At 44.8% G+C, this 57,671-nt stretch carries 46 protein-coding genes, 1 other RNA gene and 1 riboswitch (2 of these 48 only partly in view); of the genes, 28 read left to right on the top strand and 19 right to left on the bottom strand.

Annotation, left to right across the window (positions count from 1 at the left end):
- A protein-coding gene (xseA, locus tag BCT34_RS11340; RefSeq protein WP_076654677.1) for an exodeoxyribonuclease VII large subunit crosses the window boundary here: on the bottom strand, window positions 1-5 show its 5' portion. It extends 1,336 nt beyond the left edge of the window; the window shows 5 of its 1,341 coding nt (coding positions 1-5); its start codon is at window positions 3-5; the stop codon falls past the left edge of the window.
- Between the two features lie 244 nt (window positions 6-249).
- On the opposite strand from xseA, the gene guaB reads away from it, so the two are divergent.
- The 5 genes from guaB (at window position 250) to BCT34_RS11315 (ending at window position 8,599) form a co-directional block, all read left to right on the top strand.
- Window positions 250-1,713, top strand: a complete 1,464-nt coding sequence (gene guaB / locus BCT34_RS11335) for an IMP dehydrogenase (protein WP_017062496.1) — start codon at window positions 250-252, stop codon at window positions 1,711-1,713.
- Window positions 1,714-2,090: 377 nt separating this feature from the next.
- Window positions 2,091-3,644: a glutamine-hydrolyzing GMP synthase gene (gene guaA / locus BCT34_RS11330; protein WP_017059729.1), complete on the top strand. Its 1,554-nt coding sequence runs from the start codon at window positions 2,091-2,093 to the stop codon at window positions 3,642-3,644.
- A 310-nt stretch (window positions 3,645-3,954) separates the two neighbouring features.
- Complete coding sequence (locus BCT34_RS11325) at window positions 3,955-5,667, top strand: chitinase (protein ID WP_076654676.1); 1,713 nt, start codon at window positions 3,955-3,957, stop codon at window positions 5,665-5,667.
- A gap of 233 nt (window positions 5,668-5,900) precedes the next feature.
- Window positions 5,901-7,451 carry a Na+/H+ antiporter NhaC family protein gene (locus BCT34_RS11320; RefSeq protein ID WP_076654675.1) on the top strand — a complete coding sequence of 517 codons (1,551 nt, stop codon included), beginning with the start codon at window positions 5,901-5,903 and terminating at the stop codon, window positions 7,449-7,451.
- 554 nt (window positions 7,452-8,005) lie between these two features.
- The gene (locus tag BCT34_RS11315; RefSeq protein ID WP_010440610.1) at window positions 8,006-8,599 is read left to right on the top strand and encodes a GPR1/FUN34/YaaH family transporter; all 594 of its coding nucleotides are present in this window, start codon (window positions 8,006-8,008) and stop codon (window positions 8,597-8,599) included.
- 161 nt (window positions 8,600-8,760) lie between these two features.
- On the opposite strand, the gene BCT34_RS11310 is transcribed toward BCT34_RS11315, so the two are convergent.
- The 4 genes from BCT34_RS11310 to BCT34_RS11295 form a co-directional block, all read right to left on the bottom strand.
- Window positions 8,761-10,308: an alanine/glycine:cation symporter family protein gene (locus BCT34_RS11310; RefSeq protein WP_076654674.1), complete on the bottom strand. Its 1,548-nt coding sequence runs from the start codon at window positions 10,306-10,308 to the stop codon at window positions 8,761-8,763.
- Window positions 10,309-10,763: 455 nt separating this feature from the next.
- On the bottom strand, window positions 10,764-12,104 hold the full coding sequence (locus BCT34_RS11305; RefSeq protein ID WP_076654673.1) for an MBL fold metallo-hydrolase: 1,341 nt from the start codon (window positions 12,102-12,104) through the stop codon (window positions 10,764-10,766).
- Between the two features lie 146 nt (window positions 12,105-12,250).
- Window positions 12,251-13,018: a 1-acylglycerol-3-phosphate O-acyltransferase gene (locus BCT34_RS11300; RefSeq protein ID WP_076654672.1), complete on the bottom strand. Its 768-nt coding sequence runs from the start codon at window positions 13,016-13,018 to the stop codon at window positions 12,251-12,253.
- 197 nt (window positions 13,019-13,215) lie between these two features.
- Window positions 13,216-14,154 (bottom strand): hypothetical protein, encoded by a 939-nt coding sequence (locus tag BCT34_RS11295; RefSeq protein WP_076654671.1) that lies wholly within the window; start codon window positions 14,152-14,154, stop codon window positions 13,216-13,218.
- A 270-nt stretch (window positions 14,155-14,424) separates the two neighbouring features.
- Here BCT34_RS11295 and BCT34_RS11290 point away from each other — a divergent pair, with 270 nt between their 5' ends.
- From BCT34_RS11290 to BCT34_RS11275, 4 genes are all read left to right on the top strand, one after another.
- Window positions 14,425-16,137: a class I SAM-dependent methyltransferase gene (locus BCT34_RS11290; protein WP_076654670.1), complete on the top strand. Its 1,713-nt coding sequence runs from the start codon at window positions 14,425-14,427 to the stop codon at window positions 16,135-16,137.
- A gap of 14 nt (window positions 16,138-16,151) precedes the next feature.
- Window positions 16,152-16,880 carry a DUF429 domain-containing protein gene (locus BCT34_RS11285; protein ID WP_076654669.1) on the top strand — a complete coding sequence of 243 codons (729 nt, stop codon included), beginning with the start codon at window positions 16,152-16,154 and terminating at the stop codon, window positions 16,878-16,880.
- A gap of 82 nt (window positions 16,881-16,962) precedes the next feature.
- The gene (locus BCT34_RS11280; protein ID WP_076654668.1) at window positions 16,963-17,772 is read left to right on the top strand and encodes a M15 family metallopeptidase; all 810 of its coding nucleotides are present in this window, start codon (window positions 16,963-16,965) and stop codon (window positions 17,770-17,772) included.
- 305 nt (window positions 17,773-18,077) lie between these two features.
- Window positions 18,078-19,958, top strand: coding sequence for a RimK/LysX family protein (locus BCT34_RS11275; protein ID WP_076654667.1), 1,881 nt, complete (start codon window positions 18,078-18,080; stop codon window positions 19,956-19,958).
- Between the two features lie 208 nt (window positions 19,959-20,166).
- Here BCT34_RS11275 and ssrA read toward each other — a convergent pair.
- Both ssrA and smpB read right to left on the bottom strand, forming a co-directional pair.
- Window positions 20,167-20,533, bottom strand: a transfer-messenger RNA (tmRNA) gene (gene ssrA / locus BCT34_RS11270).
- Between the two features lie 66 nt (window positions 20,534-20,599).
- Window positions 20,600-21,085, bottom strand: coding sequence for an SsrA-binding protein SmpB (gene smpB, locus BCT34_RS11265; RefSeq protein ID WP_004735156.1), 486 nt, complete (start codon window positions 21,083-21,085; stop codon window positions 20,600-20,602).
- A 119-nt stretch (window positions 21,086-21,204) separates the two neighbouring features.
- Here smpB and BCT34_RS11260 point away from each other — a divergent pair, with 119 nt between their 5' ends.
- Window positions 21,205-21,633 (top strand): SRPBCC family protein, encoded by a 429-nt coding sequence (locus BCT34_RS11260; protein WP_076654666.1) that lies wholly within the window; start codon window positions 21,205-21,207, stop codon window positions 21,631-21,633.
- A gap of 3 nt (window positions 21,634-21,636) precedes the next feature.
- Window positions 21,637-21,945, top strand: coding sequence for an RnfH family protein (locus BCT34_RS11255; RefSeq protein WP_004737569.1), 309 nt, complete (start codon window positions 21,637-21,639; stop codon window positions 21,943-21,945).
- 152 nt (window positions 21,946-22,097) lie between these two features.
- On the opposite strand, the gene bamE is transcribed toward BCT34_RS11255, so the two are convergent.
- The 3 genes from bamE to nadK all read right to left on the bottom strand — a co-directional run bounded on the left by bamE (window position 22,098) and on the right by nadK (window position 25,455).
- Complete coding sequence (gene bamE, locus BCT34_RS11250) at window positions 22,098-22,457, bottom strand: outer membrane protein assembly factor BamE (RefSeq protein WP_004735159.1); 360 nt, start codon at window positions 22,455-22,457, stop codon at window positions 22,098-22,100.
- 167 nt (window positions 22,458-22,624) lie between these two features.
- Window positions 22,625-24,289 (bottom strand): DNA repair protein RecN, encoded by a 1,665-nt coding sequence (gene recN / locus BCT34_RS11245; RefSeq protein WP_076654665.1) that lies wholly within the window; start codon window positions 24,287-24,289, stop codon window positions 22,625-22,627.
- Between the two features lie 281 nt (window positions 24,290-24,570).
- On the bottom strand, window positions 24,571-25,455 hold the full coding sequence (gene nadK, locus BCT34_RS11240) for an NAD(+) kinase (RefSeq protein ID WP_076654664.1): 885 nt from the start codon (window positions 25,453-25,455) through the stop codon (window positions 24,571-24,573).
- A gap of 143 nt (window positions 25,456-25,598) precedes the next feature.
- Here nadK and grpE point away from each other — a divergent pair, with 143 nt between their 5' ends.
- From grpE to dnaJ, 4 genes are all read left to right on the top strand, one after another.
- Window positions 25,599-26,180 carry a nucleotide exchange factor GrpE gene (grpE, locus tag BCT34_RS11235; RefSeq protein WP_076654663.1) on the top strand — a complete coding sequence of 194 codons (582 nt, stop codon included), beginning with the start codon at window positions 25,599-25,601 and terminating at the stop codon, window positions 26,178-26,180.
- A gap of 388 nt (window positions 26,181-26,568) precedes the next feature.
- Window positions 26,569-27,843, top strand: a complete 1,275-nt coding sequence (locus tag BCT34_RS11230; protein ID WP_019823920.1) for a dicarboxylate/amino acid:cation symporter — start codon at window positions 26,569-26,571, stop codon at window positions 27,841-27,843.
- 470 nt (window positions 27,844-28,313) lie between these two features.
- Window positions 28,314-30,227 (top strand): molecular chaperone DnaK, encoded by a 1,914-nt coding sequence (gene dnaK / locus BCT34_RS11225; RefSeq protein WP_076654662.1) that lies wholly within the window; start codon window positions 28,314-28,316, stop codon window positions 30,225-30,227.
- 284 nt (window positions 30,228-30,511) lie between these two features.
- Entirely contained in the window at window positions 30,512-31,660 is a 1,149-nt protein-coding gene (gene dnaJ, locus BCT34_RS11220; RefSeq protein ID WP_076654661.1) for a molecular chaperone DnaJ, read from the top strand.
- A 168-nt stretch (window positions 31,661-31,828) separates the two neighbouring features.
- Here the strand turns inward: dnaJ and BCT34_RS11215 are convergent, their stop codons facing one another.
- Entirely contained in the window at window positions 31,829-32,260 is a 432-nt protein-coding gene (locus BCT34_RS11215) for a type IV pilin protein (protein WP_076654660.1), read from the bottom strand.
- A gap of 102 nt (window positions 32,261-32,362) precedes the next feature.
- Here BCT34_RS11215 and BCT34_RS11210 point away from each other — a divergent pair, with 102 nt between their 5' ends.
- The 7 genes from BCT34_RS11210 (at window position 32,363) to tadA (ending at window position 39,265) form a co-directional block, all read left to right on the top strand.
- Window positions 32,363-32,869 carry a GspH/FimT family pseudopilin gene (locus BCT34_RS11210; protein ID WP_102305855.1) on the top strand — a complete coding sequence of 169 codons (507 nt, stop codon included), beginning with the start codon at window positions 32,363-32,365 and terminating at the stop codon, window positions 32,867-32,869.
- Window positions 32,850-33,482, top strand: a complete 633-nt coding sequence (locus BCT34_RS11205) for a pilus assembly protein PilW (RefSeq protein ID WP_076654658.1) — start codon at window positions 32,850-32,852, stop codon at window positions 33,480-33,482. Before BCT34_RS11210 ends, BCT34_RS11205 begins: the two co-directional genes overlap by 20 nt.
- On the top strand, window positions 33,479-34,783 hold the full coding sequence (locus BCT34_RS11200) for a hypothetical protein (protein WP_076654657.1): 1,305 nt from the start codon (window positions 33,479-33,481) through the stop codon (window positions 34,781-34,783). The genes BCT34_RS11205 and BCT34_RS11200 overlap by 4 nt, the downstream gene beginning before the upstream one ends.
- Window positions 34,773-35,222, top strand: coding sequence for a prepilin-type N-terminal cleavage/methylation domain-containing protein (locus tag BCT34_RS11195; RefSeq protein WP_076654656.1), 450 nt, complete (start codon window positions 34,773-34,775; stop codon window positions 35,220-35,222). Before BCT34_RS11200 ends, BCT34_RS11195 begins: the two co-directional genes overlap by 11 nt.
- A gap of 298 nt (window positions 35,223-35,520) precedes the next feature.
- Entirely contained in the window at window positions 35,521-37,083 is a 1,563-nt protein-coding gene (locus tag BCT34_RS11190) for an AbgT family transporter (protein WP_076654655.1), read from the top strand.
- Window positions 37,084-37,284: 201 nt separating this feature from the next.
- Window positions 37,285-38,574, top strand: coding sequence for a hemolysin family protein (locus tag BCT34_RS11185; protein WP_076654654.1), 1,290 nt, complete (start codon window positions 37,285-37,287; stop codon window positions 38,572-38,574).
- A 139-nt stretch (window positions 38,575-38,713) separates the two neighbouring features.
- Window positions 38,714-39,265 carry a tRNA adenosine(34) deaminase TadA gene (gene tadA / locus BCT34_RS11180; RefSeq protein WP_076654653.1) on the top strand — a complete coding sequence of 184 codons (552 nt, stop codon included), beginning with the start codon at window positions 38,714-38,716 and terminating at the stop codon, window positions 39,263-39,265.
- Window positions 39,266-39,326: 61 nt separating this feature from the next.
- Here tadA and BCT34_RS24740 read toward each other — a convergent pair whose 3' ends face one another.
- Both BCT34_RS24740 and mltF read right to left on the bottom strand, forming a co-directional pair.
- Window positions 39,327-39,458, bottom strand: coding sequence for a hypothetical protein (locus BCT34_RS24740; protein ID WP_017059878.1), 132 nt, complete (start codon window positions 39,456-39,458; stop codon window positions 39,327-39,329).
- Between the two features lie 301 nt (window positions 39,459-39,759).
- Window positions 39,760-41,328 carry a membrane-bound lytic murein transglycosylase MltF gene (gene mltF, locus BCT34_RS11175; protein WP_076654652.1) on the bottom strand — a complete coding sequence of 523 codons (1,569 nt, stop codon included), beginning with the start codon at window positions 41,326-41,328 and terminating at the stop codon, window positions 39,760-39,762.
- A gap of 329 nt (window positions 41,329-41,657) precedes the next feature.
- Between mltF and purL the strand changes: the two genes are divergently transcribed.
- A complete protein-coding gene (purL, locus tag BCT34_RS11170; protein ID WP_076654651.1) occupies window positions 41,658-45,572 on the top strand; it encodes a phosphoribosylformylglycinamidine synthase in 3,915 nt (1,304 codons plus the stop codon).
- A 263-nt stretch (window positions 45,573-45,835) separates the two neighbouring features.
- Window positions 45,836-46,369, top strand: coding sequence for a DUF3332 domain-containing protein (locus BCT34_RS11165; RefSeq protein WP_008223831.1), 534 nt, complete (start codon window positions 45,836-45,838; stop codon window positions 46,367-46,369).
- 83 nt (window positions 46,370-46,452) lie between these two features.
- On the opposite strand, the gene dapD is transcribed toward BCT34_RS11165, so the two are convergent.
- From dapD to BCT34_RS11135, 6 genes are all read right to left on the bottom strand, one after another.
- A complete protein-coding gene (gene dapD / locus BCT34_RS11160) occupies window positions 46,453-47,484 on the bottom strand; it encodes a 2,3,4,5-tetrahydropyridine-2,6-dicarboxylate N-succinyltransferase (protein ID WP_076654650.1) in 1,032 nt (343 codons plus the stop codon).
- Window positions 47,485-47,740: 256 nt separating this feature from the next.
- Window positions 47,741-48,382: a MarC family protein gene (locus tag BCT34_RS11155; protein ID WP_004737591.1), complete on the bottom strand. Its 642-nt coding sequence runs from the start codon at window positions 48,380-48,382 to the stop codon at window positions 47,741-47,743.
- Between the two features lie 199 nt (window positions 48,383-48,581).
- Window positions 48,582-49,571 (bottom strand): GGGtGRT protein, encoded by a 990-nt coding sequence (locus BCT34_RS11150; RefSeq protein WP_076654649.1) that lies wholly within the window; start codon window positions 49,569-49,571, stop codon window positions 48,582-48,584.
- Between the two features lie 24 nt (window positions 49,572-49,595).
- Window positions 49,596-50,288 carry an iron-sulfur cluster assembly scaffold protein gene (locus BCT34_RS11145; protein WP_076654648.1) on the bottom strand — a complete coding sequence of 231 codons (693 nt, stop codon included), beginning with the start codon at window positions 50,286-50,288 and terminating at the stop codon, window positions 49,596-49,598.
- Between the two features lie 194 nt (window positions 50,289-50,482).
- A riboswitch (Fluoride riboswitch) is annotated at window positions 50,483-50,567 on the bottom strand.
- Between the two features lie 155 nt (window positions 50,568-50,722).
- A complete protein-coding gene (locus BCT34_RS11140; protein ID WP_008223840.1) occupies window positions 50,723-51,016 on the bottom strand; it encodes a YebG family protein in 294 nt (97 codons plus the stop codon).
- A gap of 88 nt (window positions 51,017-51,104) precedes the next feature.
- Window positions 51,105-52,001, bottom strand: a complete 897-nt coding sequence (locus BCT34_RS11135; protein WP_048608012.1) for a LysR family transcriptional regulator — start codon at window positions 51,999-52,001, stop codon at window positions 51,105-51,107.
- Between the two features lie 207 nt (window positions 52,002-52,208).
- Here BCT34_RS11135 and BCT34_RS11130 point away from each other — a divergent pair, with 207 nt between their 5' ends.
- From BCT34_RS11130 to recB, 4 genes are all read left to right on the top strand, one after another.
- A complete protein-coding gene (locus BCT34_RS11130) occupies window positions 52,209-53,159 on the top strand; it encodes a TDT family transporter (protein ID WP_102300411.1) in 951 nt (316 codons plus the stop codon).
- A 127-nt stretch (window positions 53,160-53,286) separates the two neighbouring features.
- Window positions 53,287-56,799 (top strand): exodeoxyribonuclease V subunit gamma, encoded by a 3,513-nt coding sequence (gene recC / locus BCT34_RS11125; RefSeq protein WP_076654646.1) that lies wholly within the window; start codon window positions 53,287-53,289, stop codon window positions 56,797-56,799.
- Between the two features lie 6 nt (window positions 56,800-56,805).
- Window positions 56,806-56,967: a hypothetical protein gene (locus tag BCT34_RS24420; protein ID WP_165690304.1), complete on the top strand. Its 162-nt coding sequence runs from the start codon at window positions 56,806-56,808 to the stop codon at window positions 56,965-56,967.
- Window positions 56,968-57,208: 241 nt separating this feature from the next.
- A protein-coding gene (gene recB / locus BCT34_RS11120; RefSeq protein ID WP_076654645.1) for an exodeoxyribonuclease V subunit beta crosses the window boundary here: on the top strand, window positions 57,209-57,671 show its 5' end (the start). 3,212 nt of this gene lie beyond the right edge of the window; only the first 463 of its 3,675 coding nucleotides appear in the window; the start codon lies at window positions 57,209-57,211; its stop codon lies off the right edge, out of view.

The raw sequence follows: 57,671 nt of genomic DNA, 5'->3' as shown, positions 1-57,671 counted from the left end.
GTCATAGAAGCACTATCTTTCCTTGAAGGAAGGTCTTTCTTGGAATCTCACAGGGCGTGAGTATGGAAGATAGCGGCAATATAATACATATCAAGGAGGTAAATGCAAATTAAAAATACAAAAATGTGTAGCCAAGCGATTTCGCCGTGCGTATAATCCGTCTGCAATATCAAATCCAAATCACTTTATTATGCGAAACGATAAAGTTGGGTTTACTCCTTTTAACACCTTTGTTGTGAGATATTGCAAATGCTACGAATCGCAAAAGAAGCTTTAACTTTTGATGACGTTTTACTCGTCCCAGCACACTCAACCGTTCTTCCGAACACAGCTGATCTTCGCACTCAGTTAACGAAAAACATTTCTTTAAACATCCCAATGATCTCTGCATCGATGGATACTGTTACGGAAGCACGCCTAGCAATTGCCCTTGCGCAAGAAGGTGGTATTGGCTTTATTCACAAGAATATGTCAATCGAGCAGCAAGCTGAAATGGTTCGCCAGGTTAAAATTTACGAAGCTGGTGTGGTTTCTCACCCAGTAACTGTAAGCCCTGACGCGACAATCGCTGATGTTGTAGCCCTTACTCAAAAACACGGCTTCGCCGGTTTCCCTGTTGTTACTGAAACAAACGAATTGGTTGGTATCATTACTGGCCGTGATGTTCGCTTTGTTACTGACCTTTCTAAGAAAGTTGATGTAGTAATGACGCCTAAAGCTCGCCTTGCTTCTGTTAAAGAAGGTGCAACTCGTGAAGAAGTTCAAGAGAAAATGCACGAAGCGCGTGTTGAAAAAGTTCTTGTTGTAAATGATGACTTCCAACTGACTGGAATGATCACTGCAAAAGACTTCCACAAAGCAGAACGTAAACCAAACGCTTGTAAAGATGAGCGCGGCAGCCTACGTGTAGGCGCAGCTGTTGGTGCTGGTGCTGGTAACGAAGAGCGCGTTGCTGCTCTAGTTGAGGCTGGCGTAGATGTTCTACTAATCGACTCTTCACACGGTCACTCTGAAGGCGTACTTAACCGTATCCGCGAAACTCGCGCTGCATACCCTGATCTACAAATCATCGGTGGTAACGTAGCAACTGGCGCTGGCGCTCGTGCTCTTATCGAAGCAGGTGTTAGTGCAGTTAAAGTGGGTATCGGCCCTGGTTCAATCTGTACGACTCGTATCGTTACTGGCGTTGGTGTTCCTCAAGTAACAGCAATCGCAGACGCTGCTGAAGTTGCAAACGAATACGGTATTCCAGTAATCGCAGATGGCGGCATCCGTTTCTCTGGCGATATCTGTAAAGCTATCGTTGCTGGCGCATCTTGTGTGATGGTTGGTTCAATGTTCGCTGGTACTGAAGAAGCACCGGGTGAAGTTATTCTTTACAACGGTCGTTCTTACAAGTCTTACCGTGGTATGGGTTCTCTTGGCGCTATGTCTCAAGGTTCTTCTGACCGTTACTTCCAATCTGACAACGCTGCAGACAAGCTTGTTCCAGAAGGTATTGAAGGTCGTATCGCATATAAAGGTCGTCTAAAAGAGATCGTTCACCAACAGATGGGCGGTCTACGCTCAAGCATGGGCCTAACGGGTTCTGCAACTGTTGAAGACATGCGTACTAAAGCTGAGTTTGTTCGTATCTCTGGTGCGGGCATGAAAGAATCTCACGTACACGATGTTCAAATCACGAAAGAAGCACCTAACTACCGTTTAGGTTAATAATACGTCCAAACGTTTGAATAATGTGCTGATTTAATCGGCACATTGTTATACCAATCGTAGTAAATAACGGGTCATCCTAGTTTGTTAAAAAACTCGATAACTTGGTTAGAATTTTTGATTGTAGAGTAACTACTTATCAGAACTCTTTGTCGAATAGAGCAGCCTTGTTCTCAAGCTTTTTCCTGCGCTATTCCTGAACACTTACTTATTGTGATTGGTATTATATCTACCGTCTGTTTTGTTAAAAGTCCGATTTTCTCAAAACACGGGGTTAAAGATATCTAACGAAAACGTTTGCTTTATTTCTTGAAGAGTTAATCAGAGGTGAGTAAACTCGCCTCCGTTTTATCACATAGCCAATAAGACTGCTTACAATGACTAAAAATATTCATGACCAACGTATTCTAATTCTGGACTTCGGTTCTCAATACACACAGCTAGTAGCTCGTCGTATTCGTGAGATCGGTGTTTACTGTGAACTTTGGAGCTGGGACGTAGAAGAAGCGGATATTCGTGAATTCAATCCAGACGGTATCATCCTATCTGGTGGCCCTGAAAGTGTAACGGAAGAGAACTCTCCACGTGCACCTCAGTACGTATTTGATTCAGGTGTTCCTGTATTCGGTATCTGCTACGGCATGCAAACTATGGCTGAACAACTTGGCGGTAAAGTAGCAACGTCTACTGAGCGTGAGTTCGGCTACGCTGCTGTACAAGTTACTGGTGAGTCTGCACTTTTCGCTGACCTTGAGTCTACTCAAGATGTTTGGATGAGCCACGGCGACAAAGTAGTTGAGATTCCAGCTGATTTCACAAAGATCGCTGAAACAGACACTTGCCCATACGCTGCGATGGCAAATGAAGAGAAGAAGTACTTCGGTGTTCAATTCCACCCAGAAGTAACGCACACTAAAAACGGCCTGAAAATGCTTGAGAACTTCGTTCTTAACGTATGTGGTTGTGAAGGTCTGTGGACTTCAGCTTCAATCATTGAAGATGCAGTTGCACGTATTAAAGAACAAGTCGGTGACGACGAAGTTATCCTTGGTCTTTCTGGTGGTGTTGATTCATCTGTAGTTGCGATGCTTGCTCACCGCGCTATCGGTGACAAACTAACATGTGTGTTTGTTGATAATGGCCTTCTTCGTCTAAACGAAGCTGAGCAAGTTATGGATATGTTTGGCGATCAATTCGGCCTAAACATCATCAAAGTAGATGCAGAAGATCGTTTCCTTAAAGCTCTGGAAGGCGAAGCTGAACCAGAAGCTAAGCGTAAGATCATCGGTCACGTATTCGTAGATATCTTCGATGAAGAGTCTAAGAAACTGTCTAATGCTAAATGGCTTGCTCAGGGGACTATCTACCCAGACGTAATCGAGTCTGCAGCATCTAAAACAGGTAAAGCACACGTAATCAAATCTCACCACAACGTTGGTGGTCTTCCTGATGATATGGAAATGGGTCTTGTTGAGCCTCTACGTGAGCTGTTTAAAGATGAAGTACGTAAGATCGGTCTAGAGCTTGGTCTTCCATACAACATGCTTTACCGCCACCCATTCCCGGGTCCTGGTCTAGGTGTTCGTGTTCTTGGCGAAATCAAGAAAGAGTACTGTGATCTACTGCGTCGCGCAGATGCTATCTTCATTGAAGAGCTTCACGCTGCTGACCTTTACCACAAAGTATCTCAAGCATTCACGGTATTCCTACCAGTACGTTCAGTTGGCGTAATGGGCGATGGCCGTAAGTACGATTGGGTTGTATCTCTACGTGCTGTAGAAACTATCGACTTCATGACTGCTCACTGGGCACACCTACCATACGACTTCCTAGGTAAGGTATCTAACCGTATTATCAACGAAGTTAACGGTATTTCACGTGTAGTTTACGATATTTCTGGTAAGCCACCAGCAACTATCGAGTGGGAATAATCTCTTAGAGATTTAGCCAGCTTTGAATAAGATCTTAAGCCTCGAACTCAGTTCGGGGCTTTTTTCTTTTCGATTCATTACATTAAAGGCATATGATCAACACCTAGAAAGCAAGTGAACAACAACGAGAAACTAAATCGGTTGGAAACTAGATATCAGCTCAAGAAAGTATGAGACGTGTTGTTACGTTTAACTATACATAAAACTATCACTCGCACTTTTTATAAAATCACACCGCAACAGCTAGGCCATTTGTCACGTGCCGCATACTCTTTGATGGACTTATTAAGGACAGATAAGAGAATCCACCATGTTAAAAATCAAATATTTGGCGACAGTACTGGGCTGCACTTTGGCAGCACAAAGTCATGCGTCTTTGAACATTCAACCTGATCCGCAAAACCCGAATGGTTACCTCGTTGAAAAGTCGGCATTACAAGCCGCTGAACAAGCGAAAACCTCGGATCCTATGTATGCGATCTGGTCACAAGCTTTACAAACTCGTTCGAACACCATCGTTGAAGCGATTGAACCCGGTTCACCTTCCAACCCTGAAAACGTAAAACGGGTTGAGCGTGTATTCCCTCAATCTGAATGGGATTTCCTAACTCAGATGGCGGCGCCAGAATACACCTACACTCGTTTCTTACGTGCGATTGGTAAATTCCCAGCCTTCTGTGGAGAGTACACTGATGGCCGCGATTCTGATGCCATCTGTAAGAAATCCATCATCACCGCTTTTGCTCACTTCTCTCAAGAGACGGGCGGTCACATTGCAATAGATAACACCTCTGATAACCCATTAGCTCTCGAAGAGTGGCAGCAAGCACTGGTGCATGTTCGTGAAATGGGGTGGTCTGAAGGTCAAGAAGGTTACACCACGGGGTGTGGCCAGAACGATTGGCAGAATGCGCGTTGGCCATGTGCTGCGGGGCAGGGTTACTTCGGACGTGGTGCTAAGCAGCTTTCTTACCACTTTAACTATGGTGCCTTCTCTGAAGTGATGTTTGATGGTGATGCGACGGTGCTTCTCAATAATCCAGGTTTGGTTGCTGATTCATGGTTGAACTTAGCTTCAGCTATTTGGTTCTTCTTAACACCACAAGCGCCAAAACCAGCCATGCTACATGTGATCGACCGTACATGGACGCCTTCTCAACGTGAACTGGATGCGGGGATTGGTTATGGCTTTGGTACCACCATCAATGTGATCAACGGTGGTATTGAGTGTGGTGAACAGAATAAAGACAAAGGCCAGCCAGTTAACCGTATTCGTTATTGGGAAGGGCTAGCGGCGCACTATGAAATTCCTGTAGAGGCAGATGAAGCGAATACCTGCTGGCAGCAAACACCTTACGGAAGCTTGAACCTCAACGGTGCAACTGATGTGTTGTACACAAACTGGGATGGTAACTGGAAATACTACGCAGACCGCCCAGAAGGCTATTCATTTGAATGTGAGCTTGTTGGTTTCCAAACGGCTTATTCAGCGCTAGTTGCTGGAGATTACGAGAAGTGTGTGACCAATTTTTATGGCTCTCATGCGAGTTGGCCGGAAGTAAAAGTAGTCGACAAGCTTGATCCGGTAGACCCAGGAACCGATCCCGGTGGTAACGGTTGGAGCGCGACTAAGGTTTACAACGCTGGCGATCAAGTGACTCACAATGGTGCGACTTACGAAGCGAAATGGTGGACTCAAGGGGATGACCCTGCCAATGGCGGCCCTTGGAAACTAGTGGCAGGTGAGCCAACACCACCTGTAGTGACTGACCCTGCTCCTGTCGATCCTGCGCCAGTAGACCCTACACCCGTTGAACCACCTGTGACAGAGCCGCCAGTAACTCAGCCACCAGTGGTTGTCGATCCATCTGAATTTATTACGTGGCAAGCGGGTGTTAGCCAAGTGAGTAATGGCGATAAAGTGACACATAACGGCAAGTGCTTCGTGGCTAAAAACGGTCCGGGCGTCTGGGAAAGCCCGGTTCAATCGAACTGGTTCTGGGATGAAATTAGCTGTAATTAACCGCTCAATCTATTAGGTACCTTAGGTTACTTAACTGGTTAATCAAAGCCGAAAGTGATTGCTTTCGGCTTTTGCGTTTCTGCTCAGCTCTCCTCGAGTAATTTAACGCTATCACCCCCTATCTGAATGCCAATTCTCCATTTAGAGAATAAAGTCCTGTACAAATGGTCATTGTGAATTTATATTCACTTTTAAATTATACTTATTCTTTATTTTAGGGTTAAGGTTTACCTATGGAACAGACAGATATCACGTCACTCATCCCCATTGTTATTACTTTGGTGTTGTCGTTGGCGACAAGGAATGTAGTGATTGGCCTTTTTGTTGGTGTACTCAGTGGTGTAGCCATGCTCACTGGAATGTTTAGCGAACTGAACCCTCTTGATACGTTTGGTACCATGGTTAAAGGTTACCTAGTCCCTCAATTGACTGACAGCTACAACGCTGGCGTGATTATGCTGCTGGTGTTCATCGGAGGCTTTGTCGCCTTGATGGAGAAGTCGGGCGGTGGCGTCGCGTTTGCCAAGCGAGTGACTCAGTGGGTAAGCAATAAATGCCAAGCTCAAATTTCAGCATGGCTTGGTGGAATCGTTATATTTTTCTCAGACTTAGGCACTCCGTTAATTGTTGGCCCTGTTTTTCGTCCCCTTTTCGATAAACTGAAACTTTCAAGACAGAAGCTAGCATTCATCATCGATTCAACCTCATCGCCAGTTGCGATCCTTATTCCTTTCATTGGATGGGGCGTTTACATTATGAGCCTGATTCAAAAAGAGTTTACAGCCTTGAATGTCAACATGTCTGACTGGGATGCTTTCATCGGTGCGATTCCTTTTCAGTTCTACGCATTCCTCGCGATCTTCATTGTGCCTTTGGTGTCAGTTAAAGGCTTAGACTTTGGGCCAATGGCAAAAGCTGAACGTGATTGCCAAGCGGGAATCAACTCTGGTGTGAATAGCGAATCACTTAATGCGTTCTCGCATAAAAATGCAAAGGCATCTTTTGTCTGGGCACCGCTTCTGGTGATGGTTGTGGTGTTATGTGCCATGTTGGTTCCACAGGGCTTTCCATTCCAAAAGGTCGCAGGTTCATCATTTAGAGCAGCATTATCTTCGGCTTATTTCTTTGCCGCGATTACCTTGATCTCGCTGATGGCTTACTACGGCGTTAGAAAACTGTCGGATGGTGTTTCTGTGTACCTAAAAGGCATGGGAAACATGATGCCAGTGGCAATAATCTTGGTACTGGCTTGGGCGTTAAGTACTGTCGGTAAAGAGTTAGGAGCAGCGGCTTATATTGCAGAACAAGCGCAGAGCGGTTTCCCATATTGGTTAGTACCTGCAGTCGCGTTCCTGTTGTCTGCCATTATCTCATTTGCAACGGGCTCATCGTGGGGAACCTTTGCGATAATGATGCCATTAGTTATTCCAACAGCGATTGCGATTGATGCTCCCTTACTCGTCGCAATTGGTGCCGTGTTGTCTGGTGGTTTGTTTGGTGACCATTGTTCTCCAATCTCTGAAACCACCATTCTCTCTTCTACAGGGGCAGGGTGTGATCAGTTTGAACACTTTAAGACACAGCTGCCTTACGCATTGATGAACGGCTCTATTGCTCTGATTAGTTTTGTAGTGGCAGGTTTTACGGGAAGTGCATTGGTTGTGCTTGGGGCTCTTGTTGCTCAGCTTATTCTTGTAACTCTGTTAGCCAAGCGTGACGTGAGTAAAAACGCTTCTTCAGAAGTTCAATCTCAAGTCTCTGAATCTAAAACTCAACAAGCGTAATTTTAGATTACGAATGGAGAACAGATACGGGATGCGAGTAATCGAGTAACGAAAAGCTCGCTCTCTATTGTCTAAGTTTGATGTTAAGGGTTCTCGCTTACTCAAATCTGAAGACTCTTTTCTCATCCCGCATCTCGTTACTCGTATCTTTTTCATATGTATATCTCGAAAGGAGATTCCAGATATCTCGTCCCTCGATTCTGGAATGACGATTCAATGAACAGATACGGGATGCGAGTAATCGAGTAACGAAAAGCTCGCTCTCTATTATCTAAGTTTGATGCTAAGGGTTCTCGCTTACTTAAATCTGAAGACTCTTTTCGCATCCCGCATCCCGTTACTCGCATCTTTTTTATAGCGCGATAGGTCGTCTACTCACTTATAGTTTTTGTGAATTAATTCGTGTTGTTATGAAACCTATTTTCCATAAGATCATTTGTACAATCTTAGTTTTCGATAACTGGATTACCTAGTTGAACGGTTTATAGATTAAAATTTTCTTACAAATTTTATCGATTTTTTTTAATCAACCACTTTAATAAGGTAAATTCGCAATGTCGACCAAACTAGCTAACCCAGCGCCACTAGGCTTAATGGGTTTCGGTATGACCACTATTCTTCTTAATATCCACAACGCAGGTTTCTTTCCAATCGATTCAATGATTCTTGCTATGGGTATTTTTTACGGTGGTTTGAGCCAAGTTATCGTGGGCACAATGTGTTTCAAACGTGGTGACACGTTCGGTACAACTGCGTTTACTTCTTACGGCCTATTCTGGTTGTCTTTGGTTGGTTTAATCGTGATGCCTTACATGGGTCTACCTGCAAGCCCTGCTGCATTTATGGGTTGGTACCTACTACTATGGGGCATCTTCACAGGCTTCATGTTCATCGGTTCTCTATGCTACCCAGTTGCGAAGCAAGTAGTATTCGGTTCACTGACTATCTTGTTCTTCCTACTTGCAGCTCGTGATTTCACTGGCAGCGAACTAATCGGCACTATCGCTGGTTTTGAAGGTATCTTCTGTGGTGCTTCAGCTATCTACTTTGCAATGGCACAAGTAATCAACAACGAATACGGCCGCACAGTACTGCCTATCGGTGAGAAGAAAGCACCTCAAATGGCAACACAAGAAATCGCTGCTTAATACTCTAACTCGGGAACAGTTAGTTTGTTATAAGCCGTTTATTGGTTATGAATAAAACAAAAGGGGTTAGCCGAAATGGCTAACCCCTTTTTTATGCGTTATTAATAGCGCGAGTTAAAGCGAGCTATTTGTTAAAGCAATCCATTTGTTAAGGCACAAGCTTAAGCTGAAGGTTGCTCTACAGGTTTAGTGTCTGCAGCTTCTGCTTCTGGAGACTTGCCTGTTTTACGCTTGTACTTCTCTTCCCAGTAAGTCGCACCTTTAATGCCTAGTTTTACAGGGTTGAAAGTGTACTCAGTCACACCTTGTTTCTGCTGTTCTTCGTAGTCAGCTAGAGCTTTAAGCGCAGGCTTAGACATGAAGAAGATAATCAGAATACCAACGATGTTTAACCATGCCATCAAACCAACACCAACATCACCCATTGCCCATGCAAGGTTAGCTGTTTTAACTGTGCCATAGAAAACTGCAGTGATAAGAACAAGCTTAAGTACGAACATCATGCCAGGGATCTTGATGGTACGACGTAGGTAAGCAATATTCGTTTCTGCGATGTAGTAGTAAGCAAGAATCGTTGTAAATGCGAAAAAGAACAGAGCAAATGCGATGAATGGCTTACCAATGCCTGGTAGTGCACTTTCAATAGCAAGCTGTGTAAATACAGGACCATTCGCACCGATGTTTGCTGCTAGGTTCTGAACAAGGAACACGCCTTCAGCGCCGCCGTGAACGTTGTAAGCACCAGTGATGATGATCATGAACGCTGTAGCAGAACATACTAGAAGTGTATCGATGTAGATAGAGAACGCTTGTACCAAACCTTGTTGAGCAGGGTGATCAACACTTGCAGCAGCTGCCGCGTGAGGACCAGTACCTTGACCCGCTTCGTTTGAGTAAACACCACGCTTAACACCCCAACCAATTGCAGCGCCGAAGCCTGCCATAGGTGTGAATGCATCGCCGATGATCATTGCGAAAACAGTTGGCACTTGGCTGATGTTTAGCAGAATGATAACGAACGCGATGATGATGTAAGCCAATGCCATGAAAGGAACAACGATTTGTGTGAAGTTCGCAATACGTTTAACACCACCAAAGATGATGAAAGCAAGGATGATAGCAACAACAGTACCGGTGAAAATTTTAGCGAAACTGAATGTACCGACAGCTGTTTCAATCATGTCACCTGAGCCAAATGCAGCTTCTACAGCATTACCAATACTGTTTGACTGAACACCAGGAAGCAAAATACCACATGCAAAAATAGTCGCGATAGCGAAGATCCATGCGTACCACTTCTGACCCATTGCTTTTTCAATGTAGTAAGCCGGACCACCACGGAACTGGCCTTCGTCTTCTTCTTTGTAGATTTGCGCTAGCGTCGATTCTGCGTAAGCAGTCGCAGCGCCAAAGAAGGCTACAACCCACATCCAGAATACTGCACCTGGGCCACCGAAACCGATAGCAGCAGCAACACCAGCAATGTTACCTGTACCTACACGGCCAGATAGCGAAACGGCTAGAGCTTGGAAAGACGAGATGCCTTTTGTTGAGCTTTTTCCCGATAGTAGCAAGCGCCACATTTCAAAGAAGTGACGGATTTGAACAAATCGAGTCATGATGGAGTAGAACAAACCGGCACCTAAACATAGGTAGATAAGTACTGGACTCCAGATTATTCCATTCAAAAAATCAACGAATGACTGCATGAGTATTTTCCCTGTTAGTTTTGCTTATGATTGTTTTTCGAACAACACAATACTTCACTTGTAACCCAAGTGTTAAATTATTTAACTACGCATTAGGATTACTGTGACATAAAGCATGTTGTAGAGGGTGTTTGTTAACTCTTAGTGCTAATTCGATAATCGTTCCATTTAACTCAATATGCAACTGGTTGTAATTTGTGGTGTTTTGCAAAGTGAATAAATAATGATTAATACAGAAAGAGGAATTTGAGGTGCGCATAAGAAGCGAAATCGCGCAAAACAGCGGTTAAAGCCGCTTAGCATGAACGGCTGATATGGGAGTGCAGGGATAAGTAGGTTGGAATATATCACCTGCATCGTGTGAGCTAGTAGGTCTAAGAAACTGTGTTTTTTGAAGATTCGATAATTGAGGCTTTAATATCTACCTAGTGAAAATTGTTAATTTGATGCCTGTTTCAAACAACCACGAACCCTCGCGCCTGTAATTCTTGAGCGAACTCCGACTGAGTATTTGGCTCGCCGTGAATCAAATGCAACTCTCTCGGTGGAGTCGCGATGCCTTCTATAAATCGGTAAAGGTCCTCTTTATCAGCATGGGCAGAATAACCCGACATGCCATGAATTTGAGCATTAACCTCAACGTCTTTGTTATCAATAGAAACCTGCATTTCGCCTTGTTGCAGCTCTCGTCCGAGCGTCCCGTGCGCTTGATAGCCCGCTAAAATCACATCGGTTCGTTTATCGGGAAGCAAGGCAGATAAGTAGTTCATTATCCTGCCGCCCTGACACATGCCAGAAGCTGCGACCACAATCGCGGGTTCACCTGTCGACTTAAGGCGATTAACGATTTTCTTGTGCATTCTATGCCCATCAACGGTGATGCACTGCTCAAAAGCGAGTGGGTGACGTTTCAGTTCTAGCCGTTGCTTTGCTTCTTGTCCCCAGAGTTCTTTAAAGCGTCGATAGGAACGTGTCACTTTCTCTGCCATAGGAGAATCGAGGATGATAGGAATATCGGCGCTGAGCTGATGCTCAAAGATCAGGTGTTCGATATCAAATAGCAACTCTTGTGTTCGACCGATACTGAAGGCCGGAATTAGGATGACACCCCCATCAAGTAGCGAACGATCTATGATGATTTTGAGGCGTTCTGCTCGTGTCGCAATATCATCATGTGTACTGGTGCCGTATGTGGATTCAATAAAAAGATAATCAGCCTGCTGTGGAGGTGCAGGGTCGGGCAGTAAAGGTGTGTTATTTGGGCCTAAGTCTCCGGAAAACACCACCACTTCTTGGCTGGGTAACTTAATCTCGATATAGGCGGAACCTAAGATGTGCCCCGCAGGTTGAAAACGAGCATACAGAGTATTTGGCCTATGGTGATCCTTTTCATTATTTTGCTGTTTAGACGTAATTGGAAACCATTCCCCGTAAGGCTTGGGAGCTATTAACGAATGAATCTTTTTGAGTATCAGCTTTGACTGTTTGTTACTGAGCCCTTGTAGCTTTAAGCCATCCTCAATCATTAAAGGGGCGAGTTCAGCAGTGGCTTGCGTGCAATAAATCGGTTGGTTAAAGCCATTGGCGAGTAACCAAGGTAATCGACCAATATGATCAATGTGAGTATGAGTCAGCAGCAGAGCGTTGAGGTGGGACGTTTCAAAATCAATATCAAGAGGGCGGGTGTCTTCTCCTTGAAACAAGCCACAATCGATAAGCACCGCTTGGCCTGAATCTCTTAGTTCGTGACAAGATCCTGTGACAGTATATTTGCCACCATGGTGAATCACTTCCATCGTTTACTCCCATTGCACTATAAAGTCGTTAACGCCTGTTTTATTTTGCGGATAAGCGCCAACAAGTAAAACAAGAACAATGAGAGTTGCGATCGTTGAGTGTCTTTTTAAGTAACTGAGCGATTACTCAGTGGGTTCGCTGCGAGTTAGTTTGTAGAAGAGCCGTCTGAATCCAGTTCTGGGTTTTGCTGCGCCTCTAAACGAGCCACTTCGGCATCAAGCTCTGCTATTTTCTCTGCCATAAGGGCGTGACAGTGATTGGCCAGTTCTCTCGCATCGCTAAGCTTGTAGCCGGATACATCGATAGGTTCCAGCATCTCGGTGATCACAATGCCATTATTGGCACGATTAAAGTCGATTTTATTGTGCGTGGTGCTGGTACACATCGGGGTGATAGGCACACCAGCTTCAATTGCCATTCGGAAAGCGCCTGTTTTGAATGGCAGTAATCCACGGCCTTTACTTCGGGTTCCTTCAGGGTAAACCCAAACAGACAGATCTCTTTGATGAATCGCTTCCGCCACTTGTTTGATGGTATCGCGTGCTTTGGACTTGTCTTCGCGGTTAATCATGATGTTCCCGGTGATCCAATACAGAAGGCCGAAGAAAGGCACGTACAACAAATCGCGTTTACCCAATGAAACAGTTCGTGGTCTTAGCATTCCTGGGTCGGTCGCAAAGTCCAATATGCTTTGGTGGTTAGAGATGTAGACGCTGTTTTTTGGTGTCGGGGCATTGTCTAGGCCGCGCTGTACCAGTTTTACACCGATGATCTTTTGGAGCTGGTTGAACCAACGACAGAAAACGTACACATGCTTAGGGTTCTTGGGGCTAAATAAGCAGTAAACAAAAGCACATAGAGTGGTGAAAATAATAAACACCGTAGCCAAAATAATACGAAGAACAGCAAGCACAACTCACTCCTTACTCACCGCAAGAACGCAGTGATTAAATAGTTTTAGATGCTTAAAGTTTTCACTCTATTTAACCGAATTGCAACAATTAACTGGGATGGGAGGCAATTTTTAGATCTTTATATAAAACAAGGACTAACAATGTATGCTCGACACCGCTATCGAGCTTACACGTGTTCACCAGTAATGGCTCATGATCACCAATACTGTTTATTTGGATCTGATTTTTCTACCCATTCTGGATCTTGGCGGGCTTCTAAATAGAGTTGTAGGCCGTTATAAGACATGAAAGCCGCCGGGCCGCCGAGGTACTCGAAGTAGTCAAAATACTCATCTTCAAGCGTGCATAGCTGAGCTAAATCTTTAACCTTGTGCATCATTGCCCACTGAATGGCAAATACAGGCGCCGTTGAGCCTGAAATAACCACTTCTTCGACATTGGAGTTAAACAGTGAATTAGCTTGTTCAAGCAATATTTCTTCTTGTTCAGACTCTTGCTGTAACACCTCTTCAATAATTTCCGAACGCTTGGTATTAGATACATTTTTGTTCAACTTAGCGATTCGCAGTGCGTAGCTAAACCTTTCTGATGAAACGATATCGACAAGTTGTGATAGCAGCTCTTTGTCTACGCTTGCTGCTTTGGTGAAATAGTCGATACATGAATTGATTGAGGCATAACGCGTACCGTCAAATTCAAAGCCACTGGTTTCGTCGTAAACCTCAAGTGGGATGTCATCAACCGACAAAGGCCAGCCTTTATAATCGACGCGTTGCTTGGCTATTTGATACATCTTCCACGCGCTGCGCCCAAACCCGCCGAGTGTCGAACCCGAGAAATCAGAATCAATAAGCTCTTGCTCTGTCCAGTTCTCACCGATACCAAGGTGCTTAGCGTACTTGTCTATGAGCGTGTGTTTTATCTGATCGCGCACAGACCAAATTGACGTCAGACTCTTTGAATAGTTAATTCTCGCACACTCATTGCAAGCCGGCAGCGCGATTGGTGAATGACCAACCTTGGTAATAGCCTGCGCTGTCTTAGGGAATTCAACAACATCATTGGAAGGTTCACCACAAAACCAACAGGTGTGGCGCAGGTTGAACGGGGTATCTATGTGTGAGTATGTGTTCATTAGTCTTTATCGGCTAGGTGCTTGAGTGTGGTTAATCATCTTCAAAACAATTATCTCTATTCGCACGTCACCTTGCACCTTGTTTGTTTTACTTTACTAACGAGACTGTTTCGAGATGTGACTCACCTGATGATCTGATTATGTAGATGTTGATATAAAACAGCCACTAACAGTTAACGTTGATTGATGTGGCTGAACTTACATGAGCTGCTAGCAATCATCTAAGCTCCCCATTACTATTGAGGTAGACTCCTTACTCCAATAGCGCATATGTCCTCATCGATTCCTTTTTACGATAAAAATGCTCGCACACTTTGTGAACAATACAACTCAGTGACATTCGAGTCCGTACATAAAAGTTGGCAAGCTTATTGGCCTTTAGAGGGCGATAAGGTGCTAGATGTCGGTGCGGGAAGTGGCCGTGATGTTTTATGGATGCACAATGCCGGAGCTGAAGTTATTGCGATAGAACCAAGTGCTTCATTACGCAAACAAGGATCGGAATATACTGGCCCAAGTGTTACATGGATTGATGATTCACTTCCCTCGCTTAGCCGCACTGAAAACCTCGGAATGCGTTTTGACTTGATATTGGTGAGCGCGGTATGGATGCACCTTGCACCGTCATATCGAGAGCGAGCATTCAGAAAACTGTCTAACTTGCTCGCTCCAAATGGCAAATTGGTGATCACTTTGCGTCATGGGGAATTTCAAGATACTCGACAAGGTTATGAAGTATCTGTGGAAGAGCTTGAGCGCTTATCAAAAAACAGTGCTCTGTTGGTACGCCATGTCGATGATAGTCAAGATACTTTGAACCGTAGTGAAGTATGGTGGCAAACCGTTGTAATGACATTGCCAGATGACGGCTCCGGTGACTTGAATAAGGTGCGCCATATTATCGTGAATGACAATAAATCGGCCACATACAAATTGGCTCTGTTAAGAACCTTACTGCGAATCGCAGATGCTCATTCAGGTGCTGTACTTGATCGAACGGATGGCAAAATATCTCTACCTGTGGGTTTGGTTGCGCTGTATTGGGTTAGGCAATTTAAGCGTTTGATTGATATCGATATAGAAGGCTTGGGGATTCAGCAAAATAGCAACACAACGAAAGGACTGGGGTTTGTAAAAGACGATGGCTGGAACAAGCTCAAGCACCTAAGTGCTGATGATTTAGCTATTGGAGCAATGTTCTTAGGTGATGAAGCCAAGGCTTTACAAAAGCTATTTTCACAGACGATCAGCACGATTAAATCAGGGCCTGTGACGTTTATTTATCAAGGTTCAAAAGAGAATAAGTTATTTGAGATACACCCTCCTCAGAAACGACGGAAGAGCCAAGAATCGCTGCTCATTGATAGTGAGTTCTTAGAAAGCTTTGGCTATTTCACTCTGGATGAAAGCTTATGGGAGTGCTTTAGAATCTACCACTCTTGGATTGAACCGCTGGTGGTGAATCAATGGATCATGGAGATGCAGCGTTTCCAGTTAAACCGACAGCGCAACATATCACTACAGACTTATCACGATTGCTTGGTATGGATCGATCAAAACCATGATACTCGCGATGTACGTAAACGTGTCGAGCAACTTAGAGCTGAACGTACCGACATTGTCAGTGTCTGGAGTGGAAAATCATTAAAAAATGAGTATCACGTTGATCACTGCTTGCCTTTTGCTTACTGGCCAAACAACGACAAGTGGAACCTCTTTCCGACCACAAGCAAAGAGAACCTAAGCAAAAGTGACAAAGTTCCTACGGCTGAAAAACTTCGAGTGTCTAAGCCTCGTATTCTTGAATGGTGGCAATTGGCGTGGAGTGATTCTACTCATTTTGAACAGCAGTTCTTTTCTGAAGCGGCACTTTCTTTACCCAACATACCAGCGCAGTGTCGAGACTTCGAAGAGGTGTTTGATGCAATGGGTTTGCAAGTACGTGGAGTAAAAAGTCGACTTCTGATCAGTGAGTGGAACTAATCATCGAGAACATAATGAAATATATCGGAATTGATGGTTGTAAGGCGGGTTGGATCGCTTGGATTGCCTCTGGCAATGAGCCACCTACGTTCAAAGTGGTAAACACACTCGATGAGTTGGTTGATGACCTTACGGGATCAACAACGTTAATCGATATGCCTATTGGTTTTAGTGATTCACTGACTCCAGATCGATTATGCGATAAAGCAGCAAGACGTTTCCTTACCAGCAAGCGTGGTTCTTCAGTGTTTCCTGTTCCGTGCCGAGAGGCGGTTTATCAAACCGATTACATTGCGGCGTGCAGTGCCAATGTGCAGCAGCTTGGTAAGAAGTTCTCCAAGCAAACTTGGGGTATCGTTCCTAAAATCCGAGAGCTAGATAAACTCATCGATGATCACCCACATTTATCGATCAGAGAGTCTCACCCTGAGGTGGTGTTTGCAGCTTTAAAAGGCGAGCCACTGACGTTTTCCAAACGAACACAAGAAGGTAAAGAGGAGCGGCTTTTTATTATTCAGCACCTTGCCCCTCAATGGTGCGAAGGCTTATCGTTGGCAATTTCAAACACCAAGCGTAAAGATGTCGCGATAGACGATATCTATGATGCGTTTGTACTGATGTCAATCGCCTATTACGCTCCGCAATTATCGACCTTACCTGAACTTTCTGATGTTGGTGGAGAAGCGGATGTCGACCAGAACGGACGAGTTAGAGAGATTGTCTATTGGAATAAAGCGCGCTAACAAATCGTGCGCTCAACTTGGCTTAATATGCTACTTTCCAATTCCTGCTACTTTTCACTCTTACTATTTTTGAGTCTTTGATATGAAACGTTTTATTGTCGGCTTGCTGGCCACTGTGCTCAGTGCTGCGAGTTATGCCCAAGTTGCCCCTATATCTCAATGGCAATGCGACATGATGAAAAAGAACAATGTTTTAAGTAATGGTGCGCCTGTTGGTTGTGAGCGACTATCCAAAGTGGATTTCGACTTCATTAATTTCAAAGGGGAAACGCAACAGGGCAATATGATCGTGCTTGATGTGGTTGCACCTGCTGTTGAACAAATTTTTTCGGAGCTCAAACAGCGCAATTTTCCTCTTCATTCTGCTCGCCTTATGCGTGAATTCAGAGGTGACGATAGCGCCTCAATGGACGCGAACAACAGCAGTGCCTTTAATGCTCGTCCTATTACAGGCGGAGGTGGTTGGTCGAAGCATGCTTATGGTGTGGCGATAGACATCAACCCAGTTCAAAATCCTTTCTTAGAGTTCGATAGCAACGGAAAGATCACGGTAAAGCCTTCACAATCTGCGACAAGTTATGTGAACCGTACTCGCTTTCGTGCGCGTGATGAACTTGAACGCCGCGGCATGGCTGAAGATGTGGTTGAGCTGTTTGCCCATCACGGATTTATGATCTGGGGAGGGGATTGGAATAGCCCAATCGATACTCAGCATTTTGAGGTCGGCTCAAGAAAGTTCGTTAATCAACTGCTTTCTAAATCACAACCGGAAGCGAAAGTGTTATTTGAGCGTTATGTCTACTCTTATCGACAGTGTTATCTCAAAAATAAAGGTGAGGGCGCAGAAAAAGCTCGTGCTATCTGTGCAAAGAAAACAGTCGGGACTTTTTAGTGCTATGTTTATCTAGAACCGTTTGTATTTTAGAAAGTTAAACTCGCTTCAGGTGTGTTTTGAATAGCTAAGGTCAGCGCTTGTCGTTGACCTTTTTTGTATTCATTTCTCCAATAGAACACCGAGCATTGAAAAGGTTATTGGGTATCTGTTATTCAATAATCGATAAGCGAATACAACGTAAAGTCATCGGTTTGTCATTGAAAAACTCATAGCGTTAACGTTATGTGAGAACCATTGCTGGTGGGGGAACTCTTCGCTGAAACACCAGTATTATTAGTGCACTGATCACAACGGACCAACTAATGAAAAAGATACCTTTGGCTCTAACTCTTTTAAGCACTTTGCTTTTTTCACAATATACTTTGGCTACTGATACTTCCCACACAACACAAAACCCTACTTACGAACTCGATGGCAAGGCGGTATTAGGCCGCACTGAGAACGTGTACCTATCTAGCGTTCAAGGGCTAAAAGACGTTCCTTTCATTGGTAAGATTGATACCGGTGCAGAAACTACCTCAATGCATGCTGAAGACATTCATGTGAGGAGCTCTTATGCCGACTACAAAAACCTTAAAGACAAAGAGTTGATGGCGGCGTTAACCGAAGATCTGTTGAACAATTCCGATGTTGCTTACGAAGATTGGGATGGCAAGACTTTTGCGAAATATGAGGCTGTAGTGTCTTTTAAGGTCCAAAACCCGCGTACCGGAGACATGGTATTAATTGAAGCACCTTTAGAGCGTGTCAGCATGATACGCAGCCGCACCAGCAGCACGCCTTTACTTCGTCCGACCGTAAAAATGTCACTGACCATTGCGGACCAAGAATTAAAAACAGACGTTAACCTGACCGACAGAAGCCATTTCTCAGCGCCAGTGCTGATTGGTAAAACCTTCCTAGCTGACAACGCTTTAGTGTTCGCTGGCTATGACTACTTGCAAGAGCAAGAAAAAGCGACCGTAGTTGGTCGAAAAGAGGTGGTGTCTATCTCGGGAATGGCGATGAACGCGACCTTCTCTTTAAAGAATCGCTACAGTACTTTGCATTCAAAAAATATCGATGTAGATAAGAAACACAACGAAGTCACGTTTGATGTGTTTGACAACGATGGCAAGCAGAAAGAGATCACGCTGCCATTAGTTCGTATGTTAAGCGTGAGTGGTAAGAAAAGACCATTGGTTTATGTGCCAGTTCAACTCGATGAAAATACCACCAAAGACGTTCTTGTTTACCTACGTGACCGCTCGAGTAGCGAGTCGCAGTTAAAGTTTGGTACAAGCACCGCCAGTGAGCTCTTCATGATTGATACCAATGCTGAGAATATTCTTTCTGAAGGTTCTGAGAATTTCAGTGATGTTGCTAAAAAGAGTGAACCTTTGGTCATTTCTCCAGAAGAGGACATCACTCTAGATGATTTTCCACTGAAGGCTGTTGCCTCTTTCACTGTTAATACTCCTTTATTGAAGGTCGACAGCTTTGAAATGACCGGTAAGGGCAAAGATGCTTCTGTTGAGTTTTATCTTACAGATGTAAATGGTGAGAAGCAGAAGGTGACAAAGCCAATTATTAAGAAACTTAAAGTTGGTGATGATACTCGTCCTGTTGTGAGTGGCGAGTTTGCAGTGTCTGGAAATGTTCGTACGCAAGAATTTGCTATCGATGTTCTCAATACGAATGAGAAAGAAGCTTACTTTATTTTAGGCAAGAAGATGGCAAAAGACGGTGTGTACGTAAACACTCGTTCTGACTATCTTTTGAAAGCTGAGCCACTGTTTAAAGTAGGGCACATCGAAGTCGTTGAAGTGAACGGCATGAAATTCCCAGCCAAGCTCGACACTGGCGCGGATGTTAGCTCAATGAACGCAGTCAACATCAAGCGATTCAAAAAAGACGGCCAAGACATGGTGAGCTTTACCTATCAAAACAACCAAGGCGATAAGCAAGACTTCACCAAGCCAGTGATTGATGTCATGCGAATTAAAGCCAAGAAAGGCGAGAAGGTAAATATTCGCCCTGTCGTTGAAATGAAGGTTAAGTTAGGTGACCTAGAGAAAGAGGTGAAGGTAAACCTTCAAGACCGCTCTCGCTTCGAATACAGCATGATCTTAGGTAAGAACTTCTTGAAGTACGGCGCAGTAGTCAGCAGCGATGAAGATTACTTGTTGGGTGATATGGAGTAACGAGTCAGCTTAATAAACGCGAAATAAAACAGCTCTAAGCGGCCACACATTTCAGTATTGGAATGTGTGGCTTTTTGTTGGGTGCCTGTTTTTCATATTGATTAAATAAGATCTAAATGATTGTTGTTTAAGTGGTTTTACTATTAGTGCACTAAGTGCAGACAAACAAAAAGGGCCAACTCTTTCGAGTTGGCCCTTTCCAAACGTTTGGTGGAGCTGGCGGGAGTTGAACCCGCGTCCAAAAATCATTCATCATTGGTACTACATGCTTAGTCGATCTTTAATTTCACCAGCAACCTGCGAACCGACACGCTAGTTAAAGGCTAACCTGAATTATAATTCGCGCTTTTCCTCTCAGGTGGGAGAAGCCACGCTAGCTAGTTTGGGTTTGATCTCTTATTGGTCCCCGTCTTACGAGCGGAAGCTAGGGTAAGAGAGCTCTGAGCAGGTTATTAAGCTGCTAGTGCGTAGTTTTCGTCGTTTGCGACTATTTTTTTGCGGCTTTTTACGTGGCCAACCGCCCCACGGCATGCACCTCAGACTTCAAAATTCCTGTCGAATCCTAAATCAGCCCCAAGTGTTATTTGCATAGTACCAGAAAAGCTTAACCTGTCTAGCACTGTGCGTTTAAGTGCTTAAAATTAGCGCAAATTACTCTTCATAATTCGTGCTTTATCTCTCGCCCAATCTTTTTCTTTCATATCAGTACGTTTATCGTGCAGCTTTTTACCTTTCGCAACGCCAACTTTAATCTTCGCCCAAGAGCGAGACCAGTAAAGTGCGGTTGCGACAAGTGTCATGCCTTCACGGTTAATACGACCGATAAGGTTGTCGAGTTCTTTTCTCGACATAAGGAGTTTACGAATACGTGTTGGGTTCGCCACGATATGAGTACTCGCTTGAGTTAGCGGAGTAATCGTCATACCACTGATGAATGCTTCGCCATCTCGGATGTAAACGTAGCTTTCTGCGATATTGGTTTTGCCTTCACGTAGGGATTTTACTTCCCAGCCTTGTAGCTCAAGCCCCGCTTCTATCTCATCATCGATGAAATATTCGTGGCGAGCTTTCTTATTAAGCGCAATGGTATTGCTACCGGCTTTTGATTTTGATTTATTCTTTGCCATAATGGCCCCATTATACGGATTGCGCCCTAGATGGGGAATCCTTTTTATTTGCGCTCTGGCCCAATACAATTAAAATTGCAGTTTGTGTTAATGTAACGCTGTCTTTAACAGGAGTCTATATGCCAAAGGTTACTCGTTCAGCATTAGTGTCGTTTAGTGCCGACCAGATGTTCAGCCTGGTCAATGATGTTGCTCGTTATCACGAGTTTTTGCCAGGATGTTCTGGTTCACGTGTGATCGAATCTTCAGATTCAACTATGGTGGCTTCGGTTGATGTCTCTAAAGCCGGTATCAGCAAAACATTTACTACGTCTAACCGTTTAGCGGAAGGTGCTGAGATCTTGATGGAACTGGTAGATGGCCCCTTTAAAAAGCTGCAGGGTGGTTGGTATTTTACACCGCTCGACGAGCAAGCTTGTAAGGTTGAACTTAAGCTAGAATTTGAATTCTCTAGCCGTATGATTGAAATGGCTTTTGGTAAGATTTTCAATGAGCTGACGAGTAATATGGTCAGTGCTTTTACCCAACGCGCGAAACAGGTTTACTAAACCATGACTATTGAATCAGATATGATCCACGTAGAAGTTGTGTTTGCACTTCCACACGAGCAGCGTGTGTTTACCTTAGTTGTGAACAAGAACGCGACCGTCGAAGAGATTATCGCGCAGTCAGGTGTATTGGAGTTGTATCCAGAGATCGACTTGGCGAAGAACAAGGTTGGTGTATTCAGCCGTAACGTTAAGTTAGATGCGACGGTGCGTGATAAAGACCGTATCGAAATCTATCGTGCATTATTGGCTGATCCAAAAGAGATTCGCCGTAAACGTGCAGAACAAGCGAAAGCCGCTGCTGCCAAGTAGTATTGTAAAACGATTTTGATTGAGAAGAGCTCGCTATGTTGGCGAGCTTTTTTATGCCTGCAGGTTAGACAACGCATATGAATTTGTTAGCGGGTATTAAAAAGCCTGCTGATTGAGCAGGCCTTTGTGATTCTTGCTTTGTCGACTGAAAGCTAGCGAAGGCTTTCGAAGAACTCATCACTGGCTTCAAAGTCACCATTGATCGTTACTAGGGTGCCAGTGGCATCAAAGTTCACAACAAGGTTTTTCTGAATCGGGTCTTCGTGGCCTTTTTGGTGGTGGTAAATGTAGTACCACGTATCAGGGTAGCCATTTTCGATAAGCATAGGTGAGCCCATAACGTAACGAACTTGTGTTTTTGTCATGCCAAACTTGAGCTGGTCGACAGCTTCTTGTTCAACATAGTTACCCTGATTGATGTCAATTCGATAAACCAACTTCTCTAGTAGGGAGCAACCGGTCAACATTGTTAGTGCAAGTGGAACTGCAACTAACCACTTTTTAATTCGCATAGTTTGAGATCTTTCTTCGCTAAAATACTGCCTGATAATAAACAAGCTCCAGCAAGAAGTAAAAAGCTCCTTGCGCTTTGAGCTTGTTATGACTGGCAATTTTGAATTAAGTTGCAAAATTGCCAAGATTTTTGGGTAAATTATCAGAAAGTTGCTGAATATGTAACCTAAGCTGCGATTAATAACTCTTTTGCATTGGCAAGCGTCGATTCGGTAATCTGGCTGCCTCCAAGCAGTCGAGCCAGTTCTGAAACGCGTTGTTGCTCATCAAGCGTGTGCATTTGGGTCTCTGTTTTGCCTGATTTCGTGTTCTTGGCTACAAACAGTTGTTGGTGTCCACAACCTGCCACTTGAGGTAAGTGCGTCACACACATAACTTGGGTTGATTCGCCGAGCTTACGTAGCATTTTTCCGACAACCGCAGCGGTTGGTCCACTGATACCCACATCGACTTCATCGAAAATCAGGCTTGGTGTATCTACTTTTTGTGCGGTGATCACCTGAATCGCCAGCGAGATTCGTGATAACTCACCACCAGAGGCCACTTTAGCAATTGGCTGCATTGGTTGACCTGGGTTGGTCGAAACAATGAAGGTCACGTTATCCATACCCAAAGGAGAAGGGTGCGTATTAGTGTTACTCACTTCAATGGCAAACTGGGCTTTTTCCATGCTCAGTTCGTGCATGCTTTGTGTGATCAGTTTGTTTAGCTCTTTTGCGTAACGAGCTCGAGATTTATGAAGCTTTTCTGATTTAGCAACGAACGATTGGTATTGGTTTTCTACTTCGTTTGCTAGTTCTTCCAACTTTTCATCAGAGCAATCCAGCGCTTCAACTTGTTGTAGCAAGTCTTGATGGTGCTTATAAAGCTCTTCAGGTAATACGTGGTGTTTACGAGACATCGACATCACTTTAGAGAAACGCTCCTCAACGTAAGCCATACGACCGGGATCAACATCAATGCAGTCTAGGTATGTTCTTAGCTCGTTGTTGGTTTCTTCGATCTGAATTATCGCTTCAGAAAGCAAGTTCGGTAACTCAGCCAATCTTTCATCTAGTTCAGCTAACTGAATTAAGGAGTTATTGGCCGATTGCAGAATACCAAGCGCATTAACTTCTTCGCCTTCATAAATAAGCTCGATAGCTTGCTGACAGGTTGTGGCCAGTTCTCCGCTATTGGAGAGGCGCTTATGCTCTTGTTCGAGGTCTTCATATTCTTCCTCCCCAATAGACAGCTCATTTAACTCTTTGATTTGGTACTCAAGTAGTTGTTTTTGAGCTTGGTTTTGCTGGCTATTTTCACGTAACTCTTTTAAGTGGTTATCCGCTTGTCGCCACGCTTGGTAAGCATTACGTGTCGATTTCAATAGGTTCAAGTGACCTGCATATTGATCAAGCATGGCCATTTGGTAGTCGCTCTTCATTAACTGGTGATGAGCATGTTGACCATGAATGTTGATCAGCAGTTGGCCAAGTGATTTCAATTGCGAAAGAGGAACCGGGCTGCCGTTGATGAATGCGCGAGAGCGACCTTCTTTAGAGATAGTTCTGCGCAGGATGCACTCACTGCCATCAAGTAGTTCGTTGTCTTCTAACCAGCGGGTAGCGTGCAGATTGTTCTCAAGTAAAAAAGCGGCACTGACTTCGGTTTTTTCTTCACCTTGTCGAACCATTCCTGCATCTGATCTTCCTCCAAGACATAAGCCTAAAGCGTCAATAGCGATAGATTTACCCGCACCAGTTTCCCCGGTGATTGTTGTCATGCCTTTAGAGAGTTCTAGCTGTAAAGACTTAACAATAGCGAAATTATTAACACTTAAATGAGCCAGCATTTTTATTTACCTGTATAACTGAACAATACTGTATATAAGTTCAGTATATACTGTTTCTTTATACAGTAAAGTCGTCAGGTGAAAATTTTTTGCGACAGCTCTCAGAATTAAACTTGTCTGTAGATCACTGAAACCGCTATAGATTCCTAACTCAGTTGTTCGTCCTTCTTGGGAGTAACGATCTCTGGGGTAGGTGTGAAGGTAGAGCTGGTGGGCGTCTTAGTGGCAATAAAAAAGGCTGACGAACGTCGTCAGCCTTTCAAAGTCATTCGTTTTTTTACTTAGAACAGCTTACTCGACCAGCCTAGTTTGTTACGTAGGACATGGTAGTAGTTGTAGTCTTTAGGGTGGATCAGCTTGAGCACGTTCGGGCTTTGGTAAATGTGGATCTCATCGCCAGGAGAAACCGGCAGCGAGATTTGACCATCGCAGCTTACTTCCTGAGTTCCGCGGTTATCAGGTGATACGATTAGCTTGATACGACGCTTTCCATCTACCACAAGTGGGCGACTTGAAAGGGTGTGTGGGAACATTGGCACTAATGAGATCGCATTTAGGCTTGATGATAGGATTGGACCACCACCAGAAAGAGAATACGCGGTAGAACCTGTCGGAGTTGAGACAATCAAACCATCAGAACGTTGTGAGAAAGCAAAGCTGTCATCGATATACACTTCGAACTCGATCATGTGCGCAACTTGACCGGGGTGGAGTACTGCTTCGTTGAGTGCGGCGTTGTGGCTTTTTATTTGGCCGTGACGATGAATTTCCGTTTCAAGTAAGAAGCGTTCTTCTTCCATGAACTCGCCTTTGAGTACATCGGTGAGCGCACTCTGGAAGTTTTCAGGGTTGAGGTCGGTAAGGAAACCAAGATTACCTCGGTTGACACCAATCACTGAAATGTCGAAACGTGACAAAATTCTAGCAGCACCGAGCATATTTCCATCACCACCGACTACAATGGCGAGATCGGCACGTTTACCTAATTCAATCAGGCTAGAAAAATGTTCTTTTGGGATGTCGTCTAAAATAGTGGCGAGTCTGTCATCAACAAACACTTGGTATCCCTCAGCACTTAACCACTGATAGATCTCTCTATGCGTCTGAATTGCTTGCTGATCTCGAGGTTTACCGATAATGGCGATGACTTCAAATGGCTTTTTCATAACGTTTCCAAACGAATTAGGCTTGAATCAAAATTCTTCATCCCCATAATAAAGGCAAGTTGAACGTCTATGCGAGTGTTTTATATCAATTTGGGGCGCAAACACGCCTGTCACTTGCATTGAAAACGAATTCTGGAGATATCATGAGCAACGAAGAAAACAAAGTAACCGAAGAAGAGCTAGATCAGATCATTGCTGAAGCTGAGAAAGTTGAAGAAGCTGAACTGAACGAAGACGCTGCTGATGAGCAGGAAGCAAAAATCGCTCAACTAGAAGCAGCACTGCTTTCTAGCGAATCTAAAGTGAAAGAGCAGCAAGATTCTGTTCTTCGCGCAAAAGCTGAAGTTGAAAACATGCGTCGCCGTAGCGAGCAAGAAATTGATAAAGCGCGTAAATTCGCTTTAAACAAGTTTGCTGAAGGTCTACTTCCTGTAATCGACAACCTAGAGCGTGCAATGCAAGCGGCAGATGCTGAAAACGAAGTGGTTAAGCCACTGTTTGAAGGTGTTGAGCTAACGCACAAAACGTTCGTAGATACCGTTGCTAAGTTTGGTCTTAAAGAGATCAATCCTGAAGGTGAAGTGTTCAACCCTGAATTCCATCAAGCGATGTCTATCCAAGAAAGCCCAGATCATGAATCAAACACGGTTATGTTCGTAATGCAAAAAGGCTACGAACTAAACGGTCGTGTGGTTCGCCCTGCGATGGTTATGGTTGCTAAGTAATTACGTATTACGTTGCCAAGTGATTGACTGGTACATTGACTAAGTCAGTCGCCACGACAAAATAAATCACTGGTTTGCGTAAAACAAAAAGAGAGGTCTATGCCTCTCTTTTTTTGTGCCTATAACTTGAGAATCCACGTAAATAAGCATCAAAACCGCATTAAGAATGTCGTTCTTTTAATTTTATTCAGATCAGCTGTTTAGAGTTTTGTGTTATGAAACTTGTTGTGATTGAGTGAATGTTTTGATGTCACATTTGTGATGTTTTTGTAAATAAATACTTTTAATTGTTATCATTGTATGTAAAATCCACTGCCATATAGCGATTTTAGTCGCATATACAACTATAAAAGTACAAATTTCAAACACAACAAACTGGAGAAGAACGATGGATAAATCGCTCTCAAGTAAGATTTTTGTAGGCTTGTTTGCCGGCCTACTTATTGGTACTGCTATTCAGTACCTATTCAGCGGAATCGCTATTTTTGACACTTACCTACTTGGTGCTGCGGAAGGCGCTGGTGGTATGTTCGTATCACTTATCAAGTTGCTTGTAGTGCCTCTTGTATACGTATCTATTGTTTGCGGTATTGTTGAGCTAAAAGATATTCGCTCATTTGGTCGTCTTGGTGGTAAAACCTTTGGTCTTTACATTATTAACACCATCATCGCGATCTCTGCTGCGCTAACGATTGGTCTTATTTTCCAACCAGGTGCAGGTGCAAACCTAGCGGGTACGGTTTCTGAGACAATTGCGCTTACAACAACAGAAACACCAGATATCTTCTCTCTTGTTGTTAACATCGTTCCTAGCAACCCTGTAGAAGCGTTTGCTAGCGGTGATATGCTACAAATCATCTTCATGGCAATTTTGACAGGTCTTGCTATTCAAGCGCTTGATTCTCGTGGTGGCCCTGCTATCAAGACATTCAAGATGGCTAATGAAATCATGATGAAGCTTATCGGCCTAGTAATGAGCCTGGCGCCTTACGGTGTATTTGCTCTGATGATTCAACTGGGTGCAACATTGGATGCAGACACGCTAATGTCAGTGGCTGGCTATGTAGCGCTTGTAGTTGCAATGCTTGTGTTCTGGATTTTCTTCTTCTACCCAATGATGGTTGGTTCATTCACTGGTATTTCTCCAAAGCAATTCCTACGTGCAACTCGTGAGCAAGTTCTATTCTCACTATCTACAGCAAGTTCGAACGCTACAATCCCAGTAACAATGCGCACTCTTACTGACAAGCTAAACGTGTCTAAATCAGTAGCGGGTTTCGGTGTACCACTAGGTGCAACAATGAACATGTCAGGTGTATCTATCTACATCGCACTGGCAACTATGTTCGTAGCAAACGCATTTGGTCAGCCTATCAACACTGCTGATATCTTCACTCTAGGTCTAACTATCCTGCTTCTTTCTATCGGTGCTGGTGGTGTTCCAGGTGGTGGTGTAGTGATGGTCGGTGTTCTATTGCACCAACTAGGTTTACCACCAGAAGGTCTAGCAATTGTTGCTGCTGTTGACCGTATCTGTGACATGTTCTGTACTTCTTCAAACGTAGTTGGTGATACAGCGGTGAACACTATCGTTGCTAAATCTGAAAACGAAATTGGCGTTGAAGCTAACGAAGAAGCTGAGCTACAAAAAGCAGAAGCTTAATTCAGAGACTCTTTCCGCTATAGATTTAATCTGAGCTGAAACCCTGAGTAGATAAACGGAGCCTAAGTGGCTCCGTTTTTTATTGGGTGAGAAGGTCACCTTATCTATTTTTACTCAACAAACGATAGTGGAGTCTGAATGGTTGTGTGAGGAGCATCTCATCTATAGTCAGCTGACAGAAACAGGATCTTGCTATAAGAAAGAGTGATAGAGGGCGAATAAACCCAGCTATGGGACTTATATAGCCGGTAATGATATGTATTCGTGCCTAATCATTCCTTTTATTAAAATAAATGTAAAAAAATCCCTTTTCACCCTTGAAAAGGCTTCGTGAGCCCTTATCTATGGTGCATACGAAAGCAAATTACATTTGCACTTTAATTTTGTGTATTAGGGTTGAATCCCTGATTCCCACCCCCACATATGTGGGTATAGCAAAAACTAAATAATATAGATTCGGAGATGGCCTGATGGGTAAAATCATTGGTATTGATTTAGGTACTACTAACTCTTGTGTTGCTGTTCTTGACGGCGACAAACCACGCGTAATTGAAAATGCTGAAGGCGAGCGTACAACAGCATCGGTAATCGCATACACAGAAGGCGAAACGCTAGTTGGTCAACCTGCAAAACGTCAAGCTGTTACTAACCCTCAAAACACACTATTCGCTATCAAGCGTCTAATCGGTCGTCGTTTTGAAGATGAAGAAGTTCAACGCGATATCGAAATCATGCCTTTCAACATTGTTAAGGCTGACAACGGTGATGCATGGGTTGAAGCGCAAGGCCAAAAAATGGCTGCTCCTCAAGTATCTGCTGAAGTTCTTAAGAAAATGAAGAAAACAGCTGAAGACTTCCTAGGCGAAGAAGTAACTGGCGCAGTTGTTACTGTTCCTGCTTACTTCAACGATGCTCAACGTCAAGCAACTAAAGATGCTGGCCGTATCGCTGGTCTAGATGTTAAACGTATCATCAACGAACCAACTGCTGCTGCTCTAGCTTACGGCCTAGACAAGCAAGGTGGTGATCGCACTATCGCTGTATACGACCTTGGTGGTGGTACATTCGATATCTCTATCATCGAAATCGATGAAGTAGAAGGCGAGAAGACTTTCGAAGTTCTTTCAACTAACGGTGACACTCACCTTGGTGGTGAAGATTTCGATAACCGCATGATCAACTACCTAGTAGATGAGTTCAAGAAAGAGCAAGGTATCGACCTTAAAGCTGATCCACTAGCAATGCAGCGTGTTAAAGAAGCAGCAGAAAAAGCGAAAATCGAGCTTTCTTCTACTACTCAAACTGACGTAAACCTACCTTACGTTACTGCTGATGCGACTGGTCCTAAGCACATGAACATCAAAGTGACTCGTGCGAAGCTTGAGTCTCTAGTTGAAGACCTAGTTCAACGTTCTCTTGAGCCACTAAAAGTTGCTCTTGCAGATGCTGACCTATCTGTAGGCGAAATCACTGACGTTATCCTAGTTGGTGGTCAAACACGTATGCCTATGGTTCAAGCTAAAGTAACTGAATTCTTCGGTAAAGAGCCACGTAAAGACGTGAACCCTGACGAAGCTGTTGCAATGGGTGCTGCTGTTCAAGGTGGTGTACTAGCTGGTGACGTTAAAGACGTTCTACTACTAGACGTTACTCCTCTATCTTTCGGTATCGAAACGATGGGCGGCGTGATGACTAAGCTTATCGAGAAAAACACAACTATCCCTACTAAAGCGGATCAAGTGTTCTCTACAGCTGAAGACAACCAAAACGCAGTAACTATCCACGTTCTTCAAGGTGAGCGTAAGCAAGCGACTTACAACAAGTCTCTTGGTCAGTTCAACCTAGAAGGTATCCAACCAGCACCACGTGGCATGCCACAAATCGAAGTAACATTCGACCTAGATGCTGATGGTATCCTGAACGTATCTGCTAAAGATAAAGCGACAGGTAAAGAGCAGAAGATCACTATCCAAGCATCAGGCGGTCTGTCTGAGGAAGAGATCGAAGCAATGGTACAAGAAGCAGAAGCTAACAAAGAAGCGGACAAAAAGTTCGAAGAGCTAGTAACTGCACGTAACCAAGCTGACCAAATGATTCACGGTACTCGTAAGCAAGTAGAAGAAGCTGGTGAAGCTCTACCTGCAGACGAGAAAGAGAAGATCGAAGCAGCTATCACGGCACTAGAAGAAGTTAAGTCTGGTAACGACAAAGAAGCTATCGACGCTAAAGTTCAAGAACTTATGCAAGCAGCTCAAAAGCTAATGGAAATTGCTCAACAGAAAGCTCAAGCTGAACAAGCTGGTGCTGATGCTGGTGAACAACCTAAGCAAGACGACGACGTGGTAGACGCGGAGTTTGAAGAAGTTAAAGACGACAAAAAGTAATTTCGTCGCAGAGTAGCCTGATTTCGTTGTCGGAAGTGCTCACCTACTAGCGTAGGCTCCGCGCTTCCTTCTAGAACTCAAGCTATCTGCTTAGAAATTTGTCTCGAAGACTTATTAATACGGGCGTCAGAGGTAACTCTCACGCCCGTAAATTTGTATTTAGACTTGTCGATCTAGATAATAGCTTTATTCGGCGTTTCAGCCGGCAGAACTTTTATCTAGATTGATACACAGACTACTGAAGTGATCATTCGGTAGTAGCAATTATTTTGGTGACCTAGAACATGTCAAAACGTGATTTTTACGAAGTATTAGGCGTAAGCCGCGATGCATCAGAGCGCGATATTAAAAAAGCGTACAAACGCTTAGCGATGAAATTCCACCCGGACCGTAACCAGGGTGACGACACCGCAGCAGATAAGTTTAAAGAAGTAAAAGTAGCGTACGAGATCCTAACCGATTCTCAAAAGAAAGCAGCTTATGACCAATACGGTCACGCAGCCTTTGAACAAGGTGGCATGGGCGGCGGCGGTGGTTTCGGCGGCGGTGGCCAAGGTGACTTCGGCGATATCTTTGGTGACGTATTTGGCGACATCTTCGGCGGCGGTCGTCGTGGTGGCGGTCAACAGCGTGCACAACGCGGTTCAGACCTACGTTACAACATGGAACTGACGCTAGAAGAAGCGGTTCGTGGTGTTTCTAAAGAGATCGAAGTTCCAACACTTGTAGAGTGTGATACTTGTGACGGTAGCGGCGCGAAAGCGGGTTCGTCTGCACAAACTTGTGGCACTTGTCATGGCCACGGCCAAGTACAAATGCGCCAAGGTTTCTTTGCGGTTCAACAGACTTGTCCTACTTGTAACGGTAAAGGCAAGATCATCAAAGACCCATGTAACTCATGTCATGGTCAAGGTCGTAAGCAGAAGACGAAAACACTTAACGTTAAGATCCCTGCTGGTGTTGATACTGGCGATCGTATTCGTCTATCTGGCGAAGGTGAAGCGGGAGAGCAAGGCGCTCCAGCTGGCGACCTATACGTACAAGTACACGTAAAAGAGCACAACATCTTTGAGCGTGACGGCAACAACCTTTACTGCGAAGTACCAGTAAGCTTCTCTATGGCTGCTCTAGGCGGTGAAGTTGAAGTTCCAACACTGGATGGTCGTGTAAATCTTAAAGTGCCAGAAGAAACACAAACTGGTCGTATGTTCCGTATGCGTGGCAAAGGCGTGAAAGGCGTTCGTGGCGGCGGTGTGGGTGACCTAATCGTTAAGCTAGTGGTAGAAACACCAGTTAAGCTAAGCTCTCGTCAGAAAGAACTACTGCGTGAATTCGAAGAAACATGTTGTGGCGAAGCGGCAAGCAAGCACAAGCCAAAATCTGAAGGCTTCTTCAGCGGCGTTAAAAACTTCTTCGATGACCTAACTAAGTAATTAGGTTGTTGATACTTTTGGTTGCGATACCTTAAGTTGCTGATAATAAGAGAAAGCCTGCTCATGTAGCAGGTTTTTTTGTGTCTGTAGTTTCGGAAAAAGAAGCTCAGAGAAGAAAGAGTTGAGATTTCTCATATCAATTCTAGAGCCCTTTGTTGGTTACTCTTGTTACTTCCAACATGCTTCAGGTTCTGAAGTACCTGAGTGGTGCAATTCTAAAATATCGGTGTTTGAACTTAAGCAGTCATCGTTCGTTTGCGGTGAAAGTGGTTCAGCCTGAATCGAATAGGTGGTGCTACTTGCCGAGATTGCTAGCGTGTACCGGCTAGTATCGGTATCACAAAATAAACATGTCCCTCCTGAAATAATACTCTCCGCAGCTGATGCATAGTTCCCTGTGTATAGTGTTTCTATCTCCAATTGTATCTTTGTCATATCAGCCATCGCTGTGACTCGATGCGCCTTTATTACATGCTTCGTATAACTTGGGTACGCAATGGCACCAAGCATCCCTACGATAGCGACAGCGAGCAATAACTCGATCAATGTCATCCCTCTCATGCTTATGTTGTTGCTGTTGCATATATTTCTTCGAATCATCGCGAGTAGTTTCCTTTCATTGCTCTGTCCATTCTTCTCCGGTGGTAGCATCGCTGCAAGATTAAATATGGTTACGCACTGAATTACATAGGAATTTGGGAAATGACTCGCGGGTTTACTTTATTAGAGCTGTTAGTAACGGTATCGGTTTTGTCGATACTGATAGCGACGGCTGCCCCGAGTTTTAGTTCGGTTACTGAAACCGTCAAGATGCAGCGACTCGCAGGAGAGTTAAATGGTTTTCTCATTCAAGCCAAGTCTGAATCGGTTAAAAGGAATCAAGATCTGTGGGTACATTTCTCTATGGATAAAAATGAGGTGCAATCAACCGGGGAGTGGACAATACGTTTAAAGCCAACGGAAGACCTTTCTGGTGAAACGTTACTGATGTTGTCGGGTGAACCATTTCGAGATGTATCGTTTTCTCATAACTACACCGGTGCAAGAATCAGCTTTGAGAGTGTAAGAGGAAGGCCTGCCAGGGGGGCAATTTACCTATTCCCTAATGGTGCTTCCACCGATCGACTTTTGATCAAGCTATCTAGCCCCCCAGGACGAATTAAGGTATGCGGCGAGTCGAGCGCTCAGTATGGCTATTATGCGTGTTAAGCCGATCATGGCAGCGCCTAGTAAGCAACGAGGCACATCATTGATTGAGTTAATGGTGGCGTCTGTGATTGGTGTATTCGCTATTTCAATTATCGGGAGTGTTTTTATCACCGGGCAGAGAATTGCTAAAGATAAGGGCATTGAACTATTACTGCTGCAAAACCTAACCAGCACTATGCAGGTCATGAAAGAAGATATCCAACGAGCGGGCTATGATGGGTCTAACGGTTATTCAATCAAGTTATCTGGTGCAACGGACACCATTCAAGTCAGCGGTGGTGTTGCTATTGGTTTTATTTACTTCCGAGAGGGCTCAAGCGCAAGTAAAGATCATCGAAATATCGTTTACAGAAAAAATGGAACCAAACTGCAAATATGTGAGAAGGGCACCATTGTATCGGAGGCAATCCCTACATTTCATGAGGTTACTGGATGTTACTCACTTTTCGATGACAACCTCATTGATGTTGATGAGTTCAGCATTAATTCCCAAGTATTAGAGCAGAACTCTATCAAGAGCACATTTACTGACATTAGTATCACAGCCTCAATTCCAACCGCAGGTATTTCCAAATCGGTTTCGGTTTCCGTTAAACAAAGGAACTGGCAATGATGATATTTAGAAAGCAGCGCGGCGTGGTGACCTTGTTGGTGACATCGGTTCTTTTAGTTGGAGCTTTGGTGGTGACGCTAGGCACGTATCGCAGTGTTTTCCATCAAATTAAAGTCGCTCAAAACGAGGTCGAGGGGCGTAAAGCCCATTGGTTAGCAGAAGGTGGTTTAGAGTGTGGTTTCACTTACATCGCCGAAAATGACCTGACTACTATTCCCAATGACTTAATGGATCATTGTCAGCAATCGAAAGTTGTTACGTTGGAATCAGAAGTCCTCACACCGAATATATTGGTGTCGCGTTCAGAGTCTTTAGCGTTAAACAAAGAGATTAGCTTTGAAGATGCTTCGGGATTAGGAGTAATGCAAACCAATTCGAGTTTAGAATTTATTTCAGATCACAACATCGACATTAATCCCGATATTGCTCTTACCGCTGTTGATGGTATTAACGAGTGTGTCTCAGTTCGATTTCTAGATAGTGTCATCTATAAGAAAAAGGGAGGGGGACGTTTAAAGACCATTACTCCAGAATCATCTCCTTTTCCTACCTTTGAGTCTTGCCAACCAACCACTGATATTAGCATTGATGCAACCATCGATTCTGTTGGGGCACTGCCTTCAAACTCTTTTCAATCAGACTTCAAATTTGATCCGAATATCGATACGTTCTCTAATTACTTTGGAGTCCCTAAAACATCAGAGAATATTGACCAAATTAAGCTTGATTATCATGTTGTAGACCTTATTGATCGGACAGTATCTCCCCCTAAGCATATTGATTTGGTTGATGGTGAATATGAAGGAAACAAGTGTAGCAAAGCCATTAATGATGCCTTTTCAAGTGGGAAGAATAAGGTATGGGTTATAGGCGATTGCGTCGTTTATTCACCTGCGATTAATGTAGTTGAACCTGTCCCAGGGGTTATTACTCCACGCTCTCTGGTGATTCAAGATGGCATCGTTGCGAACGGTAACGCGAGCGTATTTGATGGGTCTTTTTATCATTTAAATGATATGGGCGTATTCGATAACCCTAACTCTCCCGACACTGATACCGACCTACTGAGTGGTTTGTGGGCTAAAGTTCCAGATACAATTCCTATCGCTAGTTTAGTACAAAGCAACTCAGTTTATATTGGATTTGCTTCTTTTTTCCCGAAAGGCGGGATGTTTTTTGATTCCACTGGAGGACTATCGACAATTCAGGGTTCAATCAATTTGGATTATACCGGTGAATACAACCCTCATAGTGCTCCTTTGAAAGCGAAGTGGAAACGAGGATCATGGAATGATTTCTAAGAGCTCAGGTTTTAGCTTGATAGAGGTTCTTATCTCTTTTCTGTTGATTGGTGTTGCCTCACTAGGATTGGTAAAATTGCAGGTATATGCTGAACAAAAATCGGATTTTGCGCTTCATAGCGTAGAAGCTCTGCATTTTGCTGAAAGGCAATTGGAGTATTACCGAACTCGAGCGAGTAACGTCAGCGGGGCGGTCGGGCTAATTCCTTTCTCTGAACTAAGTGAGGCGCACCATTGTCTCAACATGGCAAGCCCAGTTCCCTTGTCCGGTTTATCGGGCTCTGCGTATGCGATGACCTGTGATGTCACCGATGCCAGTGGCGCTTTGTTTGGCGCTCTGAAAAATATTACTGTCACAATTGCATGGCAAGATCGTATGAACTATGCGCAAAGCATTTACCTAGAAACTATGTTATCCAAATACAGTGAGTTTGATTGACCCTCAAGCAAACGTTTACTGCATGCCAAGGCTTGTGCCACTCTATTTGCTGGTAGTTTTCACTCCTCGGACATTGTTTACGTGCTAGTTAAAACTCTGTATATGGAATGGTGTTTTTTGTGTTTTTATATTGTTGTAGTTGTATGGTATTTTTGCAAAATATGTCTCCATTTATGGAAATTCCGATGGAATCTTGTGCTTTTTAATAACGACTTTAATAGAATATGTGCTGTACCAATAGGCCGTGGTCAAAACTTATATTAGGCCTAAACAAAACAACATCACATATGGAGTTACAATGAGTAACCAAGCCGTAAAAAAAGCACCATCGACTGAGAAGATCAGTGGTATGGACCGCTTTCTAAACTTCATTGAACGCGCCGGCAACAAAATTCCAGATCCAGCAATTCTGTTCTTCTGGGCTCTAGTTATTGTATGGGTAGCATCTGCACTTTTATCGAATCTTTCATTCGACCTAATCAACCCTCAAACGGGTGCTGCTCTTGAAGTAAACAACCTACTAACTGGTGAAGCGCTTGCTAGCTTCCTAGCGAATATGGTTACCACGTTCACAGGCTTCGCACCTCTAGGCATCGTACTTGTAGCTATGCTAGGCGTTGGCGTTGCTGATTCTTCAGGCTTCATTACGACTGGCCTTAAGAAGATGCTGAACTTCACGCCAGCTAAGCTACTAACGCCAATGCTAATTCTTGTTGCTATCGTGTCTCACACAGCAGCAGATGCAGGTTACGTTCTAGTAATCCCTCTTGGCGGTATCATCTTCCACGCTGCGGGGCGTCACCCTCTAGCGGGTATTGCAGCAGCGTTTGCTGGTGTATCAGGTGGTTTCTCTGCGAACTTCATCCCATCAGGTATTGACCCGTTACTAGCTGGTTTCACTCAAACAGCGGCAAACGTTCTTGACCCTGAATACGTGATTAACCCTCTAGCAAACATCTTCTTTACTGGTCTATCTTCAATTCTAATCGTAGCAATCGGTTGGTACGTAACTGAGAAAATTATCGAGCCTCGCCTTGTTAATACGCCAGTTGATGAAGACGCTGAAGAAGCTCCGGATCTGGGTACGTTCACAGCAATCGAATCTAAAGCATTCCGTTACGCTGGTTGGGCAATGGTTGCGGGTATTGGTCTGCTTATCGCGGCTCTAGTTCCTGAAAACTCAGCGCTTCGTTCACCTGAAGGTGAGCTAACAGCGTTCTCTGCTCCAGTAATGAAGTCTATCGTTCCTCTGATCTTCATCCTGTTCATCATTCCAGGTATCGTCTACGGCCGTGTAGCGGGTACTTTCAAGAACAGCAATGACGTAATCAAAGCAATGTCAGAGACAATGGCTACGATGGGCGCATACATTGTAATGTCGTTCTTCTGTGCACAGTTCCTATCTGCATTCGGTCAATCAAACATCGGTACTATGCTTGCACTTTACGGTGCTGAAGGCTTGAAAGCGATGGACCTTCCTGGTGAAGCAACGGTTGTTGGTATGATTCTACTAACAGCTTCAGTTAACCTTCTTGTAGGTTCAGCTTCAGCTAAGTGGGCACTTATCGGTCCAATCCTAGTTCCAATGTTAATGGTTGTAGGTATCTCTCCTGAGCTATCTCAAGCGGCTTACCGTGTAGGTGATTCTGTGTCTAACATCATCTCTCCACTAATGGTGTTCTTCCCACTGGTTGTTGTTTACTGTCAACGCTACGTTAAGTCGACAGGTATCGGTACTCTAGCTTCTCTAATGATGCCATTCTCGATTGCTATGCTAATCGGTTGGTCTATCTTCTTGCTAGCTTACTGGGCTCTTGGTATCCCACTAGGTATCCAAGCACCTTACACTTACACAATGTAAGATTGAACTAAGCAAAATTAATCTTTATTCATTGCTAAGCCCGCACCGAAATGTGCGGGCTTTTTTTCGCTATTTTTTCCTATGTGTTCACCGCCAAAACTTTTTATATCCAAACTTTTTTATATCCAAGATTAAGGTACTCAGCTTATACTCCGGATTACGGCTAATTGTTGGCCGGTAAATTTAGGAAATCCAAATCACATGAAGATTCTGCTTTTAGTAGGGTTAATTGTTTTAAATGGTCTGTTTGCCATGTCAGAGATTGCATTGGTAGCAGCAAAAAATAGTCGGCTGAAACGCTTAGCCGAAAAACATCGCTCCGCTCAGATTGCTCTTGAGCTCAAAGAAAACCCAACCCGCTTCCTCTCTACAATCCAAATCGGTATCACGGTAATCGGCCTGCTCAGCGGTATTGTTGGTGAGGCGACGCTATCTGCTCCATTGGCCGTTCAACTTGAACTGTGGGGATTAGACCCAACACAAGCGAACATCTTGTCTACTGCGGTTGTGGTGGTGGGTATTACTTATTTCGCCATTGTTGTCGGTGAGTTGGTACCAAAGCGTTTTGCTCAGTCTCAAGCTGAAAACATTGCTGTGTTAGTCGCGCTGCCAATCTTCTGGTTATCTAAAATCGCGACGCCGTTTGTGTTTGCGTTGTCAGCCTCGACGGAAGGTATTCTGAAGTTGATGGGGCGAGGCGGTGAAGAAGATAGCGTGACTGAAGATGATATTCATGCTCTCGTGAAAGAAGGCTCTGAATCGGGAGTGATAGAGCGTGGTGAGCAAGAGATGATTCGTAATATCTTGCAGCTTGATGACCGCCTTGTAAGCTCACTGATGACTCCGCGTCGAGACATCGACTTTCTAGATGTCGAGCAACCGGTAGAGCAGATACTAAAGAAACTGCGCTCATCAAAGCACAGTGTGTTTCCATTGTGCCAAGATCACCTCAATAAAGTGGTAGGTACGGTGTCAGCTAAAGCCTTGCTGAATCAGGCGGGCAATCTAAGCATTCAAGTGATCATGGGGCTGTCTCGCTCTCCGATCTATGTTCCAGAATCGATGAAAGCTCTGCGTCTGCTTGGTTACTTTAAAGAATCGGGTACTGAAATGGCATTCATTGTCGACGAGTATGGCGATGTTCAAGGCCTTGTCACTCACTACGATATTCTGGAGGCGATTGCTGGCGAGCTATCGAATAACCCTAACGATCTTTGGACAGAGCCTGTGGAGGACGGTTTGCTGGTGGATGGATTGATTCCTATCAGTGAACTGAAAAACCGTTTAGAACTGTCGGATTTTGAGGGTGAAAGTGAGAGTTTCCAAACGTTGAATGGCCTTGTGACTTGGTTAATAGGACGTTTACCGGATGCAGGCGAAGTTGTTCAATACCAGCAGTGGCAGTTTGAAATTATCTCTGTTGAGAATAATCGCATTGTGAGCATCAAAGCGAAGCCAATAGTCGATGACATAGAAGACGCAAATAGCTAACAGATTGATCAACTCGCAAGCGACAATTGTTCATTGTCTCTTGTTGTCTATAATCTCTTTATTGTTCATCATCACTAAGATTAGGTATGCTTCACCGCATACCTTTTTTGTTTCTACTGTTTGCTTTTTGGAGTCCCCTTTGTCAGACCATCAATTCACCCCTCAAGATGAAATCTTCATGCGACGCGCCATCGAAGTAGCCAAGCAAGCAGAGAGTGAGGGAGAGGTTCCTGTTGGGGCTGTATTAGTGAAAGACGGGGAGATTGTCTCTGAAGGGTGGAACCGTTCGATTGGCAGCCACGATGCTACGGCACACGCAGAGATTGAAACTCTGCGCAAAGCGGGCCAAACCTTAAAAAATTATCGCTTACTCGATACCACTTTATACGTCACGCTAGAGCCGTGCCCTATGTGTGCAGGAGCCTTGTTACATAGCCGAGTCAAGCGCATTGTATTTGGCGCTCCAGATTTAAAAGCTGGCGCTGCAGGTACAGTATTGAATTTGTTTGAAAGCCAAGCTTCATACCACTATGCCGATGTTGAGCATGGTTTATTAGAGGAAGAGTGCCGCGAGCAGTTACAGGCGTTTTTCAAGCGCCGTAGAAAAGAGATAAAAGAGAAGCGAAAGCAAGAGCGTCTGTTGGAAGAGCAACGTTTAGAAGCAGAGCAGAAGAGCAGTAATAAGAAATAGCAGCCTGCTTTCGGCACTCTCAATCGCAAGAGTGCCAAGCAAACTTACTTGGTAATTATATTTACTCAGCAATCATCTGCATGAAAGCACGGTTGCGCCAAATGATCTTCTTCTTGTTATTTGAAAGCATACGCTTACGACGGTTTGCTGCAACGGTCTTATCAAGGCGTTTCGATTTCAGTTTCTTCATCATTTCAATGATTTCCTATTTGTCGTCTGACTTTTTAGTTTGGACTAACGATTTAATTATAGTGTTATTCGTTTATTTGACCTGTCGCGCGCTTGGCTTACCTAGAAGAGCAGTTCTAGCTAAAACTCAGCACTGAAGTGCAACAGAGCGTATTTCGATTATGGTGTGTCGTTATAAAGTTCGATTGTTACTGCAATATGACACATCGAGTTTCACTGCTTTTTGTCGAGCTTATTCTTTTACGTGCCGTTGTAAAAAGCACAATAAAAAAGAGCAATGCTTAATGGCATTGCTCTTTTAGTTTTTACTGCGAAGGCTCAGAACTGCTTACTGTCGACTGAGCTGCGCTAATACTTGATTCAGCACCTGAGGTTTCTAAAGGTGGGATCACGACCAAATCTTCCAGAGTCGCTTCTTGTTCTTTATTACGCTTATTTACATGGCCAATAATGCTTTGGTAATAACGGCGAATGTTTTCAACGTAATTTCTCGCTTCATCACCACGTGCATACCCGTAACGGGTTTGGCTGTAATATTTCTTCTGTCTCAATAAAGGTAATCGGTCTTTCACATCACCCCAAGCATCAGGATCACCACCTTGTGCTTTGGTTAAGCGACGAGCGTCCATCATGTGTCCATAACCTACGTTGTATGAGGCTAGGGCAAACCAGATCTTCTCGTGCTGAGTGATAGAATCTGGCACTCGGTTAACGATGCGACGCAGGTACTCAACACCGCCTTGTACAGATTGTTTCGGGTCGAGACGGTTGGTTACACCAACACTCTTCGCAGTTGGCAGTGTCAACATCATCATGCCTCGCACACCTGTTGGTGAACGTGCAACTGGGTTCCAGTGTGACTCTTGGTATGCCAAAGCGGCAATCAAACGCCAATCAAATTCTTGGGAGTACTTTTGAAATAGCGGTGACCATTTTGGTAACTTGCTGTCTAGCGCACGGATAAAGGCACGAGTATCAACGTAGTCAAAGGTACCGATATGTCCGATGTATTTCTCTTCCAGTGAAGCCAGTTCACCAGATTGTTTTAGATTACCGAAGAACTCAATCAACAAAGCATACAGGCTTTCATCTTCAGACTTCTGCAAATACCAAGAGATCGGTTGGTCTTCTGTCAGTTCAAAAGCCAAAGCTACGTCTGGGTATAAACGTTGTGCGAGTGATAACTCTATCGAGTCCGCCACAGTGAATAAGCGTTCGCCAGTCGATACCTCTTTTAGCAGGTCATTGATGTCTGCATTGCCGACTGCGTCGTAGATGAAGTCATCGTGTGTTTTTTGTAGCTGTTTTAGTGTTGGTTCAAAGTGTGAGTCTTTGACCACCACCAAAGATGGCGTCAGTGTCTCGCTAGATACCGCATCTTCTGATTCAGCTTGTGCTTTTACGAACTCAGCCTGACGCTCATTCTCAAACTTGATCAGTTGTTCAAGATTTCTTGGTCGCCATTGGCCTTTTTTATATACGACTTGTTGGCTCACATAGTAATAAGCAGGCGCGGCGCGATAAGCGCGTGTCAGTTTGTTGTTTTGCGTTAAACCGGTCGCGATAAGGTCGATTTCGCCTTTCTGCAGGGCTGGGAATAAGCCAGACAAACGGTAAGCGGGCTTAACCTCAAGCTTTACACCAAGCTCCTGCGCAAACTCACGAGCCAATTCGTAATCTAAGCCTGCAGGGCCATCAGGGCCGATGTAATAAGAGAGTTGGTTATTGAGGGTGCCGACACGAAGAACGCCACGATCTCGTATCTGCTCAAGGACACTTTTAGGTTCAGATTCTATCTGGCATCCCGCTAGCCCAACTAGAGCGATAACGAGCAGAATGAATTTAGACGAAAAGATGAGCGTAAATTTAGGCATCAAAATGAAATCTCGAAAAGTGGAAGCTCCTTTATACCAAACCCCGCAAGGCTGGCAAAGTAGGTTTAATTAAACAGTTGTAAAAGTGGTGATAAATGCAGCAAAAGTACCATTTACGCAGAAAGATAAAAAAAATCACGCAAACGGTTGCTTTTGGTGTTACGTCACAAAAAGAAATGCTTTATAATGCGCTCGCATTGAAGAGGTGGAATCGGCATAGGTTTGGCAACCTTCGGGAATAGCTTCGAAGAAAACAGTTAGGTTGTTCCTGTAACCCACTGAATTTATTCCAATACTACCTTAATCAACTGCATAAGAGACGTAAGCACATGAGAATTTTGCGTGGCTCCCCAGCTCTATCTGAGTTTCGTGTTAACAAGCTTTTAGAGCTTTGTCGTGAATTAAGCTTGCCTGTAACAGGTATTTACGCTGAGTTTGCCCACTTTGCTGATCTAACGGCAGACCTAGATGAGTCTGAAGTTGAGAAGCTAGAGAAGCTACTGACTTACGGTCCAACGATTGAAGAGCATGAACCTGAAGGTTTACTGCTGCTTGCAACGCCACGCCCGGGCACTATCTCGCCTTGGTCTTCAAAATCAACAGATATCGCACACAACTGCGGACTGGCTAAAGTGTCACGTCTAGAGCGCGGTACTGCTTTCTACATAGAAACCTCTGCTGAACTTTCTGAGCTTCAACTTGTTGAGCTGAAAGCAATCCTACACGACCGTATGATGGAAGTGGTTTTCAGTGACTTCGAATCAGCGGCTGCACTATTTAGAGTTGCTGAGCCTGCTCCTTATGCGGAAGTTGACCTATTAACTGGTGGACGTAAAGCGCTTGAAGAAGCAAACGTTACCCTAGGTCTAGCACTTGCAGAAGATGAGATTGATTACCTTCTTGAAAGTTTTACTGAGAAGCTAGGTCGTAACCCGACTGACATCGAGCTAATGATGTTTGCACAAGCGAACTCAGAGCACTGTCGTCACAAGATCTTTAACGCTGATTGGACTATCGATGGCGTTAAGCAAGAAAAGTCACTGTTTAAAATGATCAAAAATACGTTTGAAGTTACTCCTGATAACGTACTTTCTGCATACAAAGATAATGCAGCAGTGATGACAGGTTCTGAAGTAGGTCGTTTCTTCCCAGATCCAAAAACTCGTCAGTACAACTATCACCAAGAAAAAACACACATCTTGATGAAAGTTGAAACGCACAACCACCCAACGGCAATCTCTCCTTGGCCGGGCGCATCTACAGGTTCAGGCGGTGAGATCCGTGATGAAGGCGCTACAGGTATTGGTGGTAAGCCGAAAGCAGGCTTAGTGGCGTTCTCTGTATCCAACCTTAAGATCCCGAACTTTGTTCAACCTTGGGAAACTGACTTCGGCAAGCCAAGCCGCATTGTTACTGCATTGGACATCATGCTTGAAGGCCCTCTTGGTGGCGCTGCATTCAACAACGAATTTGGTCGTCCAAACCTGCTAGGTTACTTCCGTACTTACGAAGAGAAAGTAAACTCTCACGCAGGTGAAGAAGTACGTGGTTACCACAAGCCAATCATGCTAGCTGGTGGTCTTGGTAACATCCGTGATGAGCACGTTCAGAAGAAAGAGATCCCAGTAGGTGCAAGCCTAATCGTTCTTGGCGGTCCTGCTATGAACATTGGCCTTGGTGGCGGTGCGGCATCTTCAATGGATTCTGGCTCTTCTTCTGAAGACCTCGATTTCGCTTCGGTACAACGTGAAAACCCAGAGATGGAACGTCGTTGTCAGGAAGTTATCGACCGTTGTTGGCAGCTAGGTGATGCGAACCCAATCGCCTTCATCCACGATGTGGGCGCTGGCGGTATCTCAAATGCACTTCCTGAGCTAGTAGACGATGGCGAGCGTGGTGGTATCTTCAACCTACGTGACGTACCAAACGATGAGCCGGGCATGAGCCCTCTTGAGATCTGGTGTAACGAATCTCAAGAGCGTTACGTAATGGCGGTTGCTGATAAAGACATGGCAACGTTCGACGCTATTTGTAAGCGTGAGCGTGCACCGTACGCAGTGGTTGGTAAAGCAACGGAAGAGCGTGAACTTAAACTAGAAGATTCACACTTCGACAACACGCCAATTGATATGCCAATGGACATCCTATTAGGTAAAACACCTAAGATGCACCGTGATGCGAAAACGCTAAAAGCAAACAACCCTGCGATTGACCGTTCTGGTATCGAGATGAACGAAGCGGTTGACCGTGTTCTTCGTCTACCTACTGTTGCAGAGAAAACATTCCTTATCACTATCGGTGACCGCTCGGTAACTGGCCTTGTTGCTCGTGACCAAATGGTTGGCCCATGGCAGGTTCCTGTTGCTAACTGTGCTGTAACTGCAGCTAGTTACGACTCTTACCACGGTGAAGCAATGTCTCTTGGTGAGCGTACGCCAGTGGCACTACTAGACTTTGGCGCATCGGCTCGTCTAGCGGTTGGTGAAGCAATCACAAACATCGCTGCGACCAACATCGGCGATATCAAACACATTAAATTGTCGGCTAACTGGATGTCTCCAGCGGGTCACCCTGGTGAAGATGCAGGTCTTTACGAAGCGGTGAAAGCGGTTGGTGAAGAGCTATGCCCAGCTCTAGGTCTTACTATCCCAGTGGGTAAAGACTCTATGTCGATGAAGACTAAGTGGGAAGAGAACGGCGAGCAGAAAGAAGTAACTTCTCCGCTATCTCTTGTTATCACTGCATTTGCTCGTGTTGAAGATGTTCGTAAGACGATTACCCCTCAACTACGTACAGATAAGGGCGCTTCAAGCCTAGTACTTATCGACCTAGGTAACGGCAAAAACCGTCTAGGTGCAACGGCACTAGCGCAAGTTTACAAGCAGCTTGGTGATAAGCCCGCAGACGTAGACAACGCAGCACAGTTAAAAGGCTTCTACGAAGGCGTTCAAGCACTGGTTGCTAACGACCAAGTTGTGGCTTACCACGATAAAGGCGATGGTGGTCTATTCGTTACTCTAGCTGAAATGGCATTCGCAGGTCACTGTGGTGTTAATGCTGATATTGCTGCGCTTTTATCTGCATCAGAGAACAGCGAAGATGCTCTAGCAGCACTATTCAACGAAGAGCTAGGTGCAGTCATCCAAGTTCGTAACGATGACCTAGACGCGGTTCTTTCTACGCTTACAGCAAATGGCCTAGAAGCATGTTCACACGTTATTGGTTCAGTTGAAGCGTCTGATGAGCTAGTGATTAAGTCTGGTGAATCTGTTGTTATCGAGCGTAACCGTACTGAACTACGTACTATCTGGGCTGAGACAACGCATAAGATGCAAGGTCTACGTGATAACCCAGTATGTGCAGACCAAGAGCACGAAGCGAAGAAAGACAACTCAGACCCAGGTCTGAACGTGAAGCTAAGCTTTGACGTAAACGAAGACGTTGCCGCTCCTTACATCAACAAAGGCGCTAAGCCTAAGATGGCGATCCTACGTGAGCAGGGTGTTAACTCTCACGTTGAAATGGCAGCAGCATTCGACCGTGCAGGCTTCGAAGCAACAGATATTCACATGAGCGATATCCTAACGGGTCAAGCGGTTCTAGAAGAGTACAACGGCCTTGTAGCATGTGGTGGCTTCTCTTACGGTGACGTACTAGGTGCTGGTGAAGGTTGGGCTAAGTCGGTTCTGTTTAACGACTCGACTCGTGACCAGTTTGAAAACTTCTTCAAGCGTGAAGATACCTTCTCTCTAGGTGTGTGTAACGGTTGTCAGATGCTGTCTAACTTACGTGAACTTATCCCGGGTGCTGAGTACTGGCCACGTTTCGTTCGCAACGAATCTGAGCGCTTTGAAGCACGTTTCAGCCTGGTTGAAGTTCAGAAGTCAGACTCTGTATTCTTCAACGGCATGGAAGGTTCTCGTATGCCAATCGCAGTTTCTCACGGTGAAGGCCGCGTAGAAGTACGTGACAACGATCACCTAAACGCGATTGAAAACTCAGGTACAGTTGCCCTACGTTACGTTGATAACAACGGTAACCAAACGCAGCAATACCCGAACAACCCGAACGGTTCGCCAAACGCTATCACAGGTTTAACAACGACGGATGGCCGCGTGACTATCATGATGCCTCACCCAGAGCGTGTATTCCGCACAGTTGCTAACTCTTGGTCTCCAGAAGGTTGGGGCGAGAATGGTGCTTGGATGCGTATGTTCCAAAATGCTCGTAAGAATATGGGTTAATCACCTTTTTACATGACGTATTAATCTAGGCTAGGTTAAGCAAAAATCAAAAGCGCAGGTCGAAAGGTCTGCGCTTTTTTATTTGTCAAAATTTAGGAACCAAGACGAAAAAATAGAAGTTTGCAGTTTGCTGTTCTAAAAATCTCCACTACGCTAAATGTTATGGAATCAATTTGTTAGGCGAATAATTCTTGCTCTCGAGCAAGGAAGTTTCGTTCGGCTATGCAAAAACTGAATTAATCATCGTGGCATAAGAGGGATCTATGAAAACAACAATTACAAAAGCCGTTGCAGTGGCAGCGATTGTCATGTCGTTAGCTGGGTGTGTCGGTAGTAACGCGGTTACTGGGAAATTAATGAAGTTCAACGTTGAGGTGGTAGATAACCGTTACGCTCGTGCGGGCGTCAACTTCTTACTCGCTCCTGTTTACGCGTTAACCACCGCAGCCGATTACATTGTCTTTAACTCAATCGAATTCTGGGCGGGTAAAAACCCCCTAACAGGCGCGCCTCACATTTTTGATAGCAAAGTTGACACCATGATCGATGTGAACGATAGCCTAGACGATTCATTGAAAGAAGCACCACTTGGCTTCAATAATCGTCAGATTGAATGGGGTGAGATGCAGCAGATCGATGAGAACACGATTCGCATGGACATTACTTACAACGATGGCCAGAAAGCTGTTCTGACGGGTGTTCGTGATGGCGACAAGGTCAGCTACTACATGGATGGTACGCTTGTGTCAGAAACCTCTATTCAAGCACTTGAGCAGCTAGCAGCAGAGAAAGCGTAGCCCTTTCAGTTTGACACCAATAAAAGAAAAGCCGTTGGATTTAACCCCAACGGCTTCGTATTTTTTAGCATTTAGCGCTTAGATTAGTTGTTGCTGTGTAGCTCGCTGTTCAGTTCAACAGCTGACTTGTTCGCAAGACATTCAATTTGGCCAGTGATTGAGTTACGACGGAACAGAAGATCAGAAACGCCAGCTAGATCGCGAGCTTTAATGATTTCCACTTCGTTGCCTTCTTTATCTAGCATGCGAACCTTAGTACCCGCAGTCACGTAAAGACCAGATTCAACCGTACAACGGTCGCCCATTGGGAAGCCAAGACCAGCGTTTGCGCCTAGTAGGCAGTTTTCGCCGATAGAGATAACCATAGTACCGCCACCAGACAGAGTACCCATGATAGAAGCGCCACCGCCGATGTCTGAACCGTTACCAACCACAACACCTGCAGAGATACGACCTTCAACCATACTTACGCCAGTTGTACCTGCATTGAAGTTGATGAAACCTTCGTGCATTACTGTTGTGCCTTCGCCTACATGTGCGCCAAGACGAACACGAGAAGTATCAGCAATACGAATACCTGTTGGTACCACGTAATCCACCATTTTAGGGAACTTGTCTACGCAATCTACAGATAGAGCGCGACCAGCAAGGCGAGCTTCGATTTGACGCTCAGCCAGTTCAGGAAGGTCGATTGGGCCTTCGTTTGTCCATGCGATGTTGTGCAGTAGACCGAAGATGCCGTCTAGTACCGTACCGTGTGGTTGAACTAGGCGGTTAGAGATAAGTTGCAGTTTTAGGAAGCCTTCAGCAACTGATGCTGGCTTCTCGTCAACTGCAAGAACAACAAGAACAAGTGGCTGTTCAGATGCTGCTGCTTTTTCTGCGAAAGATGCATTAACAGCATCATCATTTACTGCGAATGCTTTTGCTAGTTCTGCGCTTTGTGCAGCAGAGATTTCGATAGCTTGGTTGCCTTCAGTGTAACCTGCAACTTCACCAACAGCCGCTACAAGAGCGTCGCTTGGATTTAGAAGTGGGTTAGGGAAGAACGCTTCAATAATTTTATTGTCGCGGTTTTTGGTTGCCGTACCGAAGGCTAGTGAAAAGAAAGCCATGTTGAATCTCCATGTGTTGAGTCTTGATTTTGCTATTTCATAACAGCAGCTCAAGTAATGAGTGCTGGCGTTAGCAAAGTTAATTTAATTGCACTCATCATAAAGAGAGCGCCCTCGTTATGAAAGGGCGTATCGGGATAAAGTCTGTAAAATGATATTGCTTGTCTTTCTAGAGATGTTTTTCTGCAATGAGAAAACATTACAGAACAATACAAATTGGCAGATATATGAGTCATATTTCCTTTTGAATGAGCATTCAAACAAACAGTGCCTTATGCGCTTGTTCAATCCCTTCAATCAGCATCTGCATACCGATAACTGCGAGTATCAAACCCATCATTCGAGTAATCACGTTTAGTGCGCTTGGTCCTACGGCTTTCACGAAGCGTTCGCCAAACACAAACAATACGTAGGTTAAGGTGCACAATAGGCCGAAAGCGATGATGGTGATGACGGTTTCATAGATGCCTTCGGTACTAGCAAAGTTCATCGCGGTGGCAATGGTGCCCGGGCCGGCCAGTATTGGCATTGCCAGTGGTGAAACAGCGATACTTAGCGCCGCGTCTTGTTGGGCATCTGAGTTGACCTTCTCTTTTGCTTTCGAGTGTGTCGATTCACCTTGTAGCATGTGGAAGCCAATCAAGAAGACCAGAATGCCACCAGTAATGCGCAATGCGTAAAGTGTGATGCCAAACAGGTCGAAGATCAGCTTGCCAGAAATGGCAAACGTGCTGACGATGATAAATGCGATAAACACTGAACGGAAGGCAATTGATTTGACTGTTTCCCTATCATTGTCACCGGTTAATCCCAGAAATATAGGAGTATTGGCAATAGGGTTCATGATGGCAAAAAAGCCCATGAACACGGTAATGGTATGAATGATGAGCTCTTTCATATTATTCCTTTGAAAAGATGCAGTTAAATACAAACATTGAATAAGAATAAATACTAGAGCAAGTATGAATAAAAAACAGCCAGCATAAGGCTGGCTGTGTAGTTTTAGTGATAGGAGTAGAGTTTTGGTTGCTCGTTATTGTCGTTTTTCAATCAACACTCCGATCTTGGCAGCTCGGAGCTGACAACCACTTCTATTGTTATGCGTTTTGAGATTCACTCACTGCCACAGCCAATGCAACCGTCGCACCTACCATTGGGTTGTTGCCCATACCGATGAAGCCCATCATGGCTACATGAGCAGGAACAGAAGAGCTACCAGCAAACTGAGCGTCTGCGTGCATTCTACCCATGGTGTCTGTCATGCCGTAAGATGCTGGTCCTGCTGCCACGTTATCTGGGTGTAAAGTTCGACCTGTACCGCCGCCTGAAGCTACTGAGAAGTAAGGCAAACCTTGACGAGTACGTTCGGCTTTGTAGATCCCTGCAACAGGGTGTTGGAAGCGTGTTGGATTGGTTGAGTTACCCGTAATACTTACATCGACTTCTTCTCTGTGCATGATCGCTACGCCTTCACGTACATCATCGGCTCCGTAACACAAGATCTCTCCGCGAGGTCCTTGTGAGAAACGACGACGTTCTGTTTCAACGAGCTCACCGGTTTGGTAATCGTATTGAGTGCGTACGTAGGTGAAGCCATTGATGCGAGAGATTAAGTAAGCCGCATCTTTACCTAAACCATTTAAAATAACTTTCAATGGTGTTTTGCGAGATTTGTTCACGTTCAGTGCAATCTTGATCGCGCCTTCTGCCGCAGCAAAAGACTCGTGACCTGCAAGAAAAGCAAAACAGTGACTCTCTTCATTTAGAAGGCGAGCGGCCAATGCGCCATGACCAATACCTACTTGACGTTGCTCTGCAACACTACCGGGTTTGGTGAATGCTTGAAGGCCTTCGCCAATAATATTAGCTGCTTGTTCTGCGTTGGTTGCTTTACGAAATAGTGCCAGTGCTGAACCAAGAATATAAGCATCGGCAGCGCTTTCAAAAGCGATAGGTTGAGTGTCCATTACCTGCGCTTTTGGATCGACATTGTGTGATAGACAGTATTGGTTAGCTTGCTCTAAAGAGTCGAAGTTCATTTCTGCCAATACGCGAGTTACTGATTCATTAAATTGAGTGTTCATCATACCTTTCCTCTTAATTGGCAAAAATTATTGTTGGCGTGGGTTAATGGTGGTCACGGCTTCGTCGAAGCGACCATAAGTCCCTGTCGCAAGATCAGCCGCTTCATTCGCTGGCACGCCTTGGTTAATCGCCTTCATCATTTTGCCGAGGTTGAGATATTCGTAGCCAATCACTTCGCTGTGATCATCAAGTGCAAGCTTGGTTACGTAACCTTCTGCAAGCTCTAGGTAACGAACGCCTTTTGCTGCTGTTGAGTAACTGGTACCCACTTGGCTGCGCTGTGTTTGACCTAAATCTTCTAATGCAGCGCCGATCTCTAGGCCACCTTCAGAGAAAGCAGACTGAGTTCGACCGTAAACAAACTGCAGGAAGATTTCGCGCATCGCGACGTTAATCGCGTCACACACTAAGTCTGTATTGAGCGCTTCAAGAATGGTTTTTCCGGTGAGGATCTCAGCGGCCATCGCGGCAGATTGAGTCATGCCAGAACAACCGATGGTTTCAATGAGTGCTTCTTCGATGATGCCGCTTTTCACGTTAAGAGTTAGTTTTGCAGCGCCTTGTTGTGGTGCACAAGTGCCAACACCGTGGCTTAAGCCAGAGATAGCGATAACATCTTTTGGACTGACCATTGCGCCTTCAACAGGAATTGGTGCTGAATTATGAAGATCACCCCTTTGAATAGGGCACATTGATTGAATTTCTGAAGAGTAGTGCATAATGTTTTCTCACTATTAGAGTCATTGGAGACCTAGGGCATTGAGAAAACAGGACGTGTTGGAAGAGGTGCGGCTAATTCACTACAGATCTTGAGTATCGATAATCCAAAGGAGCGATGGAACTTGGTCTTAATAGACTCAGCCCATTTCAAAATGGAGGAGTAGCGATACATCCAACAGTATTACCTGTTTTCGATTCTGTAGGAGTCATTAGCACTGTTCGGAAAGAACGGGCGGTTGAAGCAAAAGCTTAGGTGGAACCCCATCACCTGACGACCATAGATTAGATCTTTATCACACTTTCGTGCAAGCGAATGTTTAGAGCGATTTTGACTATAAACAGAGTTCATTATATTTCGATAAGCATAAAAAAACGCCAATAACGGACTCTGATTAGAGGTGTTATTGACGTTTTCAACAGAGGTATCAGCTAGTTATGCTGCATCTTCTTCTGCGTCTTCAACTGCTTCAAGCTTCTTTGCTTTTTTCGGAGCTGGTTTACGCTTAGCGCCTAATGCGTAAAGAACTTCTTCTTTGTTCTTCGCTAGGTACATTGCAAGTTCTTCTTGCTTGCCTTCATCTTCAACTAAATCGCTTTTGCCTAAAAGTTCAAAAAGCTCATCAGCCATATCCAGCATTTTGTCGTATGCGTCGGCTTCGGCTTTAGAGGTAAAAGTCATTTTCTCTTCTCCGTTGCGTTCCACCACGTACTTGACGATAACAGCCATGGTTAATCCTCTAAGTTTGATAAATTTTACTGGCTTTTTATACAGTTTCTGATGCTAAAAGTCTAGTTGGAGCCCTAACAATGCGGCCTCAATCTTGATGTGTAGCCCAGTCTTCACAATAACTCATGAAAGATTTCAGTAGTGGGCTCTGGTATTTGTCTTTGTGTACCAGCATCCAGAAACGTCGTTTCATGTCGAGTGGTACATCGAGCGCTTTCACTCGGCCTGAATCAATCGCTCGTTGCGCCGCCAATCGTGATAAACACGCGAATCCAAGATTGGCAGAAACCGAATTGATGATCGCCTCGGTGGTGTTGAGTTCAAATGATTCATACCAATGCTCGATACGCGGTGCAACAGCACGTAGGAAAAATTCACGCGTTCCAGAACCGGACTCTCGTAGAATCCAGTGACTATCTTCCAAATCGCTTAAAGTAACTTTTTCTTTTGAAACGAGAGGATGTTGATTACTAACAATAATACACATTTCATCGCTGCTAAACTGACTCGAAATGAGTTCAGGGTGTAATGTTTTTCCTTCAATTAGCGCGATATCAAGTTCATAATCCACCAACTTTTGACAGATCAGTGCACTGTTTGAAATGAACAAGCTTTGATCCTGGTGCTGAGTTCGTTCACGAAAACCTGACAAAATAAACGGTGCGACCTGATTACCAATCGTGTCACTCGCGCCGACCTTTAAATTGCCACTTAAAGGCTGGTCGTCACGGAACAAAACATCAATACCCGCAGCTCGGTGAAGTATTTCATCAGCCAAAGGAAGTAACTTATGTCCCTCTTGGTTGAGAATTAATCGGTTGTTGACCCGGTCAAATAGAGAGTGACCGAGTTGTTTCTCCATTTCGCCCAGCGCCATGCTGACAGCGGCCTTGGATAGAAACAGAGCTTCAGAGGCTGCAGTCAGTGTTGAGTGCTGAGTAATTGTGACGAACACTTTGAGCTGTTTGATTGAAATATTAGCCATCAGATTCCTAGTTTTACTCTGCTGGTGAAATGGGCTCTGTTCAGTATTGATGAACACTTGTTATATATAATTGGATATTGTTTAACGAAGCGCAAGCGTATTATGGCTTCAACAAGCTGATGAGTTCACAAGTTTCGTGAATTAAGTTTAAGAGAGGCTGACATGATTCAACGTATTAAATATAGATTAACAGGAGCTCCAACACCCATGGCAGGGTTAGCACTAGCAATTGCAAGTTTAGGCTGGTGCTGGGATGGCGTTTTAGTTGCACAAGGTATTTTGCACACTCGTGGTTTAGTACAGTGGATCAGTGCAGCTATTGCAGCGGTATTGCTTCTTGTTTTAGCTGTGAAATTTTTGATTCACGGTCATTTACTTCGTGAAGATCTTGCTCACCCTGTTGTCGGCAGTGTGGTACCAACATTTGCGATGGGGTGTATGGTGGTATCAGCATCATTAGCGCCAGTGTCTCAATTTTTGCAAGAGGCGATGTGGCTTGCGGCGGTTGCTTTACACGTTGTGTTCTTAGTGAGCTTCTTGTACCACAGAGCAAAACAGTTTGAGATTCACCACATGGTGCCAAGCTGGTTTGTGCCACCAATCGGAATCATCGTGGCAGATGTTTCTTTCTCTGGTAACCCAGTTTTAGAGCCGGTAGCGAACGCGACTTTGGTATTCGGTTTATTGGTTTATGCAGTGATGCTACCGTTGATGGTTTACCGCTTGATCTTCTCTCAGGAAGTGCCAGATGCAGCAAAACCAACGATTGCGATTATGGCAGCACCAGCAAGCCTATCTTTGGCGGGTTACCTAACCGTGACAGCAAGCCCTTCGCCAGTGATTATTGGTTTGTTATTTGGTATTGCAGTGTTGATGACGTTCATTATCTACATGGCGTTTTTCAAACTACTTCGTCTGCCATTCAGCCCTGGCTATGCGGCATTTACCTTCCCAATCGTGATTGGTGCAACAGCCTTGTTTAAATTAGCTGCGTGGATGCAAGCACAAGGTATTGAAGCACACTACATCAATCAAGTGTTTGGCCTAGCGTACCTTGAACTGATTGTGGCTACTTTGGTAGTGGGTTATGTTGCTGTTCGTTACTACATGAACTACAAACCTCACCGCGTTCTAGGTGCGGTAGCGGGCAGATTGTAAAGGACGATAGTTCAAAAGATAAACGGACCTTAAGCTTTCGGTATTTCATAAGCTTATATTCCTAATCCAAACTCAGCACTTATGCTAATCTGGCAGTATATTGTGGCAAGATTAGCGTGAGTGCACTTTGTTTACTGTTTACCATTCCAATAAAGTTGATACTTTAAAAATCCTTCTCGTTCACTTGATCAAAAGTGACCCTTTAGCCAATCCTTTCGAAAAAGAGCAGATCTTGGTTCAGAGCCCGGGTATGTCTCAATGGCTTAAGATGGAACTCGCCAAAGAGTTTGGTGTAGCAGCAAATATCGATTTTCCTCTTCCAGCAACCTTCATTTGGGATATGTTTACCCAAGTGCTTCCTGACGTGCCGAAACGCAGTGCTTTTAACAAAGAAGCGATGACGTGGAAGCTAATGTGTTTGCTACCCGCGAAGCTTGACCACCCTGATTTCTTACCCCTACAGCGCTATCTTGAAAACGACGAAGATGGCTCTAAGTTGTATCAATTAGCCGAGAAGATTGCCGATATCTTCGATGGCTACTTGGTATATCGCCCTGAGTGGATGGCGATGTGGGAAGCGGGAGAGTCCGTTGCAGAATTGATTGATAGTGAAGGGCAGCAAGAGCACCCTTGGCAGCCCATTTTGTGGAAGGCACTCTACGAGCAAACACTGTCTCAAGGCCAATCGAAATATCACCGTGGTAACTTGTATCACGACTTCATTGAAGCGTTAGCTAACCAACAAGGTCAGCTACAACACCTGCCGAAACGTCTGTTTGTGTTTGGTATTTCTTCACTGCCTCCTCGCTACATGGACGCCTTGAAAGCACTTGGTGAGCAGATTGATGTTCATTTGATGTTTAGTAACCCTTGCCAACACTACTGGGGCGATATTCGTGACCGTAAATACTTGGCGAGAATTGAAGCGCAGCGTCGCAAGCAGTTTGCTCTGGTTGATGGCTTGCCTCAGCTAGAGGGTGAAGTATCACCATTGAAAGATGGTATTGAAGCCAACGTCGAAGACGAGTTGCATACCAGCCAAGCGGTAGGCAATAGCTTGCTTGCATCTATGGGTAAGCTGGGTAGAGATAACTTGTTCTTACTGTCTCAATCAGACAGTGAAGAGCATGAGTTTTTTATTGATGTCGAGAGAGACAGCCTACTACATCAACTGCAAGCCGATATTCTTGAGTTAGAAGAGCACCAAGACGACCACATCTTAGACTCCAGTAACCATAAACAGGTGGTTGAGCTTGGCGATCGCTCGTTGACTGTGCACGCGTGTCACAGCCCAATGCGCGAGGTTGAAGTCCTGCATGATCAGCTATTGGCAATGTTTGATGCTGATCCGATATTAAAGCCACGCGATATCATTGTGATGGTGGCAGACATCAATGCGTACAGCCCTGCGATTCAGGCGGTATTTGGTAATGCTCCGGGTGAGCGTTATATCCCTTACTCAATCTCGGATCGAACGGCAGACCAAGAGAGCCCGATTCTGACTGCATTCATGCAGCTGGTCGCGCTTCCAAACACACGCTGTTTAGCTTCTGAACTGTTAGAGCTACTAGAAATCCCAGCGATGATGGCACGCTTTGGTATTGATGAATTTCAATTCGAGCAAGCTAAGCAGTGGGTTGAAGAAGCGGGCATCCGTTGGGGCGTCGATTCGTCTACTGCAACCGAATTTGACCTACCTGCGACCGAACAAAATACTTGGCTATTCGGCATTCAGCGCATGCTATTGGGTTATGCGATGTCGGATTCTGCGGGCCTGTTTGAAACCGAACATTCTCCAATTGCGGCTTATAACGAAGTTCAAGGTATTAACGCTGAACTTGCTGGTAAGTTAGCGCACTTTATTGACCGTATCGCGCATTATCGTCAACGCCTTGCTGAGACGCAATCCATCGATATGTGGCGTGAAACCTTGTTGCAAATGATTGATGACTTCTTTGCAGTTGAGCTAGAAGGCGAGGTGGTGCTTAAGTCGATTCGCGATGCGCTTTCTCAATTGAATGAACAGCTTGATGATGCCTTGTACGAACAAGAGTTATCGCCAAGCATCATCTACCAGTACTTGAACAATAAACTGTCGGGTGCGCGTATTAGTCAGCGTTTCTTAGCGGGACAAGTTAACTTCTGTACCCTGATGCCGATGCGTTCTATTCCGTTCAAAACCGTTTGCCTATTGGGTATGAATGATGGGGTTTACCCTCGCTCAATGCCGCCAGAAGGTTTTGATTTGATGAGCGCCCAAACTCGCTCGCCGAATGGCGTAGGCAAAAAGAGTCTAGCTCGTCCTGGTGACCGTTCTCGTCGTGATGATGACCGCTACCTATTCTTAGAGGCGATGCTCTCAGCGCAAGAGTGCTTGTACATCAGTTATGTAGGTCGTTCGATTCAAGACAATACCGAGCGAGTGCCGTCTGTACTGGTTTCAGAGTTGATTGAATATTGCCAACAAAACTACTGTTTGAGTGAAGACCAATCACTACCAAGTGATGATTCTGGTATCAAACTGACTCAAGCGATCAGCTTTGAGCACACCATGACCCCATTTAGCCCGGCAGCCTTTACACAAGGTGATGCGAGCCATGTATTGAGCTACGCCAAAGAGTGGCTTCCTGCCGCTAATCGTTCTGGTGAACGCAGTGGTGAATTTAATCGTGCCTTAGACGACTATTTGCTTGGTGCGACTTATCTGTTAGAACTCGATTTGGTTGAGCTACAGCGTTTCTGGCGTTTGCCAGTGCAATACTTCTTTAATCGTCGCCTAAAGGTAGTGTTTGAGCCACCGCTTCCGGTAATGGAAGATGACGAGCCGTTCGTGCTTAATGGCTTAGAAAGCTTCCAGCTTAAGGACGCTCTACTACAAGTGTTGCTGGATCACCCTGAAGGGGCGGATGAAGCGGTTCGCCTGTTTGTTTCTGAGCAAAAAGCCCAAGGTCGATTACCCGTTGGCGCTTTTGGTGACATTGAATTTGAAACTAACCGTGTTCAAGCGGAAGACTTGGCTAAAGAGATTCGATTTGTGAGCGGTTCACCGCAACAAGACCTCGAAGTTAATATCGAATTTGATGTGTTAGGCGAAGGCAAACCTGTTCGTTTGATGGGTTGGTTAACTCAAAACTATCAATCAGGTCTAGTTCGTTTCCGTAGCGGAAAAATACGCTCTCAAGATTACTTGGCTGCGTGGATTGATCATCTATCCTGCGCTGTTATGGGGCACGGAAAAACGACCCATATTATTGGCTATGACAGAAAAGAGGGTGTAGTTCACCAAACGCTACAACCTATCGGCGATGCACAGCAGGCGAAGAGTTTATTGGCTGAGTTAGTACGACTGTTCTATCAAGGCATGACTGCACCATTGCCGTACTTCCCTAAAACCGCCTTGGCCGGCGTTGAAGCGGGCTTTAGCCGTGGTAAATGGGTCGATGATGAAGAGAAGTCGCTCAAGAAAATGGCTGATACATTCAATGACAGTTTTGCTTTCACGGGCGAGGGTCGAGATACCTACATCTCGCGTATTTGGCCTAAGTGGGATGATGAGCTAGCTGCTGAGTCGCGTATGTATTCAACGCTTGTATTACAAGCGGCAAGGTTGGCTGCTGCCGATCTGGAAGATCAGGAGTAAGTGGCTGTGATCGACATGATCAATCGCGGGTGCGCTGAATTATTGAATGACGAAAGAGAGTCGCTGGTAAGCATTTGGGGTACTTGCTTTCTCGGTGAAGGAAATCAAGGTGAAGAGAAGCAAGGTACAGGAAATAAAGTGGCCGCCAGTAAATCATTATTAGTGTAGGGCGTTCGCTGTACGGCCACAGGTCAGAGGGACCATTATTCTGTGGTTCAAAGTAACGCCGTAAAGTACAAAACTCGTACGCGCTCCTGAACTCGTGGGCGCATAGTAGCGAGGCGATCTGAATTGATCCGTGAGAGAGATCGCACTAACTATTAACAAATCAGCGTAGGACGTAAATTGAATGACGTTTTCCACGCTAGGTCACATTTGTAACAACATATTTATCAGAAGGCAGTAAGGCATGACGACCACAAGCAGTGTTCAGGTAATTGCTCCACAGACACTCAATACCATGACGTTTCCACTTCATGGCGCGCGTTTAATTGAAGCATCGGCGGGTACAGGTAAAACATTTACTATTGCTGGCTTGTACTTGCGCTTACTGCTCGGACACGGCACGGCTGCACCACAAAGTGAACTGACGGAAGCGACCCGACACCATGAGCCACTGACCGTAGACCAAATTCTAGTGGTGACCTTTACCGAAGCGGCAACCGCAGAGCTGCGAGATCGTATCCGTGCCCGAATCCATGATGCACGGATTGCGTTTGCTCGCGGGCAGAGTGACGACCCAGTCATTGCCCCTCTGTTGCAAGCAATCGAAGACCACGCTGGCGCTGCAAAAACACTGCTCAATGCCGAAAGGCAAATGGATGAAGCTGCGGTCTACACCATTCACGGCTTCTGTCAGCGAATGTTGACTC

Source organism: Vibrio sp. 10N.261.45.E2 (genome assembly GCF_002875705.1).
Lineage (GTDB): Bacteria > Pseudomonadota > Gammaproteobacteria > Enterobacterales > Vibrionaceae > Vibrio.
This window is presented reverse-complemented; position numbering and strand designations above follow the sequence as displayed.

Bases quoted from the DNA above. Each gene is read 5' to 3' on its own strand.
- guaB (WP_017062496.1), top strand. From the start codon at position 250: ATGCTACGAATCGCAAAAGAAGCTTTAACTTTTGATGACGTTTTACTC.
- guaA (WP_017059729.1), top strand. From the start codon at position 2,091: ATGACTAAAAATATTCATGACCAACGTATTCTAATTCTGGACTTCGGT.
- BCT34_RS11325 (WP_076654676.1), top strand. From the start codon at position 3,955: ATGTTAAAAATCAAATATTTGGCGACAGTACTGGGCTGCACTTTGGCA.
- BCT34_RS11320 (WP_076654675.1), top strand. From the start codon at position 5,901: ATGGAACAGACAGATATCACGTCACTCATCCCCATTGTTATTACTTTG.
- BCT34_RS11315 (WP_010440610.1), top strand. From the start codon at position 8,006: ATGTCGACCAAACTAGCTAACCCAGCGCCACTAGGCTTAATGGGTTTC.
- BCT34_RS11310 (WP_076654674.1), bottom strand. From the start codon at position 10,308: ATGCAGTCATTCGTTGATTTTTTGAATGGAATAATCTGGAGTCCAGTA.
- BCT34_RS11305 (WP_076654673.1), bottom strand. From the start codon at position 12,104: ATGGAAGTGATTCACCATGGTGGCAAATATACTGTCACAGGATCTTGT.
- BCT34_RS11295 (WP_076654671.1), bottom strand. From the start codon at position 14,154: ATGAACACATACTCACACATAGATACCCCGTTCAACCTGCGCCACACC.
- BCT34_RS11290 (WP_076654670.1), top strand. From the start codon at position 14,425: ATGTCCTCATCGATTCCTTTTTACGATAAAAATGCTCGCACACTTTGT.
- BCT34_RS11285 (WP_076654669.1), top strand. From the start codon at position 16,152: ATGAAATATATCGGAATTGATGGTTGTAAGGCGGGTTGGATCGCTTGG.
- BCT34_RS11280 (WP_076654668.1), top strand. From the start codon at position 16,963: ATGAAACGTTTTATTGTCGGCTTGCTGGCCACTGTGCTCAGTGCTGCG.
- BCT34_RS11275 (WP_076654667.1), top strand. From the start codon at position 18,078: ATGAAAAAGATACCTTTGGCTCTAACTCTTTTAAGCACTTTGCTTTTT.
- smpB (WP_004735156.1), bottom strand. From the start codon at position 21,085: ATGGCAAAGAATAAATCAAAATCAAAAGCCGGTAGCAATACCATTGCG.
- BCT34_RS11260 (WP_076654666.1), top strand. From the start codon at position 21,205: ATGCCAAAGGTTACTCGTTCAGCATTAGTGTCGTTTAGTGCCGACCAG.
- BCT34_RS11255 (WP_004737569.1), top strand. From the start codon at position 21,637: ATGACTATTGAATCAGATATGATCCACGTAGAAGTTGTGTTTGCACTT.
- bamE (WP_004735159.1), bottom strand. From the start codon at position 22,457: ATGCGAATTAAAAAGTGGTTAGTTGCAGTTCCACTTGCACTAACAATG.
- recN (WP_076654665.1), bottom strand. From the start codon at position 24,289: ATGCTGGCTCATTTAAGTGTTAATAATTTCGCTATTGTTAAGTCTTTA.
- nadK (WP_076654664.1), bottom strand. From the start codon at position 25,455: ATGAAAAAGCCATTTGAAGTCATCGCCATTATCGGTAAACCTCGAGAT.
- grpE (WP_076654663.1), top strand. From the start codon at position 25,599: ATGAGCAACGAAGAAAACAAAGTAACCGAAGAAGAGCTAGATCAGATC.
- BCT34_RS11230 (WP_019823920.1), top strand. From the start codon at position 26,569: ATGGATAAATCGCTCTCAAGTAAGATTTTTGTAGGCTTGTTTGCCGGC.
- dnaK (WP_076654662.1), top strand. From the start codon at position 28,314: ATGGGTAAAATCATTGGTATTGATTTAGGTACTACTAACTCTTGTGTT.
- dnaJ (WP_076654661.1), top strand. From the start codon at position 30,512: ATGTCAAAACGTGATTTTTACGAAGTATTAGGCGTAAGCCGCGATGCA.
- BCT34_RS11215 (WP_076654660.1), bottom strand. From the start codon at position 32,260: ATGATTCGAAGAAATATATGCAACAGCAACAACATAAGCATGAGAGGG.
- BCT34_RS11210 (WP_102305855.1), top strand. From the start codon at position 32,363: ATGACTCGCGGGTTTACTTTATTAGAGCTGTTAGTAACGGTATCGGTT.
- BCT34_RS11205 (WP_076654658.1), top strand. From the start codon at position 32,850: ATGGCTATTATGCGTGTTAAGCCGATCATGGCAGCGCCTAGTAAGCAA.
- BCT34_RS11200 (WP_076654657.1), top strand. From the start codon at position 33,479: ATGATGATATTTAGAAAGCAGCGCGGCGTGGTGACCTTGTTGGTGACA.
- BCT34_RS11195 (WP_076654656.1), top strand. From the start codon at position 34,773: ATGATTTCTAAGAGCTCAGGTTTTAGCTTGATAGAGGTTCTTATCTCT.
- BCT34_RS11190 (WP_076654655.1), top strand. From the start codon at position 35,521: ATGAGTAACCAAGCCGTAAAAAAAGCACCATCGACTGAGAAGATCAGT.
- BCT34_RS11185 (WP_076654654.1), top strand. From the start codon at position 37,285: ATGAAGATTCTGCTTTTAGTAGGGTTAATTGTTTTAAATGGTCTGTTT.
- BCT34_RS24740 (WP_017059878.1), bottom strand. From the start codon at position 39,458: ATGATGAAGAAACTGAAATCGAAACGCCTTGATAAGACCGTTGCAGCA.
- mltF (WP_076654652.1), bottom strand. From the start codon at position 41,328: ATGCCTAAATTTACGCTCATCTTTTCGTCTAAATTCATTCTGCTCGTT.
- purL (WP_076654651.1), top strand. From the start codon at position 41,658: ATGAGAATTTTGCGTGGCTCCCCAGCTCTATCTGAGTTTCGTGTTAAC.
- BCT34_RS11165 (WP_008223831.1), top strand. From the start codon at position 45,836: ATGAAAACAACAATTACAAAAGCCGTTGCAGTGGCAGCGATTGTCATG.
- dapD (WP_076654650.1), bottom strand. From the start codon at position 47,484: ATGGCTTTCTTTTCACTAGCCTTCGGTACGGCAACCAAAAACCGCGAC.
- BCT34_RS11155 (WP_004737591.1), bottom strand. From the start codon at position 48,382: ATGAAAGAGCTCATCATTCATACCATTACCGTGTTCATGGGCTTTTTT.
- BCT34_RS11150 (WP_076654649.1), bottom strand. From the start codon at position 49,571: ATGATGAACACTCAATTTAATGAATCAGTAACTCGCGTATTGGCAGAA.
- BCT34_RS11145 (WP_076654648.1), bottom strand. From the start codon at position 50,288: ATGCACTACTCTTCAGAAATTCAATCAATGTGCCCTATTCAAAGGGGT.
- BCT34_RS11140 (WP_008223840.1), bottom strand. From the start codon at position 51,016: ATGGCTGTTATCGTCAAGTACGTGGTGGAACGCAACGGAGAAGAGAAA.
- BCT34_RS11135 (WP_048608012.1), bottom strand. From the start codon at position 52,001: ATGGCTAATATTTCAATCAAACAGCTCAAAGTGTTCGTCACAATTACT.
- BCT34_RS11130 (WP_102300411.1), top strand. From the start codon at position 52,209: ATGGCAGGGTTAGCACTAGCAATTGCAAGTTTAGGCTGGTGCTGGGAT.